The 57671-nt window shown below is 42.6% G+C and carries 52 protein-coding genes, 1 tRNA gene and 1 pseudogene (2 of these 54 only partly in view); 32 read left to right on the top strand and 22 right to left on the bottom strand.

Annotated features, from left to right (window positions below):
- Positions 1 to 204: the end of a N(4)-(beta-N-acetylglucosaminyl)-L-asparaginase gene (locus tag A0125_RS09565; RefSeq protein WP_380883986.1), read on the top strand. Its footprint begins 828 nt before the window's first position; only the last 204 of its 1032 coding nucleotides appear in the window; its start codon lies beyond the left edge, outside the window; its stop codon occupies positions 202 to 204.
- Between the two features lie 66 nt (positions 205 to 270).
- Positions 271 to 789, top strand: a complete 519-nt coding sequence (msrA, locus tag A0125_RS09560; RefSeq protein ID WP_066755001.1) for a peptide-methionine (S)-S-oxide reductase MsrA — start codon at positions 271 to 273, stop codon at positions 787 to 789.
- 21 nt (positions 790 to 810) lie between these two features.
- Here msrA and A0125_RS09555 read toward each other — a convergent pair whose 3' ends face one another.
- From A0125_RS09555 to A0125_RS09545, 3 genes are all read right to left on the bottom strand, one after another.
- Entirely contained in the window at positions 811 to 1710 is a 900-nt protein-coding gene (locus A0125_RS09555; RefSeq protein ID WP_380883990.1) for a class I SAM-dependent methyltransferase, read from the bottom strand.
- 65 nt (positions 1711 to 1775) lie between these two features.
- Entirely contained in the window at positions 1776 to 2870 is a 1095-nt protein-coding gene (locus tag A0125_RS09550; RefSeq protein ID WP_066754995.1) for a hypothetical protein, read from the bottom strand.
- A gap of 1 nt (position 2871) precedes the next feature.
- A complete protein-coding gene (locus tag A0125_RS09545) occupies positions 2872 to 3687 on the bottom strand; it encodes a hypothetical protein (protein WP_066754993.1) in 816 nt (271 codons plus the stop codon).
- A 459-nt stretch (positions 3688 to 4146) separates the two neighbouring features.
- On the opposite strand from A0125_RS09545, the gene A0125_RS09540 reads away from it, so the two are divergent.
- Positions 4147 to 4656, top strand: a complete 510-nt coding sequence (locus tag A0125_RS09540; RefSeq protein WP_066754990.1) for a helix-turn-helix domain-containing protein — start codon at positions 4147 to 4149, stop codon at positions 4654 to 4656.
- Here the strand turns inward: A0125_RS09540 and A0125_RS09535 are convergent, their stop codons facing one another.
- The gene (locus tag A0125_RS09535) at positions 4657 to 5409 is read right to left on the bottom strand and encodes an ABC transporter ATP-binding protein (protein ID WP_066754988.1); all 753 of its coding nucleotides are present in this window, start codon (positions 5407 to 5409) and stop codon (positions 4657 to 4659) included.
- Positions 5410 to 5414: 5 nt separating this feature from the next.
- Positions 5415 to 6149: an MlaE family ABC transporter permease gene (locus A0125_RS09530; protein ID WP_066754986.1), complete on the bottom strand. Its 735-nt coding sequence runs from the start codon at positions 6147 to 6149 to the stop codon at positions 5415 to 5417.
- Between the two features lie 230 nt (positions 6150 to 6379).
- Between A0125_RS09530 and A0125_RS09525 the strand changes: the two genes are divergently transcribed.
- The 4 genes from A0125_RS09525 (at position 6380) to A0125_RS09510 (ending at position 10839) form a co-directional block, all read left to right on the top strand.
- Positions 6380 to 7279, top strand: coding sequence for a LiaI-LiaF-like domain-containing protein (locus A0125_RS09525; protein WP_066754984.1), 900 nt, complete (start codon positions 6380 to 6382; stop codon positions 7277 to 7279).
- Positions 7280 to 7307: 28 nt separating this feature from the next.
- Positions 7308 to 9320 carry a (E)-4-hydroxy-3-methylbut-2-enyl-diphosphate synthase gene (gene ispG / locus A0125_RS09520; protein ID WP_066754982.1) on the top strand — a complete coding sequence of 671 codons (2013 nt, stop codon included), beginning with the start codon at positions 7308 to 7310 and terminating at the stop codon, positions 9318 to 9320.
- A 34-nt stretch (positions 9321 to 9354) separates the two neighbouring features.
- Positions 9355 to 9687 carry a HopJ type III effector protein gene (locus A0125_RS09515; RefSeq protein ID WP_066754980.1) on the top strand — a complete coding sequence of 111 codons (333 nt, stop codon included), beginning with the start codon at positions 9355 to 9357 and terminating at the stop codon, positions 9685 to 9687.
- A gap of 87 nt (positions 9688 to 9774) precedes the next feature.
- Complete coding sequence (locus A0125_RS09510; protein WP_066754978.1) at positions 9775 to 10839, top strand: AI-2E family transporter; 1065 nt, start codon at positions 9775 to 9777, stop codon at positions 10837 to 10839.
- Between the two features lie 12 nt (positions 10840 to 10851).
- Here A0125_RS09510 and A0125_RS09505 read toward each other — a convergent pair whose 3' ends face one another.
- From A0125_RS09505 to A0125_RS09490, 5 genes are all read right to left on the bottom strand, one after another.
- A complete protein-coding gene (locus A0125_RS09505; protein WP_262507294.1) occupies positions 10852 to 12285 on the bottom strand; it encodes a M14 family metallopeptidase in 1434 nt (477 codons plus the stop codon).
- Entirely contained in the window at positions 12272 to 12604 is a 333-nt protein-coding gene (locus A0125_RS16400; RefSeq protein ID WP_197464840.1) for a M14 family zinc carboxypeptidase, read from the bottom strand. The genes A0125_RS09505 and A0125_RS16400 overlap by 14 nt, the downstream gene beginning before the upstream one ends.
- A gap of 15 nt (positions 12605 to 12619) precedes the next feature.
- Entirely contained in the window at positions 12620 to 14260 is a 1641-nt protein-coding gene (locus A0125_RS09500) for a M14 family metallopeptidase (RefSeq protein WP_066754973.1), read from the bottom strand.
- 143 nt (positions 14261 to 14403) lie between these two features.
- A complete protein-coding gene (locus A0125_RS09495) occupies positions 14404 to 15924 on the bottom strand; it encodes a M14 family zinc carboxypeptidase (protein ID WP_066755703.1) in 1521 nt (506 codons plus the stop codon).
- A 66-nt stretch (positions 15925 to 15990) separates the two neighbouring features.
- Positions 15991 to 17325 (bottom strand): dihydroorotase, encoded by a 1335-nt coding sequence (locus A0125_RS09490; protein WP_066754971.1) that lies wholly within the window; start codon positions 17323 to 17325, stop codon positions 15991 to 15993.
- A 152-nt stretch (positions 17326 to 17477) separates the two neighbouring features.
- Here A0125_RS09490 and A0125_RS09485 point away from each other — a divergent pair, with 152 nt between their 5' ends.
- Complete coding sequence (locus A0125_RS09485; protein WP_156472501.1) at positions 17478 to 18707, top strand: hypothetical protein; 1230 nt, start codon at positions 17478 to 17480, stop codon at positions 18705 to 18707.
- A 109-nt stretch (positions 18708 to 18816) separates the two neighbouring features.
- Here A0125_RS09485 and A0125_RS09480 read toward each other — a convergent pair whose 3' ends face one another.
- The 3 genes from A0125_RS09480 to A0125_RS09470 form a co-directional block, all read right to left on the bottom strand.
- Positions 18817 to 20187, bottom strand: coding sequence for an aldehyde dehydrogenase (locus A0125_RS09480; protein ID WP_066754967.1), 1371 nt, complete (start codon positions 20185 to 20187; stop codon positions 18817 to 18819).
- 12 nt (positions 20188 to 20199) lie between these two features.
- Complete coding sequence (locus A0125_RS09475; protein WP_066754965.1) at positions 20200 to 20997, bottom strand: SDR family oxidoreductase; 798 nt, start codon at positions 20995 to 20997, stop codon at positions 20200 to 20202.
- Between the two features lie 180 nt (positions 20998 to 21177).
- Positions 21178 to 21250, bottom strand: a tRNA-Met gene (locus tag A0125_RS09470).
- A 112-nt stretch (positions 21251 to 21362) separates the two neighbouring features.
- Between A0125_RS09470 and era the strand changes: the two genes are divergently transcribed.
- On the top strand, positions 21363 to 22241 hold the full coding sequence (gene era / locus A0125_RS09465; protein ID WP_066754963.1) for a GTPase Era: 879 nt from the start codon (positions 21363 to 21365) through the stop codon (positions 22239 to 22241).
- Positions 22242 to 22295: 54 nt separating this feature from the next.
- Here the strand turns inward: era and A0125_RS09460 are convergent, their stop codons facing one another.
- Genes A0125_RS09460 through A0125_RS09450 form a run of 3 tightly spaced genes read right to left on the bottom strand, consistent with a single transcriptional unit; the run spans position 22296 to position 24880 of the window.
- Entirely contained in the window at positions 22296 to 23555 is a 1260-nt protein-coding gene (locus A0125_RS09460; RefSeq protein WP_066754961.1) for a cation:proton antiporter, read from the bottom strand.
- 14 nt (positions 23556 to 23569) lie between these two features.
- On the bottom strand, positions 23570 to 24052 hold the full coding sequence (locus A0125_RS09455) for a cation:proton antiporter regulatory subunit (RefSeq protein WP_066754959.1): 483 nt from the start codon (positions 24050 to 24052) through the stop codon (positions 23570 to 23572).
- A 45-nt stretch (positions 24053 to 24097) separates the two neighbouring features.
- On the bottom strand, positions 24098 to 24880 hold the full coding sequence (locus tag A0125_RS09450) for an MBL fold metallo-hydrolase (protein ID WP_066754957.1): 783 nt from the start codon (positions 24878 to 24880) through the stop codon (positions 24098 to 24100).
- A 114-nt stretch (positions 24881 to 24994) separates the two neighbouring features.
- Here A0125_RS09450 and recJ point away from each other — a divergent pair, with 114 nt between their 5' ends.
- From recJ to A0125_RS09430, 4 genes are all read left to right on the top strand, one after another.
- Positions 24995 to 26695 carry a single-stranded-DNA-specific exonuclease RecJ gene (recJ, locus tag A0125_RS09445; protein ID WP_066754955.1) on the top strand — a complete coding sequence of 567 codons (1701 nt, stop codon included), beginning with the start codon at positions 24995 to 24997 and terminating at the stop codon, positions 26693 to 26695.
- Positions 26696 to 26727: 32 nt separating this feature from the next.
- Entirely contained in the window at positions 26728 to 27462 is a 735-nt protein-coding gene (gene lptB, locus A0125_RS09440) for an LPS export ABC transporter ATP-binding protein (RefSeq protein WP_066754953.1), read from the top strand.
- A 34-nt stretch (positions 27463 to 27496) separates the two neighbouring features.
- Positions 27497 to 29041, top strand: a complete 1545-nt coding sequence (locus A0125_RS09435; RefSeq protein WP_066754951.1) for a GH3 auxin-responsive promoter family protein — start codon at positions 27497 to 27499, stop codon at positions 29039 to 29041.
- Positions 29042 to 29316: 275 nt separating this feature from the next.
- Positions 29317 to 30375: a branched-chain amino acid aminotransferase gene (locus tag A0125_RS09430; protein ID WP_066754949.1), complete on the top strand. Its 1059-nt coding sequence runs from the start codon at positions 29317 to 29319 to the stop codon at positions 30373 to 30375.
- An 83-nt stretch (positions 30376 to 30458) separates the two neighbouring features.
- Here A0125_RS09430 and A0125_RS09425 read toward each other — a convergent pair whose 3' ends face one another.
- Both A0125_RS09425 and A0125_RS09420 read right to left on the bottom strand, forming a co-directional pair.
- Positions 30459 to 31244 carry a GLPGLI family protein gene (locus tag A0125_RS09425; protein ID WP_066754947.1) on the bottom strand — a complete coding sequence of 262 codons (786 nt, stop codon included), beginning with the start codon at positions 31242 to 31244 and terminating at the stop codon, positions 30459 to 30461.
- A gap of 30 nt (positions 31245 to 31274) precedes the next feature.
- Entirely contained in the window at positions 31275 to 34040 is a 2766-nt protein-coding gene (locus tag A0125_RS09420; protein ID WP_066754945.1) for an outer membrane beta-barrel protein, read from the bottom strand.
- Positions 34041 to 34214: 174 nt separating this feature from the next.
- Here A0125_RS09420 and A0125_RS09415 point away from each other — a divergent pair, with 174 nt between their 5' ends.
- From A0125_RS09415 to A0125_RS09365, 11 genes are all read left to right on the top strand, one after another.
- Complete coding sequence (locus A0125_RS09415) at positions 34215 to 35585, top strand: dipeptidase (RefSeq protein ID WP_066754943.1); 1371 nt, start codon at positions 34215 to 34217, stop codon at positions 35583 to 35585.
- A gap of 111 nt (positions 35586 to 35696) precedes the next feature.
- On the top strand, positions 35697 to 36437 hold the full coding sequence (locus A0125_RS09410; protein WP_066754942.1) for a lysophospholipid acyltransferase family protein: 741 nt from the start codon (positions 35697 to 35699) through the stop codon (positions 36435 to 36437).
- A gap of 115 nt (positions 36438 to 36552) precedes the next feature.
- Entirely contained in the window at positions 36553 to 36774 is a 222-nt protein-coding gene (locus tag A0125_RS09405; RefSeq protein ID WP_017258669.1) for a DUF2795 domain-containing protein, read from the top strand.
- Between the two features lie 163 nt (positions 36775 to 36937).
- A complete protein-coding gene (locus A0125_RS09400; protein WP_156472500.1) occupies positions 36938 to 37465 on the top strand; it encodes a hypothetical protein in 528 nt (175 codons plus the stop codon).
- A gap of 258 nt (positions 37466 to 37723) precedes the next feature.
- Complete coding sequence (gene trpD, locus A0125_RS09395) at positions 37724 to 38713, top strand: anthranilate phosphoribosyltransferase (RefSeq protein ID WP_066754939.1); 990 nt, start codon at positions 37724 to 37726, stop codon at positions 38711 to 38713.
- A complete protein-coding gene (locus A0125_RS09390; protein WP_066754937.1) occupies positions 38706 to 39350 on the top strand; it encodes a phosphoribosylanthranilate isomerase in 645 nt (214 codons plus the stop codon). Before trpD ends, A0125_RS09390 begins: the two co-directional genes overlap by 8 nt.
- Positions 39328 to 40512: a tryptophan synthase subunit beta gene (trpB, locus tag A0125_RS09385; protein WP_066754934.1), complete on the top strand. Its 1185-nt coding sequence runs from the start codon at positions 39328 to 39330 to the stop codon at positions 40510 to 40512. The genes A0125_RS09390 and trpB overlap by 23 nt, the downstream gene beginning before the upstream one ends.
- 6 nt (positions 40513 to 40518) lie before the next feature.
- Positions 40519 to 41292 (top strand): tryptophan synthase subunit alpha, encoded by a 774-nt coding sequence (gene trpA / locus A0125_RS09380; protein WP_066754932.1) that lies wholly within the window; start codon positions 40519 to 40521, stop codon positions 41290 to 41292.
- A 12-nt stretch (positions 41293 to 41304) separates the two neighbouring features.
- Positions 41305 to 41790, top strand: a complete 486-nt coding sequence (locus tag A0125_RS09375) for a SixA phosphatase family protein (protein ID WP_066754931.1) — start codon at positions 41305 to 41307, stop codon at positions 41788 to 41790.
- Between the two features lie 21 nt (positions 41791 to 41811).
- Positions 41812 to 43815: a thioredoxin domain-containing protein gene (locus A0125_RS09370; RefSeq protein WP_066754930.1), complete on the top strand. Its 2004-nt coding sequence runs from the start codon at positions 41812 to 41814 to the stop codon at positions 43813 to 43815.
- A gap of 35 nt (positions 43816 to 43850) precedes the next feature.
- Positions 43851 to 44351, top strand: coding sequence for an FKBP-type peptidyl-prolyl cis-trans isomerase (locus A0125_RS09365; protein WP_066754928.1), 501 nt, complete (start codon positions 43851 to 43853; stop codon positions 44349 to 44351).
- Between the two features lie 43 nt (positions 44352 to 44394).
- On the opposite strand, the gene mnmD is transcribed toward A0125_RS09365, so the two are convergent.
- Positions 44395 to 45072, bottom strand: a complete 678-nt coding sequence (gene mnmD / locus A0125_RS09360) for a tRNA (5-methylaminomethyl-2-thiouridine)(34)-methyltransferase MnmD (protein WP_066754926.1) — start codon at positions 45070 to 45072, stop codon at positions 44395 to 44397.
- Between the two features lie 73 nt (positions 45073 to 45145).
- Here mnmD and A0125_RS09355 point away from each other — a divergent pair, with 73 nt between their 5' ends.
- The 6 genes from A0125_RS09355 (at position 45146) to A0125_RS09330 (ending at position 52615) form a co-directional block, all read left to right on the top strand.
- Positions 45146 to 46354 carry a dicarboxylate/amino acid:cation symporter gene (locus tag A0125_RS09355; protein WP_066754925.1) on the top strand — a complete coding sequence of 403 codons (1209 nt, stop codon included), beginning with the start codon at positions 45146 to 45148 and terminating at the stop codon, positions 46352 to 46354.
- 195 nt (positions 46355 to 46549) lie between these two features.
- Entirely contained in the window at positions 46550 to 46969 is a 420-nt protein-coding gene (locus A0125_RS09350; RefSeq protein WP_066754922.1) for a cytochrome c maturation protein CcmE domain-containing protein, read from the top strand.
- A 28-nt stretch (positions 46970 to 46997) separates the two neighbouring features.
- A complete protein-coding gene (locus A0125_RS09345) occupies positions 46998 to 49460 on the top strand; it encodes a heme lyase CcmF/NrfE family subunit (RefSeq protein ID WP_066754919.1) in 2463 nt (820 codons plus the stop codon).
- The gene (locus A0125_RS09340) at positions 49460 to 50224 is read left to right on the top strand and encodes a Rossmann-like and DUF2520 domain-containing protein (RefSeq protein WP_066754918.1); all 765 of its coding nucleotides are present in this window, start codon (positions 49460 to 49462) and stop codon (positions 50222 to 50224) included. Before A0125_RS09345 ends, A0125_RS09340 begins: the two co-directional genes overlap by 1 nt.
- 211 nt (positions 50225 to 50435) lie before the next feature.
- On the top strand, positions 50436 to 51989 hold the full coding sequence (locus A0125_RS09335; RefSeq protein ID WP_066754916.1) for an FMN-binding glutamate synthase family protein: 1554 nt from the start codon (positions 50436 to 50438) through the stop codon (positions 51987 to 51989).
- 308 nt (positions 51990 to 52297) lie between these two features.
- Complete coding sequence (locus tag A0125_RS09330; RefSeq protein ID WP_156472498.1) at positions 52298 to 52615, top strand: hypothetical protein; 318 nt, start codon at positions 52298 to 52300, stop codon at positions 52613 to 52615.
- Positions 52616 to 52635: 20 nt separating this feature from the next.
- Here A0125_RS09330 and A0125_RS09325 read toward each other — a convergent pair whose 3' ends face one another.
- Positions 52636 to 53412, bottom strand: coding sequence for an amidohydrolase (locus tag A0125_RS09325; RefSeq protein ID WP_066754912.1), 777 nt, complete (start codon positions 53410 to 53412; stop codon positions 52636 to 52638).
- A gap of 75 nt (positions 53413 to 53487) precedes the next feature.
- Positions 53488 to 54459, bottom strand: a complete 972-nt coding sequence (locus A0125_RS09320; protein WP_066754910.1) for a polyprenyl synthetase family protein — start codon at positions 54457 to 54459, stop codon at positions 53488 to 53490.
- A 39-nt stretch (positions 54460 to 54498) separates the two neighbouring features.
- Here A0125_RS09320 and A0125_RS09315 point away from each other — a divergent pair, with 39 nt between their 5' ends.
- Positions 54499 to 55482, top strand: coding sequence for a glycosyltransferase (locus A0125_RS09315; protein ID WP_156472497.1), 984 nt, complete (start codon positions 54499 to 54501; stop codon positions 55480 to 55482).
- 256 nt (positions 55483 to 55738) lie between these two features.
- On the top strand, positions 55739 to 56071 hold the full coding sequence (locus tag A0125_RS09310) for a metal-sulfur cluster assembly factor (RefSeq protein WP_066754908.1): 333 nt from the start codon (positions 55739 to 55741) through the stop codon (positions 56069 to 56071).
- Between the two features lie 12 nt (positions 56072 to 56083).
- Here the strand turns inward: A0125_RS09310 and uvrC are convergent.
- A pseudogene (gene uvrC / locus A0125_RS09305) lies at positions 56084 to 57671 on the bottom strand (excinuclease ABC subunit UvrC); it runs 211 nt beyond the window's last position.

Below are 57671 nucleotides of genomic sequence, written 5' to 3'. Positions count from 1 at the left end.
TATTCGCCAGAGGCGGCCTGTAAAGAAGCCGTGGAGCGAATCGTCAAAAAGAAACCCGAAATCGCCAAAGAAATTCAAGTTGGATTTCTAGCGCTCAATAAAAAAGGCGAATATGGATCGTATGCTTTGCAATCGGGTTTTTCGTTTGCCGTATGTCATAATGAGCAGCAGGATATCCTCGAAAAGGGCAAACATATTTTTTAGTACGTATCTTTGTACAGTGATTTGACCTATGCAAATCACGCATTTTTTATTTAAAATCATACGATTATGTTAGCGACATTCGGAGGAGGTTGTTTCTGGTGTACAGAGGTTATATTTCAACAACTTGATGGTATTGTATCCATATTGCCTGGTTATATGGGCGGACAACGTGAAAATCCAACTTATGAGCAAGTTTGCAGTGGAGCAACGGGCCATGTGGAGGTGATTCAGATCGAGTTCGACGAAACAAAACTTTCTTTTATCGATCTATTAGGCATATTTTTCAAAACGCACAATCCCACTACTTTAAATCGGCAAGGCGCAGATGTGGGTACACAGTATCGTTCGGTGGTATTTTATCATAGCGAGGAGCAGTATTTGCAGGCCGTACAATTTATAGAAGGGTTGACTTCAGAAGGCGTATTTGCAGATCCTATCGTAACTGCGGTAGAGCCTGCGGTGACTTTTTGGAAAGCCGAAGATTATCACGTAAATTATTTTAATCGCAATCCGGAAAACCAATATTGCCAAGCAGTAGTGGCGCCGAAGCTGAAGAAATTTTTAGAAAGTTACGGAAACGCTTAAGGCGATTCCGTAACTTTTAGCTTATTTAAACTTTCTGAATTTGCCGAATACACCTAGTGGTAATTTGGTACCTGCGGTGGCTTGCAGATATAATTCGCCTACTTCCAGATTCTGCACGGCAGGAAAAGAAGTACGAATAAGATTCTCCACAATAACAGATGAGAAACCCAGTGAATACGTATTAAGTATCAAAAAATGCTCTTCTGGATCGAGCAACTGAACCACGTCACGCATCATCGCGCGAATATTGTCTTCCAGCTTCCATTTCTCTCCTTTTGGCCCATGACCATAAGCTGGCGGATCTAATATTATGCCGTGATAGGTATTACCTCGCTTCAACTCACGCTGCACGAATTTCAGGGCATCTTCTACCATCCAACGTATATCCTGCAAGCCCGATAATTCTTGATTTTCATTTGCCCAAGTCACTACTTGCTTGATCGAGTCGACATGCGTGACCTCTGCCCCAGCCGCGCGTGCAATGAGTGATGCACCGCCCGTGTAGGCAAATAAATTTAAAAATTTTGGTTTGGGATTTTTTATCGCTTTTACTGATTCGGCAATATAATCCCAGTTTACGGCTTGCTCCGGGAAGATACCTACGTGCTTGAACGAGGTAAGCCCCAGTCGAAAACGAATCTCCACCAAATCATTGCGGTACGCAATATGCCAGCGGTCGGCCAATTTAGGATTTTTCTTCAACCATTCGCCGCTGGTAGCCGATCTCCCTTTGAATTTGATATGATACCTTTTTTCCCATTCGGCATTGGATAAACTTTTTGGCCATACGGCTTGCGGCTCGGGGCGTATCAAAATCATATCACCAAAACGCTCGAGTTTTTCAAAATCTCCGCAATCGATGAGTTCGTAATCTTTCCAGTGGCTCGGCGTAAGCAACTGTATATCTGTGGTAGTCGTCAAAATTATTGTCTCTTTTAGAAAGCAAAGATAACAATTTACGTATCATGCCCAGTGTATCTCGTTGACTATTCTATAATCAAGTGAATACCTGCAAGCTCCGCTTTGTACCGTATCTTTTCAATCAGCCCATGATAGCCCCAGTTGCGCAAAAGAAAAACATCTTGACGGGCCATAGCGTTTTTAGGCGTTTGATTGACCAAGATCAGTGTTCCAGCCTGATGTCGGATACAAAAGTCAATAAGCTGACGACTATATACATGCAACTTGTTTTGCACATAACTCTTCTCTTTTTGTTTAAAGTTGTACAAACGTTTTAGCTTCTTTTTCTTGCCGTGCCCGCCGGTGTTATAAGCGCAAGACGATTCTATCCGATGTCGAGCCGCTTGTAGCGCTAATCGTCGGTACAGAAATTCTTCTTTGTTGCCAATACGATAGAGTTCTTGCCCAACTTGCACGACGATAGGGTGCTCTAAAGATAAGGATGCTTCAGCTACTACGCTCTGATTCAGAATCAGCGAATCGATGGGTTTTTCAAAAGACAGAAATAAGAACAAACCGGTCTTTTCGTAGCGGATCGCACATTGCGTAATTTTAATTTGCTTCTCTTTAATCTGTCGGATTAGTTTCTTATTGCCCCCGCTATCTCGCCCAAGAAAAGTACGAAATGGCATTTTAAATAAAACAAATCGATAATCGCGTTCGCCAATCATATCTTGCCATTTGAGCAGATGCCCGGAAAATGGGACTGGCATGTTTTTTTGATAATTTCTAAGGGATTGTTCACCTTTTGCATAGGCCTTTCGATCGGCCCGATATGCCTTGAAGATGGCCGTATTTAAGTTCGTAATGATGTTCGATCGAACTTTGCCTTTCAGGTGTTTGGACAACAACTGATAGGTGGTATTTTGTTGCGATGTAGTGAAGATACCGTCTGCATATCGTTCTTGGTCGACCAACTTAATTCGAGCTTCATCCTTTAGATAAATCAAATCTTTAAGGTGCTCTTGCAAAAATTGATGCGATATAGCAATATTAGAAGCTTTGTAAACTATTGATTGCCACTCGTGTAATTGATTACGATACGCTCTTCTCTTTTCTATGTTAGGTTCGTCCAACAAAATTTGGATTTTCCGTGTCAAAATCACTGTCTCATTCGCCATTCTAACACATGCTTAATACACTATTCTTCGCCTCAGCCGATTTTGATTTTCGGTAAGCCTGCACGAATAAATTGTTGGCCTTCTGGATATCTACATCTAATGCCTCAGCTATTTGGTCAAAGGTTTGATGCTGCTCAAATCGTAGATGCAATACTAGCGCTTCTTCTGGGTTCAAATTAACTCCATTTTTGTCTTTGCTGGCATATTCAAATTGTTGAAGCTTTTCTGTATTTTCAAAAACAGATCGCATGTGAGCAATCGCCTGTCCAACGCGAAAACGCACTTCTTGAGCCGACCTTCCTCCGAGGTGATCTGCGATACGATCATAATTGAATCCGTACTCCAAACAGAGCCGAATTAAAACCTGCTGATCCTGTCTAATATTTGGCATCAGTGCATTTATTTTTCGGATATAAATTCGGTCTTGCAAACTTTGTCGATCCTCGCTTTCGTCACTATCAACGTCTTGCATTTGGCATCTATTGCAATGCAGGTGATAAGACTGTAGTTGAATGAAATTGCGGTGGAACTGCTCCGACGGATTAACGTAAAACTCACGCACAGCTCTTTTTATTTCGTAATGTAGAAATTCTTCCACATCTTCCACATTCAACACGTGAGATCTAAACAACCATAATCGGAAGAACGCCTCCTGCACCAATGTTCTACTCACATCATCATCGCCCGTACCCACTAATGCCTTCTTGTACAACTCATTATAATAGCACGAGTAGAAATAATCTAATGCTCGCTCGTTGCTAGAGTTCAACAACCTAACGTAGTTTTGCGATGTAGAGATTGCTTGCTGTATGCTCATGCGTAAACCATTAACTTATTTGAAGCCTGCTGATCGAGATTTTGACGACAAAATTTCAAAATAATAACTATCGTAATACTAAAGTCCAATATAAAATCTGCGGACGCTATTGTGTACAATATCCGATGGGTTGCGAGAGCAAACCAACTACAGAACACTGCTTGGTGAGCGACAATAATCCTCACCCTACGGCGTCACAGCCCGCCTCTACTATTTAAGTGTAATTATTTAATTAAATCCCCCCGATTGCAAACTTTCATGTGATATTCTTAGGAAATTTAGCTGCTTAAAAACCAATGCCACAGCTTTAATATTCAAACAATTAAAAAGATATTATTTTCTTTGTAATTAATTTATATTCCTAATTCAACATCAAATTTAAACAAAATATTTGTCTAAGCAAATAATTATAGATTTTGTTTATTCCCATTTTGCGAGAATATTTATTCATTTTGCATCGTGATTGATTCAAACAAATTAATTTTAAAGAAATTAGGAAATCTTTTGCGATCTCGACGCGAGCATTTATCATATTCGCAACGCGATGTAGCTAGTATGACAGGCCTTACTATGACCACTATCGCCGCAATGGAGAGGGGTTCAGGTTCTACAATGCACAATTTTTTGCTAGTATGTCGTGCGCTTAATCTTCAACCTCGTATGTTTTTTTGTGAAGATATCGATCTGACCCCATTGTACAATATCTCTCCCCAAGCTAAAAGTCGGATTGATCTTCGTACTAAATTGGAGAAACTAGTTTCTGACTCTGAATTCTTTGACACGCCCAGACGTGTCTCAGAAGTATTGGAAGAATTGGACTATGACAAGAGTGTGAGTAACAAATTTTCTGTCTACCTAACAGCTTACTGCCGTGAAGGTGAATTAGAATATATTAAGACAGGAAATGTAAAACGATATACTAAGAAAAAAAGTCTTACAAATCCTAAATCTGGTACACCAAAAAACTAGTTACAAGCTCTCTTTAGCAGCGCGCATCAAAGGGCTTGCAAACACGAAATCATTTAATTCCTGAATATCTGCTTGCAACATGTCTTGGCTGGAACCCTCCCAAAACTTTTGTCCTTTATGCAGAAATAAAATGTACTGACCAATACCCATCACCGAATTCATGTCATGTGTAACCACTACTGTGGTACAGTTATATTCTTCGGTAAGTTCCTGTATAAGTTCATCGATTAAGATCGAAGTTGCTGGATCTAATCCTGAATTAGGCTCATCACAAAACAGGTATTTGGGATTCATACTAATGGCACGCGCAATTCCGACCCGCTTTTTCATTCCACCAGAAAGCTCTGCTGGGTACAATTTGTTGCGCCCGGCCAAATTTACTCGTTCCAAGCAGAAGTTTGCCCGATCAATTTTCTCCGCTTGGCTCATGTTGGTAAACATATCTAAGCTAAAGACAATATTTTGTTCGACTGTCATCGAATCAAACAAAGCAGAGTTTTGAAACAACATTCCGATTTCCTTTCGGATTGGCACACGATCCTCAAAACTTAGCTTGGTAAACTCTTTTTGATTAAAAAATACTTTTCCCGTTTCTGGTGTGTGCAAACCGACAATACATTTTAATAATGTACTTTTCCCAGAGCCTGATCCACCAATAATTAAGCTCACCTTGCCGGGCTCAAAAATAGCGTCTATTCCTTTTAAAACGTGATTATCGTCGAAAGATTTATTGATATTTTGAATCTCGATCATATTATTTACAACATTAGTGCTGTGATCATATAGTCACATGCTAGAATAGTGATACATCCGATAACAACGGCTCGTGTGCCCGCCTGGCCAACTTCTAGCGCACCACCACGCACATGAAAGCCTTTGTGAGCCGGTATTGAAGTAATTATAAAGCCGAATACGAATGCTTTAACCATTGCCACCGAAACGGTGAATCCGTTGAATGAATCCCGAATACCAATGATATAATCATTAGGAGAAACAGCGCCAGAAAGTGCACCTCCGATCAAACCGCCTACTAACGCGCAAACAATCGCTATCGTAACCAGTACAGGCACCATAACAACTCCAGCAACGATTTTCGGCAGAATCAAATAACCTGCCGCATTGATCCCCATGATTTCTAGCGCATCGATCTGTTCGGTCACGCGCATAGAGCCAATCTGAGATGATATCGCAGAACCTACTTTTCCCATCAGTACTAAGGCTGAAATTGTGGGTCCAAGTTCTAAAATATTCGAATCACGATTAATTTGCCCAATCACAGATGTTGGAATCAAGTCGGAAGCCAACTGAAATGCTATTTGCATGGTCATAACTGCCCCGATAAAACTTGATATGATAACGATAAGACCTAGCGACCCCACTCCTATCTCGTTCATTTCGTGCACGATCTCCTTCCGGTAGATTTTCCATTTCTCCGGTCTACGAAACACTTGTTGCAATAATAGTAGATATTCCCCGAAATAATAGAAAAACATATTCAGCTCTTTAGATGACGTGTTTGGACAATATATTCTTAAAATAGCTAACTCGATTTGAAGAAAAATGTTTCAGCTAAACTATGAATATACAAATTTGTTTAATATTTCTTTACCGACAAAACTCAGCTCTTTGCCGAAAATTTATAATATGTAGCCTAATATAGCGCTTTATACATTATTTTAGCTCGTAAGTTTGTCCTACATAATTAGAACTTAACAACACTTCGATGAATAACAAAATTGCTACTGGAATCTGGCTCGTATTTATTGGCGCAATCATATTGTTGCACAATATGGATATTATACACTTCAACTTTTATGCTATTATTAAGTATTGGCCATTAGCCATTGTATCTGTAGGCATTTCATTGCTGCTACAAAATCGGCCGCACGGTGTACTAATCAGCACCGTGTGTAATATCTTAATTTGTTCTTTTTTAGTATATCAAGGGGCTGTCGGTGATGACCGGGCCTACACTAACAACGAAGCGGGCATCGATGCTAAAGCACAAAATCAACGCGTAGCGGTCGATTTTCTGCCCGAGGTAGAGCAGGTAAAATTACATCTTAATGGTGGCGCAGCTAATTTCAAATTGGTAGCTCCCGAAGACTCGACCAAATTAATCGCAGCTTGGACGGATAGCCCGAGTGTTGGCCTGCGTCTCGACGAATCTGGCAATACCGAGAAAGAAGTAGTTTTTGAAGCCAAACACCGTGATAGCCGATCTAAGAAAAATACAGTAGAATTTTATCTCAACCCGACACCACTTTGGGATTTAGAGTTCAATGTAGGGGCCGTAAATTTTAAAGCAGATTTTTCCATATATCGTTTTCAATCTTTAGCGATAAACGCTGGCGCCAGCAATATAGGGTTTACGTTCGGAGCACCCACTTTAGAAAACACGAAGATCGAGATCAACACGGGTGCTTCTAATTTGAGCTTACGCATACCAAAAGGCACAGCTTACCGCGTTGTCGGCAAAAATGTAATGTCATCAACACGGTACGAGGATGCCGAGAAAGTAGGCAAGGGGGTTTACGAAACCAAGAATTACCATACTGCAACTACGAAGTACGACATCGAAGTGAATGGCGCCGCAAATTCCTCTTCTATTAACACCTATTAGTTTTAAAAATAGCTAACTTTGGTGCCAGATGAAAGCACCAAACTCGACCCAATTGACTGGAGAATACTGTAATACTAAACTGGCGTACAACCGGTTTCGGACGCGTGAGGTTTTTGTAGGTAACATACCTATGGGCGCGGATAATCCGATTCGTATACAAAGTATGACGACAATCGACACCATGGATACTATTGGATCGGTCGAGCAAACCATTAAAATGGTTGATGCAGGCTGTGAGTATGTACGCATTACCGCTCCAAGCATAAAAGAAGCAGAAAATCTGCAAAACATTAAGAAAGAGCTACGCGCTAGAGGCTATGAAGTACCTTTAGTGGCTGATATTCATTTTACGCCAAATGCTGCCGAAGTCGCTGCACGTATTGTGGAAAAAGTACGCGTGAATCCAGGCAACTACGCTGACAAAAAGAAGTTTGACCAGATTGATTATACGGATGCAGCTTATCAAGCCGAGTTAGATCGAATTTACAAGAAATTTGCCCCGCTAGTTGGTATTTGCAAAGAGTATGGCACAGCGATGCGAATAGGCACGAATCATGGTTCCCTCTCGGACCGCATCATGAGCCGTTATGGAGATACACCAGACGGTATGGTCGAGTCGGCTATGGAGTTCATTCGCATCTGCGAAGATCTTGATTATTATAATCTGGTGATCTCCATGAAATCCTCCAATCCACAAGTGATGGTGCAGGCATATCGTTTACTTGTGGAGAGAATGGTTGCCGAAAACATGAATTATCCGCTGCACCTTGGCGTTACCGAAGCGGGCGACGGTGAAGATGGCCGTGTGAAATCGGCAGTCGGTATCGGCACCTTGCTAGAAGACGGCTTAGGAGATACCGTTCGCGTATCCTTAACCGAAGAACCGGAAAAGGAGGCGCCAGTGGCGCGCGCGCTCGTCAATAGGTACAGCAAACGAGAAGCTCAAATAGCAAGCGAACCGTCTCGCGAGATACTGCATTTAAAGGAAGAATCTCGTACAAAGCCGTACGAAGCTGCCGAAGTAAACACCTTTGTGGGCGGCTCATTAGTACCTCGCGTAATCGTTGATCTTTCTCAACAAAACCTGAAAGATCCTTTCATCTTAACCCAAGTCGGCTATCGCTACGATGCGCTATTGGACAAGTTTCATATGGGTGATCAATCGGTAGATTTTGTGTTTCTAGGAGATGCTTTGCCATCGTTCGCCATGCCTGGCAATCTGAAACAATTATACAACTATCAAACATGGCTTGGCATACAAGAGCGGGCAAATATTCATCCCCTATTTACATTAGCAGAATTTAACCATAGTACAGATAAAGACCCGGTACTAAATATGGTGTACATCAGCAATCAGGATCTGGCAACAGATAGCTTCGCTGAAATGGCGCTGGATGAAACGGTGGTTTTTATTTTGGAAACAGACTATACCCATGGTATGGCAGATCAACGTCAGTTCTTTGCTAACATGCAGGAGCTGGCCTTATCCAACCCTGTCATCCTGAAACGCAGTTATGCGGTCGAAGACTTCAGTGGTCCGGTGGGAGATATTATGAATCCCGAAGAGCCGATTTCAAAAATCCAGCTTTATGCTGCCACAGATTTTGGCGCATTGCTTATTGACGGATTAGGATCGGGCATCTGGATCGATTCGCCGGCTACGCCGGTCGATAAATTAGCGTCGCTCTCATTCGGAATTTTGCAGGCTACGCGCTCTAGGATTTCAAAAACGGAATATATCTCTTGCCCAAGCTGCGGACGCACGTTATTTGACTTGCAAGATACCACACAGATGATTCGCCAGCGAACCAATCATCTCAAAGGTCTCAAAATTGCCATTATGGGATGTATTGTCAACGGCCCTGGCGAAATGGCGGACGCAGACTACGGATATGTGGGCGCAGGACCAGATAAAATCACGTTGTACCGAGGCAAAGAAGTCATCAAAAGAAATGTATCTTCGGCCAACGCATTAGACGAACTAATTAATATCATTAAAGGAGATGGCCTCTGGATTGAGGAAAACGAAGTTGCGTTATAAGTAGTAGCTCCTTTTTATCGTATAATATTATTCCATGAAAAATACTTTATTACAAGACCTGAAAGACGGAAAGCTCGTATTTACCGATGTGATTGCTTATATAGAATCGGCGTACCAGCATACTCCTACCGCGTTTTGGAATGGCGAAATACATAACGAAGCGACGCAAAATCAGGGTAGTGCCAAGGTATTTCAATTTGCCTTGCTCAAATCTTTGAGCGAAGAAGATACATTGCAGCTATTTGCAGAGCACTATCGCGCCGTATTAGAAGATCCGAATGGCAACGACCATCAAAATATCCGGGCATTTATGCTACATGGCTGGGAAGGTGTGCGATTTGAAGGCACGGCTTTGACGCTCAAATAAACCGAAACTAATTTTCCGATTAGTTGTTGTCTTTGTGACTGCTCTCTACAGAGCAGATTACTACATGAAAAACACAGTGATTTGCACATGAGACAGCATACTAAGCTTGAGCGAGCTGTTCTAGTCCTTGCCCTATTTGGCCTGAGCATTGCGCTCTTATATTTCGGAAAACCTTTTCTAGTTCCCTTTGCTTTAGGTGGTCTATTGGCAATGCTATTGACCAAAGTGTGTGAACGGCTAGAGCGCTACAACATTCCTCGAGGTGTAGCGGCGCTCCTTGCGCTATTGGGTTTTGTTCTTGTTTTCGCTGGTGTACTGACTTTGCTAGGTTGGCAATTGGCAGGCTTTTCTGAAAACATGGATGAATTGCAACAAAGAATAACCCAAATGGCAGCTCAATTTCGCTCATGGCTACAGCAAAGCCTCGGAATAGATCAGCAGCAACAGCAAAAAATAGTAGAAAATCCTTCCACCTCTGCAGGAAGCACTGGCGGTGTATTGATGGATTTTGCCTCTGGGACGATGAGTATTGCGGTCGATACGATACTCGTGATCGTCTACACTTTCCTTTTTATCACTTTTCGCAGACAGCTAAAGAACTTTGTTCTACTACTTGTACCTGTCGAGCAGCGCGACAAAACGACCACTGTTTTACATGAGTCAGCCAGCGTAGCACAGCATTATCTGGGTGGCTTATCAAAGATGATTGTGGCGCTTTGGTTCATGTATGGTATAGGATTTTCCGTATTAGGCGTAGAGAATGCTATCTTCTTTGCTGTTTTTTGCGGATTGATGGAGATTATCCCCTTCGTTGGCAACTTACTTGGCACTTCGTTCACCGTACTAGCAGTGGCGGTACAAGGTGGAGATAGCAAAATGATACTTGGCGTCATTGGCGTATATCTTTTCGTACAATTTATTCAGACGTATTTATTAGAACCTTTGGTGGTGGGTAATGAAGTGCGGATCAATCCTTTATTTACTATTGTAGGGCTCGTACTTGGAGAATTAATCTGGGGTGTAGGCGGCATGGTATTAGCTATTCCGATTTTAGGAATTTTACTAATCGTCTTTGATCATGTCCCTGGGCTACATCCGTACGCTTACCTGATTGGTTCGTACAAAGACAATAAAAAGAAGAAGAGAAAATAAAGCGGATAGCGGCTACGATGTTTTAGCCGCTATTCCTCCTTTTTTACTGTTCACTATCACGGTGTATTTACCATTCCCTTTTACCAGCCAACGTACCGTTACGATGCCATTACCGGGTATATTTGGAATCTGGATATTGGCAGCATCTCTTTTTTGCTCCGTTGTGATTCCAAAATCTCGATCGTTCACAATCATACCTGCCACTACTGTTCCGCCACTCAAGGTAGCTACATCTGGCACTTCAATTTTATGAGCCACATCCAATGCAGAATGCGTTGGAATAATGCGGTGATTCCTGATCACGGCCGTAACTTCGGATAAACCAGCGCCCAAGTCCTTAACTGCAATTTCAGCCACTTCGAGCTTTGGCGTATGGTATGCATGATAAATCACGAAAGAGGCATTGCGATGGGCATCACTTTCCATGAGAAAGCCGGGATGCAGACGACCGTAGTTCTTTTTAAATCCACCGATCTCAATGGCGCCATACTGTGGGTGTTCGTACGGTGTCCACTCCACAAAACCGTCGCCAAACAGCAGAAATTGATCAAATACATATTGTTCGTTCTGTACACTCGTGTAGTCATTGGGATGTTGTCCTGTTCTTTGGAAGTAATAATTGGCCATCCAAAGCTCATTGCTCATGGCAAAAATTCCTCTTGCACTGTGCATCCAATCGAATTCGCCGCCATATACGGAATAGAGATCTTTATACGTCACGATGTATCGATATCCCGGAATCAAAAGCTCTGCTTTTTTGCCTAGAGCATCATAAACTGCTATATCTGCCGGTCTAAAATTCTCTTCATCATCTTGCGCACCAGGGCCACGCAAGATCATACCGCCATAATTGTGAAAACTTTGGCCTGCAGCAATATTAGGATGAGCCATAATAAAATCTGCTACTGCGCGGTTCTCTGGCAAAGAAAATGGATACTTATAGGCACCACTTTGCACGTAATTTGGCTGCCAATTCCAACCCCAATCGCGGTTCGGATCATATCCGCCCACGCCATCTTCATTTACCAAACCATCACCATCGTTATCCAAACCTTCATACCCTAGCAACTCGTACATGCCTTGCTGTCCTTCTGGTGCAGGTATCAATCGCCTCGGATCTGCGGGATCGCTAATGAAGCGACCATAATCGCTTTTTCGTCGCATCTGTGTGATATGACCATCGCCGTTCAAGTCATCAAAATCATCTTCGTCGACCAATCCATCTCTGTCATTATCCAAAGGCTTGCGCCCTGTACGAGAAGAATGCTGCGTATTAGGACCATGAATAAAAAAATCACGCGAATCCGGATTGATACTCGGAACGATATAAAAAGTTTTATCAGCGAGCAGTTGCTGAAAAAAGGGATTACCCGCGGCATGCATCTCAGTGACATACCAGGCGATGTATAAAGCAAACTCGACTGTTTGGACTTCATTGGCATGAATACCACCATCGATATACGTAGCTGGTTTGCTTGTCGATTCTCCATTTTTTTTTATCAGAGATCGTCAACAACCAGAGATCACGACCTTCGACAGATTTGCCAATCGATTCGAGATTCACTAAATCAGGATGTGCCGAAGCCATCTTACGGTAGATCTCAAGTAAGGCCGTATTATCATGGTAACGATTCCAACTGATGGGCACTTTGGGATTTGCAGGTGAACCTGCAGCGGCCAAAATATTCTCTGCTTTCTGAGCAAATGCTTGTGCGAAGCTAAGTATAGCCAAGCATAATATGATCGTATTTTTATATAAATTCATGATTACTGTCGCAAATTAGAGTGATAAATTGATCGTTTTCTTACCGCTAGATGGGCTGCCTGCTTCGATAGACAATTTGCCACTACCTTGGATCAACCAGGACAACTCGGTAAATCCATGTCCGCCTAATGCAGCGATTGTTTGCCGCGATTTGCCACTCAAGAGTTTCTGTGTGCTACCGATTGTTAGTTCTACTGCCAACTGCTTTAGAAAATAACTACGTTCACCAACTTGTGTAAGGGTCGGAAATGCTCCTTTATTGATCACTTTGACCGAAACTCGAGTTAGTCCACCCTCCAATTTATCGGTCGTGACATCGACAATATCAATAATCGGTGCCATATCTGTAAGTTTGATCACAAAGTCGGTGTGCTTGGCGATCAAGCTATCGACCATATTAAAAGGTGGATTGTACAATACAAATGGGTGAATACCGCCAACTTCTACGGTTTTGTTGGGAAAATCAGGATGTTGGATCGCTGTCCACGGTGTATAACCCGTAGTTATTCCCTTGGCATCAGCCCACTTTAAATAAGAAGCTACCGGATCTTTTTCAGTAGATGACACCCACCATCCAGGTGTAGAAAAACTGAATCTTCCATAATGATAGTACGCCCAATCCGCAAAATTTCCATCTTCGGCATTGTGCGTCGGTGCGTCACCCAGCTGCACTCTGTCCTTGTAAATTTCAGACACCGCAGCGTTGACCTGTGCATCGCGTGTTGACCAGCTGGTAATTTTACGACCTCCCGGACGGCGACTGCCCGAAGATGCATCTGATTCGCTTCCTCGCCCAGCTTGATTTGGCGCTGCAAGGTTGTTCTCCGGACCAAAAGAAACAACTGCGTATACATTGAATGCATCGTAAAGGAAGTCGTATAAAGCTCTATTTTCTAATTCGGATACGGCATGCTCTCCCGCAGCCGGTTGGAAATTCTTGTAGTTATAAGTGTTATTTTTATTGAAAGCTACGCCTTCTTCACCATCTTCATTAAACAGCCCATCTTTATCGTTGTCTACTCCCTCGGTGTACACCTGATATTGTCCACGCTGATTTTTGGCTGGATCGGCCAGCACCATGGATCGTGGATCATTGGGATTGGCTATATAACCACCGCTCGGATCAGCCACACGCATCCAAGTGATTTTACCATCTCCATCTAGATCATCGTATCCATCTTCTCCTTTATGACCATCACGGTCGTAATCTAGCGGACGTGCATTGCCGATACGCTCATATTGTAGTTGGGCAAAGTATTGCTCTGTTGCGTCCGGACTCATATTGGGGAATACATAAAACGTTTGCCGTTCTAATAAGGCTCGAATGCTATCCTGTTCAGCATTTGCCAGTAATTTTTCTGCAAATCCAACGGCTAGTTCTACCCCCAAAAGATGCTTCCCAGATACGCCGCCAACAATAGCAACTGCTGGCTTTTGCTCCGCCGCTCCGCTACCAATGGTAAGCATCCAAATGTCGGACCCGCCTAGTGTTTTGGTCATGGATGTAGCTTTTACCCATTTCGGATACCGAGATGCTAAGTATTGTACGCGTTGCGCAAGCTGCTGCTTATTGCTGTAATCCGATTGTGTCTGTGCGTACGCTTGGCTACAGCACAAGGACAGGATGCCCAGATAAAGGAAAATGATACGATTCATTAATAATGGTTTTCATGTATATAGCCAAATATTGCTTGTACATCGAGCACTCGGCGAATGCCCCTTTATACATGGAATAAACCATATAAGATAGCGATTCAGTTGGCTATCCCAAGTTATAAAATAAATCGTTTACCGCGTGCTCAGAGCACGCGATTTTTGAAGGTTTCTTTTAACGGTTGATTCAAGTCGATTAGATATCCATTCAGCACTGCAAAACACAGTTTCCCAGATTCGTCCGCTAGATAAAAATTCGCTGTCCCGCCTAAATCGATCCGGGACGTGGTGAAAAAGTTAGGTTGCGAAAAAATTTGTATTGGCAGATTGTGAAATTGTTCGGCATTTCCCATCAATCCAGGTTTGATATGTATCGCCATAAAACCCTGCTTAAGCAGATCAAATGCCTGTTGTCGTGACAAATCTTTTACGGAAGTGATGGTCCTGTCAGATACTTTACCTTGCACAAAATGGAGTTTGGAAGCATCCACTTGGTCGTACCCGAATGATTCTTGCAAATCCCCCAAATCTTCTACCCAGCCGCGCACAAAATAATCACGACCAACGGTATTCTCTGCTCGACGAATAGCGATATCTGTGCGCAGTGGAATAGAATCTGAACCGATCTCGAGATCATGGATGTAAACATCGTGTAATAACGAAGAGCCGTTAAAAGGAATGCGTTCGTACTCCGAGATATCATATTGCTCATAGCTACCTTCTGCGATCTGCATCAAAGCATTGAGGATGATTATAAAATTGAGCTTGCGAATTTGCTGCTTTTCTACATCTCCTTTAAGGCCGCCCGACTCAATTAGTACGGTAGCTGCTCCCCATTTCTGAAAATTATCGCCGAAGCCACGTGGCGAATGCGTATCGTCATATTTAGCTACGGCATCGGGCACGTAGCGATGTACCATTTGTTGTATTCCTGCAATCAGCTTCATAGCATTGCCGCGTGTATCGTTGATATCACGATCGCGGTTATATGCTGGTGCTAATAAGGAGATGGTAACCGGATTTTGCGTTTCGGGCACGTGATAATAAATCGATTGATCATGCAGATTAAAACCAAATTCTGGTTTTACTGCATCGGCTCGAGCGGCGAGCAGCTTGCCTTCCACTGTCTGCTGCGCACGCGCGTCGCGGTTCAGATCTACGCTTTGCGCGTTGCGCCGATTGTATATTTCAGCGCCATCGGGATTTAGCATAGGGATAAAGTGAATCTGCAACTTGCTTTTCAACAGATTCCGCAAAGAATCGCCATGATCACTTGAGCCTTCTAAAAAATTAAAAATATCCAATAGTGCCATGGTAGCGGTGGGCTCGTCGCCATGCATCTGCGACCATAGCATTACTTTAATCGCGCCGTCGCCATACGTCAACTCAGAAATGGATCGCCCCATGACTGATGCACCGATGTGCTCTACCTGCAAAACACCTTTTTGAGCGTGCTGCTGTACGAGCGAGTCGACTTCGTGGTGCTTAAAACGACGGTGTTGAATTGCAGGTTCCTGATATGTTGCAAACAAGGAATCCCATTGCGTGGTAGTTAGCGTCATAGCTGATGAATAATCTTTTTTAAACGCAGTAACCGTTTTATCGACTTGCTGGCAGCTGACGGCCAAAATTCCGAGCAGGACTACAGACAAAATACTTTTACTCATGGCATTTTCAATTACTTTATGCATCACTGTCCACCAACCCGTAGGCTTTAGGATATTATGTTCTTATTAACGATCAAAAAGCATCCGATGACCAGATCCGACTTCCTGTATTTTGCCGCTTGAAAAGGCCACATTTCCCGACACGATCGTGTGTTCGATAGTCGCGCTAAATGTATGTCCTTCGAATGGCGACCATTTACATTTCGACAAAATATTTTCCTTCGTAACGGTGTATGACTTATTCAAATCCACCAATACCATATCTGCCCAATATCCTTCGCGGATAAAACCACGTTGTTCGATTTGAAAACAGCGCGCTGTGTTGTGTGCTGTCTTTTGAACTAGCTGTTCTAGCGTCAATCGGCCTTGCTTTACCTGATCTAACAAGGCTTGTAAAGCATGCTGCACCAATGGACCGCCTGATGGCGCTTGCAAATACGGTTGTGTTTTTTCTTCTAAAGTGTGCGGAGCATGATCCGTCGCGATCACATCAATACGACCATCCAGCACGGCGCGCCAGATTTCTTCACGATCGGCTGCTGTCTTCACGGCTGGGTTCCATTTTATTAAGTTGCCCTTGCTGGCATAATCTGCATCTGAAAACCACAGGTGATGCACACATGCTTCTGCAGTGATACGCTTTTTTTCTAAAGGAATATCATTGCTAAACAAATGCGTTTCTTTGCCCGTTGAAATATGCAATATATGTAAGCGCGTATCGTACCTTAGCGCCAATTCGATCGCTTTCGAAGAAGATAAATAACAGGCTTCTTCTGAGCGAATAGCGGGATGCATATTTATCGTAATATCTTCTCCGTACCTTTCCTTATACTCAGCCAGATTAGTGCGAATTGTGGTCTCGTCTTCACAGTGTGTGGCTACCAGCGTTGGCGCATTCTGAAAAATATTAGCCAGTGCGGTTTCATTATCTACCAACATATTGCCGGTAGATGAACCCATAAAAACTTTAATCCCACAAACATCACGCGGATTGGTTTTCAACACTTCTTCTAGATTATCATTGCCTGCTCCCATGAAGAAGGAATAGTTTGCTAAAGAACTATCCTGACCAATATCATATTTATCTTGCAATAATTTTTGTGTCAAAGTATTGGGTACTGTATTCGGCATTTCCATGAAGGAGGTCGTACCTCCTGCTACCGCCGCACGGCTTTCTGTAAATATGTCCGCTTTATATGTAAGACCTGGCTCGCGAAAATGAACCTGATCGTCGATCAATCCCGGCAGTAAGTGCAACCCATCTGCATCGATTTCCTGTGTAGCAATCTTATCAATGCTTGGTGCAATTTGCTCGATGCGACCATCCTTAATGAATATATCCTGTACTTTGATTTCGCCTTCATTGACGACTTGTGCATTCTTTATTAATATCGTTGACATGATGTAAAATTAACATTTAATCCCAAAATTGTAGCGAACAGTGTGCTTATCCACAACAAAACGACTGCATGTAAAACAGCTCACGCATTAATTTGTTGTAAAAGGAATCCACTCAATGGATTATATCATCTACAGTCCAAAATTATACGGCAATGAAGAAAAACATTTATGTATTAATAGTGATGTATGGGCTCTACTTTTCTGCTAGAGGCCAAGTGCAGGATACCACTCTATCTGAAAACAATACCGCTGGCATACGTAACGAAGACGCGCAGACTATTGCACTGCTCACTAAGCAAGTGGAAAGCCTGACGCGCGAACTCAAGAACAATACTGAAAACATCAATACGCTGATGGCAAGCAAGGATCTGGATGCGCAAAACAAATACTCAATTGTACGCCAAAACCTAGAAAATGCCACCAATGCCTATCGCCTGCTGCATACTAAAATTCAAAGCATGAAAAATTATCAATCAAGCCGTTTGTTCGAGCCGTTGGTAAAGGAATTGGGAAATCCAGAAAGCGATAAGTTAGGCTTTCGCTTTGATCAAAAAGTGGTATCACTTGTCGAAGATAATGTGAAACCCAAAAAGCGAAACATGGCTTCCAAAATATACGATGGCGTGACATCCATTGCCAAAAATCCTATTGTAAGCGCTATTCCTGTCGTATCTCCTGCAGCACAGCTGACTAGTAGTGTCATGGGATTTTTGCGAAGCACGAGTATTATGACTGATGATGTGGATCAGGCCACCATTGCCAAAATGGAAAATGAATTGAATGGCTATATCCGCTTTTACAACTTATTGGCAGAAGCCAATACAGAATTTGATTACAACCTCAATATTCAGCGTCAAGAATTAGCGCTACTGCAACGAAATTTGTACGATCAAGTGCGGTATTTTGCTGAAAAGGTGGGGTTAGAACTTGAGCCGAGAGGCGACAAACAAAGTATTGACGAATACCTCAACGCCTTATTTCTACGCTTAGATCAGAATTATATAGTGAATCAATTCAGCCAATTCGAGCAAGATAACCGATCCGGAAATAAAGTAAATTATGACCAGATGCTCGTTACTGATAAAGGCAACGACTTAAAAGATGCTAATAACCGTCTGGAAGAATTTGTGGGCATAATAAACCAACTTGAATTCCAATACAGTAAACATAATCGTTACACCGAGCAATACACTGAAAAGATCAAAGCGGCATTGGACGAAGCAGCTGTCATTGGCATTACAGAAGATAATTTACGTAACCAGATAAAAGAAGACCTTGATAATATTCAAACTGCAACAGATAATGATTTTCGAAATGCTATAAATATGGATGAACTGACAAAAGCGCGCAAATCTATCCGTTATAGCGCACGAATCATTTAATGATAATTAGTGCAATTTCATATTCTTTACCGATTAGATCACGGCTTGAATCATTCTCTTAACTACATTTAGCGCTAATAAGATCTGTTCGCCTAACTCTGTCTCTATATTACCCCAACAATCTCTTGATCCACTTTAATTTGGTCGGTGTTTGCGGATAATATTTCATGCCAAATTCCAACCAAGTCGGTTTATCAAGTATACTTTTGTAATGCGTAAAGCTTTTGAAACCAGCTTCACCATGGTATGCGCCCATTCCGCTATTTCCCACGCCACCAAATGGTAACTTCGGATTACTTATATGCATCATGGCATCGTTAACCGCTCCACCGCCAAAAGATAACTCACGAAGAACACGCTCCTTGATTTGATCGTCATGGGTAAACACATAACACGAAAGTGGACGGGGAAGATCTTTTACCTGTTGGATAGCATCCGACAAATCGTGATAAACGATCACAGGAAGTATCGGACCAAAAACTTCTTCCTGCATTACCGGATCATCAAAACTTACGCCCTTTAAAACAGTTGGTTCCACAAAGCGGTTAGTGCGATCCACTTGGCCACCGTAGTGTATTTTCGCTGGATCGATTAATTTTGCAAGGCGTTCTACATTTTTATCATTAATGATTTGAACCATCGTACCTGCCTCCAAACTATAATCAGTCTTTTCTATTTCTACTTTAAGTGCCTCCAAAAAAGATTTTTCTACAGAATGATGTACCATGATGTAATCTGGCGCAACACAGGTTTGTCCAGAATTAAGGAGTTTTGCCCACACTAAACGCTTTACAGACATCTTCATGGAACAATTTTCTGTAATAAAGGCCGGACTTTTGCCTCCCAGCTCCAATGTGACAGGTGTCAAGTGTTTTGCTGCCGCTTGATATACGACACGGCCAACTGTGGTACTGCCAGTAAAGAAAATCTTATCAAAGCGCTGCTCCAGCAATTCGGTTGTCGTATCGACATCGCCTTCGACTACCGCCAAAAAATTGTGGTCAAAATTATTGGCAATCATATTTGCCATAATTCGACTGGTATTGCTAGGGATTTCACTTGGCTTCAAAATAACTGTACAACCAGCCGCTATCGCTGGAATAATCGGCGCCAAAGAAAGCTGATAAGGATAATTCCAAGCACCAATAACGAGTGCTACACCCAATGGCTCTGGTATGATGTAGCTACGAGCTGGAAAATTGAGAAGGTTAGTACCTACGCGCTGCACTTTGCTCCATCTTTTTATTTTTTTGATCGCCTCATCCAAATCGTGGTATAATATCGATAGCTCATTAGTATAGGTATCGAACTCCGATTTTTTGAAATCCAATGCAATTCCTTCGACCATCTCTTCTTCGTAGGTCTTAATAACACTTCTCAACTTTTTAAGTTGCTGTACTCTAAAATCAATTGATCGCGTTGCGCCACTGCGGAAGAAGTTCCGCTGATCATTAACAATATTTTCGATACTGTACTCCATTATTATTCTTATTTAATGTCCTTTAAAATCATTCATCGTCTTATATATACCTAATACACCACCCACAAACCAATCAAAGAATCGGATGGGAAATATGCCCTGAAAAAAACGCACGAATTGCATGCTCCATGGCATACTAAGTATTGGCCTCCCTAATTTTATGTTCTTCACTATCTTCTTCGCCACTTTTTCTGGATTTAGGATCGGTACTAAAGATCGCACTCCATCAAACATTCCGGTATTCATATAATAAGGCGTGACCGTTGTCACGGAAATATTCTTTTTCTGCAATTGCATCTCCAAACGCAAACTTTCTGACCAACCAAACATTGCCCATTTGCTGGCAACATATACCGACATTTTGGGATTCGATACATAAGAAGCCGAAGAAGCAATATTGCATATCGATCCACTATTTTGTGCTAACATATCTGGCAAGAATAATTGAGTGACATACATTGGTGCCATTGCATTAATACTCATCGAGTTATTAATATCTGCCGCACTATGCTCATGAAAATATTTGCCAACAACGATTCCAGTATTATTGATTAAGACATCGACTATACCATGTTTTGCTTTTACCTGCGCAAAAGATTGATGCACGTGCGCTACATTCGCGATATCCACCGTATATCCAGAAACAAGGCCGTAGGCGGAAAGCTCTTCAATACTTTCTTGTAATAAAGTTGTATTGATATCCCAGATAATGACTTGCGCACCTTCAATTAAAAGTAACCGACTCATAATTTTACCGATACCAGAAGCTCCTCCAGTAATTAATACATTCTTGTTTAGTATACTTTTCATAACCCAGCATTACTTGCTAATAACATTGCAACAAAAAATAAACCAAAAGTTAATAAAAAAATAAAATTAAGGAAATTTAAGAGATATAGGTAAAGGATGGGAAAATTAAAGTGTGGTAGGAATTTTATCAGAGAATGGTCCAGAAAAAATAAAGCCGTTCATCTCTGAACGGCTTCTTTGTAGCGGGGACACGACTCGAACGTGCGACCTTCGGGTTATGAGCCCGACGAGCTACCAACTGCTCCACCCCGCAATATATTTTTAAAAATTCTGCGTTTATTTGGTGTTATTCGCAGATATTGCTTTCCTGAATTGTTTCACAAAGATATAACTTGTACTTTTGAAATGCAAATAAAAAATGAAAAATGTCTCATAAAGCTGGATTCGTAAGTATAATAGGAAAACCTAACGCGGGAAAATCGACGTTAATGAATGCTCTAGTGGGCGAAAAGATGTCTATCATCACGCCCAAAGCGCAAACTACTCGGCATAGAATAATTGGTATTGTGAATGAGGAGGATTACCAAATTGTGTTTTCAGACACGCCCGGCGTGATCAAACCCAACTATTCCTTACAAGAATCTATGATGAATTTTGTGCAAGGATCGATTATCGATGCCGATGTGATTCTTTTTGTGACCGACATCCACGAGCGTTATGACGAAAATGATGTGATCGAAAAGCTGCGCAAAACGGAATCTCCCGTTGCCGTACTGATCAATAAAGTAGACAAATCATCGGAGGAAGAAGTAAAGGCAAAGGTAGCATTCTGGAAAGAAAAGGTAAATCCTGATGTGATTTTTGCCCTTTCGGCACTGCATGGATACAATGTAGACGGAATCATGGCTTATATCAAGGAAAAGCTACCGATACATCCGCCATTTTATGAGAAAGATGAGCTTACCGACAAATCCGTTCGCTTCTTTGTGTCTGAGATGATTCGTGAAAAGATTTTTAAACTGTATGACAAAGAGATCCCGTACAGCACCGAGGTGGTCGTCACGTCTTACAAGGAAGAAGGCCACCTAACACGTATCGCAGCCGAGATCATTGTAGAAAGAGATTCGCAAAAGAACATTATCATCGGTACTGCTGGCGCGATGATAAAGAAGGTAGGTACATACGCCCGCCAAGATATTGAAGCATTTATTGACGGTAAGGTGTTTTTGGAGTTATTCGTCAAAGTATTGCCCGACTGGCGAAGCAAGAAAAATTACCTAAAACGATTCGGATACGAAGATTAATAAGCAGTACAATAGTATTTGCTCTGCACGCGCAATCATAGCATGCTATATGCTTTATGATTGCGCGTTTCTATTTAGTTCAGAAAGCGCTTCCAGGTCACTTAGCTTCTTCCGAACAGGTTTAACTTCTTTTGATGAACCGCTCAGCGCATTCCAGATATTTTTTGATTCCTTCGTAAGCAAAGGCGAGATAATGGACAACAGTAAGACGTAAACTACGACGAATGATTGCACGACGGGCAATAAACCTCCCGCTTTGCCAATGTTGGCCATGATAATGGAAAACTCGCCTCTAGCCGATAAAGTAAAACCAATATCTACGGCATTCCGCGGTTTCAACCCGGAAAATTTAGTGGCAAAATATCCAGAGGCCACATTAACCATCACGGTGATAAAGGCCGCTAACGCGCCCCAGCCTACGGCACCTCCTAGGGAGTACATATCAATAGATAATCCGAAACTGAAGAAGAACATCGCCCCAAAAAAATCCTTATATGGAAGCACCATTCCTTCAATTTTTTTGATGTACTTCGAATCGGCCAATACCAAACCGGCCATCAATGCGCCGATAGCTTCGGCCACATGAATCGTCTCCGAAAAACCAGCGATCACAAACAGCAAGCTAAAAATAATCAGTACGAATAGTTCTGAAGTTTTGTCCTGCAAAACCCTATCTATTGCAGGCACCAACTTGCGCCCTAGCACCAAGAAAGTCAGGATAAATGTCAGTGCCAATGCCGATGTACCTGCCACAGCCAGAAAAGAAGTAGACCCCGTAAGGATTAATCCCGATAAGAAAGAAATATGCATCGCGATGAATAAATCATCGAACATAATCATGCCCATAATAACTTCCGTTTCCGGATTGGCCGTACGCTTAAGATCAGTCAGTACTTTGGCCACGATCGCTGTTGACGAACTGGTCATTATCCCACAAAGCACCATCATCTCTTTGAAAGGCAACTCCATCATCCAACCGATAAAAAGGCCAGAAAAGAAATTGAGCAACACATAAAACAAACCACCAGAAACGATGGATTTACCCGACTTCATGAGTCGCCCTACGGAAAACTCAAGCCCAAGATAAAACAGCAGAAACAACACCCCCAAACGACCCATAAAGTCAATGAATGGCTTACTTTCCGCAAAAGTGAGATCTACCGCTCCAAATGTTGGTGCATGCTGCCCTAGCACCATACCGATTAATATAAAAAATGGAATAACCGAAAATCGAAGCTTATTAGCCAGCAAACCAACTAACGCCACCAATAAAACAGCAATCCCGATTTCTAATATTAAAGTATGACTCAGCATGAAAACAAGTTAGGTTACAGCAAAATTTCTTTTAGCAATTTGATATTATTTCTTTTCCCAGCAATCACCAAAGTCGTACCGCTAGTGATGATATAATCTGGGCCCGGATTGATGATCGTCTCGTCATCTTTGATGGCCGCGATGATCGATGCACCCGTTTTTTGGCGAACGCCCAATTCGCCAATACTTTTATTCTCCACGCCATCGTTGGACTCTCCTACCTTGTGCCATTCGATACGCAAATCGTCTAAGGCCACTTCAATAGTTTCCAAAGCTTTGGGTTTGTACGAAAGTCCGCCCAAAATACCCGCTACATGACGAGATTCCTCATCGGAAAGTGTCATCACACAATGTGTTTCATGATCTGAACGCTCATGACGGTACAGTTCTCTACGACCATCATCGTGAATAACCACTACCATCTGGTCTCCGGCATCCGTATCTATTTCGTACTTCTTCCCGATTCCTATCAAATCGCTTTCTCTAACTGTCGACATGATTTACTTCCTTTTAATGATATAATATTTTTGACAAATGTACTGTTATTCTGCAACTTCAATCAATTTGAAAGTGCCATCTTCTTTTTGTTCTGGGCGACCAATTTGTATCGTTTTGGAATGGTAAAACAAAAATAGCCAACCGGCTGGCGCTCCCTCTTCCCAATAACCGGCACGCAAATCCCGTGATTTCTTGCCGTCAAAATCATATTTGGCCACAAAGTTACGAAAGATCTCACCTGGCTCGGAAAGCACATCACCCCCAAAGAAATAATGTTCGCCCCCTGTTTTAATATGAAAAACCTGATGGAATTCGGAGTGTCCGCCGGTCAATTCATAAGAAATCTCGTCATTGAGTTCGCCATCTCCATCTACCAACATCAAGTTGCCGCTACGCTGCAACGCATTGAATAGATCTTTGCGATACGAGGCAGATTCGGTACTGAAGGCCGACTCCCATTCTTTTTCCTGTACTACATATTCAGCATTTGGAAAGGTGATGCGTGTAGATCCATCTTTCACATCGACGACACCGCCCATATGATCTTTGTGCAAATGAGACATCAATACATATTTAACATCTGCCGGATCGAAACCCAATTGCTTGATATTACGATGAATCAATAGTTCATCATCTGTCGTGCGCTCGCCCAAACCGGCGTCGATCACAACCAAACCATGGCTTGTACTAACCAGAAAAGGGCGGACATGCACAAATAAAGAAGCTGGTCTGTCTTTGGGATCATCTTTTTCTGGATCGAAAGGAACAAAAACCTTACTGGCATCTACCGAAAAAGATCCCTCGTATAGGGAATGTGCTTGTATCATTCTATATAGTTGTTACTATGTACTTTACACCACATCGTAAAGGTATAGGATGTAGAAATTAGGCTATTACGTGTTTAAAACCGTACATTTACCATAATTTCACAAAGCAAAGGTATGCAAAAAAGGTGGTTACTAAAACCTAAAAATAATGCGGCAACGACCCGCCATTTACGCGATGAACTCGGAGTAAGTGACGTAGTTGCCAACCTTTTAGCACACCGCAATATCGAAACATTCGCTGCGGCACGGGAGTTTTTCAGGCCTTCGCTTTCCTATCTTCATGATCCTTTTCTCATGAAAGACATGGACGTAGCAATTGCACGCATCACGCAAGCGATTACCAACAAAGAAAAAATTTTGGTCTACGGGGATTATGACGTAGATGGCACCACGGCTGTATCAATTGTCTATACTTTTTTACATCAATTTCACACTGGACTGGAATATTATATTCCTGATCGTTATGCGGAAGGTTATGGTATTTCTTACCAAGGAATAGATTATGCGCAAGAGCATGGCTATACGCTAATCATCGCTTTGGATTGTGGCATTAAAGAAATCGACAAAGTAGCTTATGCCAAAGCGAAAGGTATTGATTTCATTATCGGTGATCACCATTTGCCGGGTGATACCATTCCAGAAGCATTAGCAGTACTCGACCCTAAGCGAGTAGATTGCCATTATCCATACAAAGAGCTTTCGGGATGTGGCATTGGATTTAAAATTATACAAGCCTTTATCCTGTCGAATGATATGGATATGGAACAGGCTTATCAATACCTAGATTTGGTCGCCGTAAGCATTGCATCAGACATTGTACCAATCACCGGCGAAAATCGCTTGCTCTGCCACTTTGGCTTGCAGAAATTGAACAGCAATCCCTCCTTTGGGCTTCGGGCGTTGATTGAATTATCCAATAATCGCAAGGATTTTTTCACGGTCAATGATATCGTGTTCCAGATTGGGCCTCGCATCAATGCAGCTGGCCGTATCGAGCATGCCAAAGATGCCGTAAAGCTACTCACTTCCAAATCGGTCGCAGACGCGTTGGTATTTTCTGAAAAGGTAAATCTTCAAAATAATGAACGTAAGGACGTAGACCTTCGCATTACAGAAGAAGCTATGGCACTTATTGAGCAAGATGAAACTTTGCAAAAGCGCAATTCAACGGTGTTATACAAAGCCGACTGGCACAAAGGTGTGATTGGTATCGTAGCATCACGCCTTACCGAGAAGTATTACCGACCTACCATCATCTTAACACATACGAATGGCCATGTAGCCGGTTCTGCGCGTTCGGTTTTGGGATTCGATTTGTATCAGGCGCTGGAATCCTGTAGCGATTTGTTAGAACAGTTTGGTGGTCATAAATATGCTGCTGGCATGACGATGCCCGTCGAAAACGTACCACTTTTTCAAAAGCGCTTTGAAGAAGTGGTCACACAGCGAATCACGCCCGAGATGCTAACGCAAGAAATCTCCATCGACATGCCCATTCATCTTCGTGAGATCGATGCAAAGCTTTTTCGCTTACTCAAACAGTTTGAGCCATTCGGACCCCAGAATGAGCAACCAACGTTTATCTCCAAAGGCGTAACTGTACAAGGCCAAGCGCATATTGTAGGAGCCAATCACATTAAGATGACTATTGTACAAGAGGATAGCGCTCCATTCGCCTGTATTGCCTTTGGCTTATCAGATCATATAGATTTTATTAATGCTGGGAAGCGGTTTGATATTTGCTACACCATTGAAGAAAACACCTGGAAATCGCGGAAGAATTTGCAGCTGAACATTAAAGCAATTCGATATTAACCGATATATTTGTAGGTGAAGAACTTGGATACATGATACTAAAAGCAGAACACCTTGTAAAAAAATATCGGCAGCGAACAGTCGTTAATGACGTGTCATTTCAAGTAGAGCAGGGCGAAATTGTGGGTCTACTAGGACCTAATGGAGCCGGCAAAACAACCTCTTTTTACATGATCGTCGGATTGATAAAACCCAATGATGGCCATGTCTATCTTGATGACGTAGATATTACCAAAGATGCGATGTACCAACGTGCGCAACGCGGAATCGGATATTTGGCTCAAGAAGCCTCGGTATTCCGCAAAATCACGGTAGAAAACAATATCCTCGCCGTTTTAGAAATCCACTATCCCAACAAACAGGAACGCAAAGAGAAACTTGAAGAGTTGCTTACGGAATTCAGCTTACATCGCGTCCGCAAAAACCGCGGCGACCTACTTTCTGGAGGGGAGCGCAGACGTACGGAGATTGCGCGCGCTTTAGCGGCTAATCCTAGCTTCATTTTGCTTGACGAACCCTTTGCTGGTGTAGATCCGATTGCTGTAGAAGAGATTCAGACTATTGTAGCCAAACTAAAAACAAAGAACATCGGCATCTTGATCACCGATCACAACGTACAGGAAACACTTTCGATCACAGATCGCGCCTACTTATTGACCGAAGGAAAAATCATGCTGACAGGCACGCCCGAAGAGATCGCCGACAATGAGCTGGCTCGTAAATTTTATCTGGGTCGACATTTTGAACTGAGAAGGAAAAAACTATAAATTAGCAATTGCATAACTAACTATAAACTCTCACATGGCCATTCTCAACTCTTTATTCACGTGGTTTATGAAAAAGCGAATTCATCAAATTGAGCTTTTCATGAAATATCCCCACGACGTGCAAGAGGAATGGTTTCAAAGTCTGATATCTACGGCAGAAGCGACAGAATGGGGCAAACAGTACGACTATAAAAGCATTTTTTCGGTCGAGGATTTTAAAGATCGAGTACCCATACAGTCGTACGATTCGATCAAGGGATATGTAGATCGCATGATAAAAGGCGAGCAAAATATCTTGTGGCCCTCTGATATCAAATGGTTTGCAAAATCATCTGGTACCACAGCCGACCGAAGCAAATTTATTCCAGTTAGTCGTGAGGCTTTAGAAGAATGTCATTATCAAGGCGGCAAAGACATGCTGTCCATCTACTGTCACAATAAGCCTGATAATCAGGTATTCACAGGCAAATCGGTTGTCATTGGTGGATCTTCCCAGTTCAATAATTTCAGCAGCGATTCTTACTCAGGTGATTTGTCGTCCATATTGATTCGCAATTTACCATTCTGGGCAGAGTTTAAGCGTACACCTACTTTGGAGGTGACACTAAACCCTAATTTTGAAGACAAAATCGATCAGATTGCGCGTATCACAATAGCAGAGGACGTGACCAGCCTTGCCGGTGTACCGACCTGGAATCTCGTAATGGCGCAACGTATCTTAGAAATAACAGGAAAGCAAAATCTACTGGAAGTGTGGCCCAACTTGGAATTTTATGGCCATGGCGGCGTGAGCTTTAAGCCATATCGCGAAGAGTTCAAACGGTTGATACCGTCGGCAGAGATGTATTATCTTGAGAATTATAATGCTTCTGAAGGATACTTTGGCATCCAAGACCAGTCTGATTCGGAAGATCTTTTGTTAATGCTAGATTACGGAATTTATTACGAATTTCTGCCAATGGAGAATATAGCGGAGTCCAATCCCAAAACGTATGCTTTGGGCGAAGTAGAACTCGGCAAAAACTATGCTTTAATCATATCTACCAATGCTGGATTGTGGCGCTATATGATTGGTGACACCATTAAATTTACTTCACTATCGCCCTATCGATTTCAGATTTCAGGCCGCACCACAGCGTATATCAATACCTTTGGTGAAGAATTAATTGTAGATAATGCCGATCAAGCGATTCTAGCGGCAAGTGTCGCTACGGGCGCAACTGTTAAAGATTATACAGCCGGGCCTGTATATTTTGATAATGGCAAGGCTGGAGCACACGAATGGATAATTGAATTCGTTCAACAACCCAACTCATTCCAAAAATTTTGTGAAATCTTAGATACCAAACTTCAGGAGATAAATTCGGACTATGATGCTAAACGACATAAAGATATGGCATTAACTTTTCCTATCGTGCATAATGCACCAGAAAACACCTTTTATCGCTGGATGAAATCTAGAGGGAAGCTTGGTGGCCAAAATAAAGTTCCTCGCTTAGCGAATGATAGAACATATTTAGAACCGCTCTTAGCAGAAATTGGAATAATTGATCAATTGGGGCGGACCGCAACTTTGTAAAGATACACGAAATATCCAGCAATAAACTGAATCATATTCACCTCATTTTCCCGTTTAGTATCCTCTTTTTGAAGCATTTGCGTAGTGTCCATCCTGATTTATATGTATGATTCTCACTTATTAAACGCATAATGTTCGAATCTGCTACAAAGATACGCTAATTTTATCCCAATTACAATAAATTTATTGATTAAACATTATACACAACGAAAAAGAAATAGTTCCATATATTTTTTTTGCCTAAATTGCAGCCTTTCAGTAAAAATAATTTAGTTATGAGCACCACAAATATTCGTATAGAGCAAACACAACAATCAAGGTTAAATGCCGTTGATTTTGATAATTTGGTTTTCGGCAAGATTTTATCCGACCATATGCTCGTCGCGGAATATAGCAACGGTACTTGGAATGAGGTGAGTATCGTGCCTTATGGTGATATCTCAATCAGCCCTTCGATGTCGGCACTTCATTACGGCCAATCCATCTTTGAAGGTATAAAAGCATACAAACTGAATGATGGCCGAGTTAGCATTTTCAGACCGGACAAGAATTGGGAACGGTTCAATAAATCGGCCGCACGTTTGCAAATGCCAGAGGTGCCAAAAGAAATCTTTTTGGATGGCTTAAAACAATTATTAGCGGTAGATCAAAATTGGGTGCCAAATAAAGATGGTGCTTCGCTATACATTCGCCCGTTCATGTTTGCTACAGAGGCGGCACTGGGCGTCCATCCATCGGATTCTTACAAATTTATAATCATTACAGGACCTGTTGGCGCTTACTATAGCAAGCCAATTAGTTTGAAAGTAGAAACGCACTATACGCGCGCGGCCGATGGCGGTGTTGGTTTTTCTAAGAATGCAGGAAACTATGCACTGGCATTGTACCCGACAGAATTGGCGCACAAAGAAGGTTATGACCAGGTGATGTGGACAGATGCCCGCGATCATAAATATATCGAAGAAGCAGGCACCGCAAATTTACTTTTCCGTATTGGTGATACCATCATTACGCCGCACGGCGACACCATTCTACATGGTGTTACCCGTCGTACGATCATTGAGCTAGCAGATGCTTGGGGATTGAAGACAGAACAGCGCAAAGTATCGGTAGAAGAATTGATTCAAGGAATTGAATCCGGACAAGTAACCGAAGCATTCGCTGCGGGTACCGCTGCAACCATTACACATATTTCTAAAATCGGGTACGAAGGCAAGAATTATGAATTGCCGGCGGTAGAAACAAGGGAATTTTCTAACAAAGTGTTTCAATACTTGAACGATCTCCGCTATGGAAAGATTGAAGATCCATACGGATGGAATTTCATCGTGTAACTGGCCTGAGTTACGATACAACAAGAACGCTCCTCTTTATGAAAAGAGGAGCGTTCTTGTTGTATATCTGTTATCGTATTTCGCTAAATCTGAATAGCTGCAAGTATCAGATTAATTTGTTTCTCCCCCAACCAATCGCCAAGTGTTTCTCGCAATTTAGCTTCCATCTCGCGCCGGGTCATTGCTGTAGCACGTTTCGGGCCTACGTTAGCCTTTATTACTGGCGACGAGAAATCAACTTTGGTAGCATAAATATTATAGTGTTGCTCTGGAACTACTAGTCCTAATATCATTCCTGGCAAACTATGTACTGCACTCGGACCTGTAGGCAAAGGAATCTGATCGGTATAAAATGCAACAACGTACACCGAATCCAGCACGACACCGTTGGCACGGCGGCAAGAATATCCAGCGATTTCTCGGTATTCGTCTGTGATCTTCCATTTGACGTTTAACAATGAATCTTTGAGAAGAATGCTGGAACCCGCCATATCGAAATAAGACTGCGATTCTTTAGTTTTCAGATTTTGATATCCGACATTCTGATAGTCGAGTATACCCATATTGAGTAGATTGGTGACAATTGGGTCCAAGGTTTCTTTAATAGGTTCCCAATTTGCTTCGCTACCACTAAAAGAGAGTTTTTTCTTCAGCACTACGGTTTCATTCACCTTCGGAATTAACTCCTCAATATAACGACGCTGAAAATCTCCTTCTTTGAGCGAGTTTACATGCCGTCTTAACAAATTCTTGATGTGAATCGTTTTATCGAAAGTGACCACGCCCTCTTGCGGAAAGTAGGCGTACTGCGCTTGCACGAAAACAGGCAAACAGACGATTAAAACGATCAATTGTATTATATTTTTCATGTTATAGTTATATCTAACTTTACTTAATTACTAATTACTAACCCCTCCCATTACACTGAAATCCCAACTTACTTTGAACATAAAATACCTTGAAATAGTATTATAGCGCTGTTGGGAAATCATACCTGCTTGCTGGAAGCGTGTAAATCCAATATTTTGATTGAAAACATCATTCACATAGAGCTCTGCGGTTAAAGATTCATTTTTTAGGAACCTTTTGGAAATACCAGGTGTAAAAATCAAGCGAGTAAAGTTCTCATCGAAAGCTTCTGTTGCAGCTTCGTAGGTGTGTGCTGCGGTACCATAAACTTGGATTTTTAGTGGTAAAAATACTTTGAACCATAAGTTGCTCGACATGGTAAAGCCAGAACTGTTGAATTCGGGTTGTAATGAAGAGGACATCTTTCTCCAACCTGGGTTCAGGCTGAAATTAAAATCAACACTTTTTGTCGTGTTTTTCTCCGCTGCAAAACTAAGTCCATACGTAAGATTTTGGTTTCTATTCAATTCATTATTTTGATAATTATAACCATCCGTTATATTGGCATTGATGCCGTAGCGTCCTTGAATTTTATATTTCTTGATCAAGTTGCTACCAACTCCCCCCCAAATACTTCCAGAATTGTTTACACGTTCGCGCATATTATCAAATCGCATGGTTCGAACGCCGCTTGGTTCTACAAAGATATTCTGCTGTATTGAATTGTATTCTTGATTAAAATTACCACCAAAATACGTATAACGATTCTGGAGCATATCCCACGAGTTGTAGTACAAACTGTAACTATTTCGCTGAGCTGGAGTCAGATCCGGATTACCTTCTACAATATTCAATGGGTTCTCATTTTGGCGCAGAGGCTGTATCTGCATCAATGATGGTAATATATTATTACGATTTACATTTAAGTTTATACGCTTAGATTTTGTGATGTTATAGCGGATAAATGCTCTTGGATTGTATGTTACAAATGCACGATCAAGCTCTTCACTTGCGTAATTATTACGCTGAAACAAGTCGTCATGGCGTACATTGTTATTCAAGTTGAACTCTATTTTTTCTGACTTATAACCGACAGATAGATCACCACTATTGCGCACCGTATTAAAGTCAAAATCGTTACTAAATTCAGCATCTAACTCATTGTAAACTCCATCAGCATTGGCATTAAAAGAGTTATTTATAGAATGCGTTTTGGAATTATTGTAAGCATAGCCGATCGAAGTGCGCCAACGCTCGCTAAGCGGTTCGGTATAGGTAGCAGATGTTTGCAAATTATTCGATTTTCTCGACATCTCTTTAAATTGGTCGATAACCGTACGTATCGTATCTCCTATGTACTGATTAGTGACCGAGTTTAAAAAGCCTTCTCCGTTATCGTCAGAGATATTTCCAGCCAAACGGATGGACAGCGACCGTCCGACTTTATTGAACTTGCGGGTGAATAAACCATCGTAAGTAATATTGGAGTTTTTGGCATCAGTGCTCAGTTCCCTTATGTTGTCGTTAATTGGTTGATTATCCGCATTGGTACTAAACGCCTCGCCGTAGTCATGAGCTTCTCTTCTTCCGCTCGTTCCAGATACTTTTAACATCAACGTACTTAAAGAGTCAATATTCCAATCATAACGTCCGTTGAAACGATGACGTTGATTGGTCACATTACTATTGCTCAATGAGCTTTGATTGAAGGTCCCATTTGGTAAATTTTGTTGACTTAGACCTTCATTAATCTCATTGTTCTCGATTCGCCCAAACTTGTAGTTTAAATTGATCTTATTACCTTTTTTGCCAAGCTTATCCATGAAACTTAGACCCGTATTGAGCGCTTGCGGACGTCCTCGGCCGTTCCAATAACTAAACTCATCGCCCCCGCTACCAAAAAAATACATGTTACCATCATCCGATACCTCCATCTGGTCATCGCTAAGGCCAAATTTTTCTTCATCTTGCCAGCCTAAGCTAACAGTACCATCATTGGCAGCAATACCATATGCAGCTATTTTTTGCGATCCCCGGAATTTGTTTACAGCTGCTTTGCCGAGATAAAAATCATCCGTCCCTACGCCACCTTCCAGCTTTCCGAACATTCCATTCTTTGCATCCTCCTTTAGGGTTACGTTGATGGTTTGAATACGTTCCCCATCGTCTACACCAGTTCTTTCTGCGATGTCTGATTTTTTTTCATAAACCTGCACTTTATCGACCATATCCGAGCGCAAATTTCGAGTCACTAAGGTTGGATCGTCTCCGAAAAATTCTTCTCCGTCTACCAAAACTTTTTCTACCGTTTTGCCTTGCGCTGTGATCTTTCCAGATGCATCCACCGTGATACCAGGAAGAACTTTTAGCAAGTCTTCTACTTTTGCATTTTTCTCTGTAGTGAAGCTACCTGCGTCATATTCAATGGTATCGCCTTTAATGACAACGGGAATTCGTCCTGTAATCATTACTTCTTCGATCAAGTTAGCTACACCAGTAAGACCCACTTCACCGATATCTACATTACCTGCGCCTTTTTCCAATAATTGCGAAAACGAACCATATTTGGGATAGCTGATCATCAAAAGATAGTCCTCCGAATCAGGTTTAGTCATACTAAAACGACCAGCTTCATCAGCGCGGGAAAAGTCTACCAAGATAGAATCCTTTGCTTGAAGGAGCATAACAGTAGCATTGTGAAGTCCGGTTTTATCCGTATCATCGACTACTTTACCACCTATTTTGGATTGTGCGTGCCCTCCCAAGGCACATAGAAATGTTAGAACAATTACTAAAGGAATAGCAAGTTTTTTCATGAATTAAATTAATTATATCAGTTTAGTTAGGCACAAGATGATTTTTTCACAGGCTGTACACTATCTTTTCATAGGAGTTATTTACTCGTCTACTTACTTTGTCGCACGAAAGCGAATAATGTTACAAGATTAAACAAAAAATATTTCAGTAATTTTGTACAAACACAAAAAGTCATGCAAAAAATTAAAGATTATGTATCGGCAAACACCGATCGCTTCTTGGCTGAATTATTTGAGCTACTCCGTTTCCCATCAGTAAGTGCAGATCCTAAATACAAGGAGGATGTCATTAAAACGGCGGCCTTCGTTGCACAAAAACTGCAAGATGCAGGTGCAGATCAGGTCGAAGTTTGCGAAACTGCTGGATACCCGATCGTATACGGAGAGAAATTAATAGATCCTAAGCTGCCGACGGTATTGGTTTATGGACATTATGATGTGCAGCCTGCAGATCCCTTAGAATTATGGGATACGCCTCCATTTGAACCTACTGTGCGCGACGGAAAAATCTATGCCCGTGGTGCAGCCGACGATAAAGGGCAGTTTTATATGCACGTAAAAGCGTTCGAATACATGATGAGCGAGCAAGAACTACCATGTAATATCAAATTTATGATCGAGGGCGAAGAAGAAGTCGGTTCTTCTAACTTAGGCACTTTTGTAAAAGAGAATAAAGAGCGTCTGAGCGCCGATGTTATTGTAATCTCGGACACCGCAATGATTAGCCTGGAGCAGCCTTCGATTGAAACCGGGTTACGCGGACTTTCTTATGTAGAGGTGGAAGTTACTGGTCCAAATCGTGATCTTCATTCTGGTGTATATGGAGGTGCCGTGGCCAATCCAGCGACGATACTGTCCAAAATGATTGCCTCGTTGCACGATGAAAATAATCACATCGCAATTCCCGGCTTCTACGACGATGTAATAGAGCTATCTGATGCAGAACGCAAAGCATTGAACGAAGCGCCATTCGATGTGGAAGAATATAAAGCAGATCTTGGCATCAATGAGATTTGGGGTGAGGCGGGCTACTCTTCGATCGAGCGCGCTGGTACACGACCAACCTTGGAAGTAAATGGCCTATGGGGCGGATATATAGGCGAAGGCGCTAAAACCGTATTGCCATCCAAAGCATTTGCAAAAATCTCTATGCGTTTGGTGCCCAACCAAAATTCGACGCGTATTACCGAGCTTTTCCAATCGCACTTTGAAGGCATCGCGCCCAAATATGTAAAAGTAAAAGTGACACCGCATCATGGGGGCGAGCCAGTCGTAACTCCGACAGATAGTATCGCCTACAAAGCCGCTGAAAAAGCTTTGCACGAAACGTTTGGCAAAATGCCAATCCCAACGCGCGGTGGTGGTTCTATTCCGATCGTAGCCTTATTTGAAAAAGAATTAGGTATCAAGACCGTTCTTTTGGGATTTGGCTTGGATAGCGACAACCTGCATTCTCCGAATGAGAAGTATGGTATTGACAATTACCTGAAAGGTATTGAGACAATCCCGCTGTTTCACAAATACTTTACCGAATTGAGTAAATAACATAGAGGGGTTCGCAACGTACAATAGTTGCGAACCTTTTCTTCTCGGACTTTATGTAGTGAAAGACATCCGCGATCCGTTTTAAAACTGCCTCTACCTCGTATAACACATATGAATTTATTTTTACGGAAAGCACATCGCATTTATTATCTGAGTATGGCGTTCTTATGTTTTTCGCTATGCTTACCGATACTGTTGGTATTAGCGCAAAATCCTGAACGCAATTATGAAAAGCTTGTTTTATTGCGTAAGTGGATTAGCGTTGTTAGTGCTGCCCTAGCCGGCATTCGCTTTAAATTTCATTTTGAAGTACCGATAGATTGGTCTAAGAACTACGTCCTATGCCCAAATCACACCTCCATATTAGATATCTCGGTGCTCACGCACCTATGCCCACAACCTTTTTCATTCTTGGGTAAGATCGAGCTGTTGCGCAATCCGGTTACTGCGATCTTTTTCAAAACTATTGACATACCCGTCGATCGGGCCAATCGGATGTCTTCATTTCGAGCATTCCAAAAAGGAAGTGAATTGCTAAAGCAAGGGCGTTCCCTTGTTGTATTTCCCGAAGGAAAGATTGATGAAGAATATCCTCCACGACTACACGCCTTCAAATCAGGTCCATTTCGGTTAGCCAAGGACAATCAAGTAATGCTATTGCCCATCGTAATTCACAATGCTTGGGAATTATTATGGGATGATGGTAGCCGATTAGGATCGAAGCCGGGTAGTATTAAAGTATCGGTATTGCAGCCCATTGCGACAGACGCTTTGCTTGATACGAATACGAGAGCTATCGAAGAGTTGACCTACCAACGTATGTACAATTACATGTCTAACAACAAAAATTAACAATCTCAAAAATAGACAGTTATGTTTTTTGACATGGGTATTAAGTATCAAAACTTGCATAAAACAACTATTTTGCTACTTTTGCGAAAAGTAACAAGCTTAAATAGAGAAGACTATGTATTGGACACTTGAATTAGCTTCGCATTTAGAAGATGCGCCGTGGCCTGCTACCAAAGACGAGTTAATTGACTACGGAATTCGTTCGGGAGCACCGGTAGAAGTTATTGAAAACCTACAGGCACTAGAAGACGATGGTGAGCCATACGAAAATATCGAAGAGATATGGCCAGACTATCCTACTAAGGATGATTTCTTCTTCAACGAAGATGAATACTAGACCTTAAAAAGCCGCTTGACATCAAATCAGGCGGCTTTTATGTTTTCAAATGTAAAAAGCAATTTGAAGTGATTGCCCAGTATAGTCACGGTGATTACCCGGTTTGGTCACGACTTTTTTAATCCTTTCGACCGCATCACTGTCCAACTAAAAAAGTACCAGCATGAAAAACACTTTACTCGCGATATGTTTATCGGTTTTAAGCCTGCCACTCTTTGCGCAGATGCGCATAAAACGTGAAAAAAAACCGCAAGATAAAGCTATGCAAATCAGTACGGTGACTGATACAATTACTTCGGTAGCAGCAACTCGGTCGAACAGTATTCAGACCGCACAACAATTCATTGCTGATCTCGCCAATCCTAAATTGGCTTTGGATATCGTGCTTAGCAAACATGTATTGGTACAAGATGCTGATGACGAGATGTATGACTATCTTCTGGCGAGTTTAGCAGAGATACGACTAAATCTGCTAAGCAAACGTGTAGAAGATATCAGATATGTATCTTACAACGAGATGCCTCGTAAAGAGGTTGCGGACATTGATACCGAAGGGAAAGATACGGCTGACATGGTTTTTTTATACTCTGGCAAACGGCAGATGACTGCTTTGCTAACGCAAAACACAAAGATTGCCTCCTTTACGTTAGTTTCTAAAGGCGGAAATCGTGCACATTTTGTGACGTATTGATTGTCAAATAATTTGTTTTATCAAAAAGTATTCGCAATATTTGTTTTTATATAAAAATGAGAAATAGCAGTACATTTAAAGCTTGGTGGTGGCATAACGGTTAACGTTGTGGCAACATCCTATGTCTTCAAAATATACTGATAGAAATAGTGGGCTTGCCTTTTTGGCAAGCCTTTTTTTATGACGTGAGATACGTTCGAATTAATTAAGACTAAGCATAATCCCGATCGCGCTCGGCAACACGCAATTTAAAAACCGATGAAAGAGATATTATCCCATCTATTCGAATACAAATCCTTCGACCGCAAGGAAGCGTATGATATTCTGACAAACATTGCCACCGGCAGATACGACAGCCATCAGATAGCGGCGTTTATGACCACGTATGGCATGCGAAGTATCCGAGTTGAAGAATTACAAGGTTTTCGGGATGCGATGTATGACCTTTGCTTACAAGTGGAATTTCCCGGCTATCGCCTTATCGACATGTGTGGCACTGGAGGTGATGGCAAGGATACCTTTAACATTTCTACATTAGCCTCTTTCGTTGTTGCTGGAGCAGGATATCATGTTGCGAAGCATGGCAATGTGGGCGTATCTTCTGGCTGCGGCTCTTCCAATGTGATGGAACTGTTAGGTTATTCCTTTACCAGCGATCGCGATGCTTTACAAAAGCAATTAGATGAAGCTAATATCTGCTTTTTGCACGCACCACTCTTCCACCCTGCGATGAAAACTGTCGCGCCAATCCGTCGCGCATTGGGTGTCAAAACCTTTTTCAATATGTTAGGGCCACTAACCAATCCGGCAAATCCTGAATTTCAATCAGTCGGCGTTTTTAGCCTAGAATTAGCTCGTCTGTATGCGTACCTTTATCAGGGTGGCAAAAAACAATATAGCATTATGCATGCCTTGGACGGATATGATGAGATCTCTCTAACGGGCGATTTCAAAGTGATCGACAACGCTGGGGAACATTACTTTCAAGTTTCCGATCTTGGCTTTGACCCTGTGCTGGCAGAGCAGATCGGCGGCGGTAGCAATCCGGCGGAGTCTGCTGCTGTTTTTCGAAAAATCATTGGTGGTGAAGGAACCGATGCACAGAATCAAGTGGTATTGACCAATGCAGCCTTTGCCATCAAAACATTAGAACCAGAGAAAACTTTTGGAGATTGTTTTTACGAAGCAGAATCATCCTTATTAGGAAAGAAAGCACTCAACAGCTTATTGAAGTTGACCAATGGATAATAAATTAGCAGTAAAGGTGTGTGGAATGAAGGACGCGACCAATATCGCATCCTTACTTCAATTGCCGATAGATTATATCGGCCTAATCTTTTATGAGCGATCGCCAAGATTTGCGGGTCATGTAGATCCACAGATTTTCGATCAATACGACGTACCTAAAGTAGGCGTTTTCGTCGATCAGGCAGTAGAAGAGATAGTAGAAAGACAGCAAGCATTTCAGCTGGATGTGATACAACTGCACGGTCAAGAATCGCCTGCGTTTTGCCAAGAAATAAAGAACAAAGGCTTGACGGTTTGGAAAGCTTTTGGTGTGAATGCAAACTTTGACTTTAGCCTATTAGATTCATATCGTGAGGTCGTTGATCTATTTTTATTTGACACAAAAACACCTGCTCACGGCGGAAGCGGAAATACCTTTGATTGGGATTTATTAAACCAATACAATGGTAATACTCCATATCTGTTAAGCGGCGGAATCGGTGTGGATAACCTCACAACCGCATTAGAAAGAAAAGATAGTAGAATGGTCGGACTGGATCTTAACTCCAAACTGGAAATCAACCCTGGCCTCAAAAACATAGATTTAGTACAAAAAGCACTCAAAATAATTCATCATGAGCCAATATCAAGTAGATGATCGAGGATATTATGGTCCGTTTGGCGGAGCATACGTACCCGAAATGCTTTACCCGAATGTAGAGGAACTACAAAATGAATATTTGAACATCATCCAAGACCCTAGCTTTCGGGAAGATTTTGTCAAATTATTAAAAGATTACGTTGGACGGCCTTCGCCATTGTATTTAGCGAACCGTTTATCTGAAAAATATGGCGCACGCATCTTTTTGAAAAGAGAAGATCTTAATCATACGGGTGCGCATAAAATCAACAATACCATCGGCCAAATTTTGCTAGCCGAGCGCTTGGGCAAGAAGCGCATCATCGCCGAAACTGGCGCTGGACAACATGGCGTGGCAACGGCTACGGTTTGCGCGCTGAAAGGTTTGGAATGCGTAGTATATATGGGCGAAATTGATATTGAACGCCAAGCGCCCAACGTTGCTCGAATGAAAATGATGGGAGCAACCGTCGTCCCCGCCACATCGGGTAGCAAAACATTGAAAGATGCCACAAACGAAGCACTGCGCGACTGGATCAATAATCCAGTAGACACCCATTATATCATCGGTTCGGTCGTAGGACCGCATCCTTATCCAGATATGGTAGCGCGTTTTCAATCGATTATTTCTGAAGAAACGCGTAAGCAATTGGTAGAGCAAACGGGCAGCAGCCATGCCGATCACGTGATTGCCTGCGTTGGTGGCGGATCGAATGCCGCCGGTATGTTTTACCATTTCTTAGACGATGATGCCGTAAATATTATTGCTGTGGAAGCAGCCGGTCACGGCGTCCATTCTGGAGAATCTGCAGCCACTACTGCTTTAGGACGTGAGGGCGTTTTGCACGGCAGTCGCTCAATCTTGATGCAGACGGATGATGGGCAAGTTATTGAGCCGTATTCTATTTCTGCCGGATTGGATTATCCCGGCATTGGACCGCAGCACGCTTGGTTATTCAAAAGCGGTCGTGGCACGTTTGCAAGCGCAACCGATGACGAAGCCATGCAGGCAGGGTTACTATTAACCAAGCTAGAAGGCATTATTCCGGCGATCGAAAGTGCGCATGCCTTGGCTCATCTGGAGAAAATGACCTTCAAAGGAGACGAAACGGTGGTGATTTGTCTTTCGGGTCGTGGCGACAAGGATTTGGACAATTACATGAAATATTTTGGCTTTTAAGAACACATGCGAACACTAGAAAATACCCGAAAAATATTACAAGGCGAACGCCTGTTGTCCATTTATTATACGGCGGGCTATCCAACTCTGGATTCAACCCTCGACATTGCGGCGACTTTAGAAAAAAGCGGAGCAGATTTCTTGGAAATTGGGATTCCCTATTCTGATCCCGTGGCCGATGGCCCCATCATTCAGGAAAGCTCTCAGAAAGCCTTACAAAACGGCATGTCGTTAAAGGTGTTGTTTGAACAGCTGAAACCACTAAGAGAACAAGTACAAATTCCTGTCTTTTTGATGGGCTATTTTAATACGATCTTGCAGTACGGTGTCGAACAATTTTGTGCGGATTGTAAAGCTGTCGGCGTAGATGGGGCAATCATTCCAGATCTTCCACTGTATGAATATGAGGAGATGTATCAGCCGATTTTTGAAAAATACGGCATCAGTAACGTATTCTTGGTGACACCACAAACTTCCGACGAACGTATTCGCAAGATTGACACGCTGAGCACGAGTTTCATCTATTTATTGAGCTCCAACGCGACTACGGGCAAACAATTGCAGGTAGAAGACCGCTCAGAAGCGTATTTTTCGCGCATCAAAAACATGGGATTATCCTCTCCGATCGTGATCGGATTTGGTATTTCCGACCGAGAAACGCATCAAAAAGCAACAAACTACGCGCATGGCGCAATCGTCGGAACGGCTTTTGTGAGGATTCTGGGGAAAGAAAATCTCAGGGATAGGGATATTTCAGAATTTATTGCCACATTCAAATAAAAATGACGTCCTATGAAGAGGTTATATATCATCCGCCACGGAAAAGCTGAGGATCCAAACTTTGCAAAACGGGATTTCGAACGTAATCTTGTCGAGCGAGGGCGTCAAGATGCGATACATATTGCACAGCAGATCGTGGAACAAACCAAGTTTGATGAGCATACCTTGGTAATTTCTTCTGCCGCTAATCGTGCCTTTCAAACCGCTGAAATCATGTGTCCGATATTTCAGTATCCCACCAATCAGATCAAGTTGGCGATAGAAATTTACGAAGCGCATCATCTGGATATCCTGCAAGTAATAAATAAGGTACCCGACCATGTATCTACGCTGATTGTATTTGGGCACAATCCCGGCCTTTCATCGCTAGTGAGCTACCTGACGGATCAATACGCCGAACTAAAAACAGCAAATGCTGCTTATTTGGAATTCCCGGATAACATGACCTTTTCACAGCTTTCTGGAGAAACCGCCACGCTGAAGCACGTTTTCGAATAATCGCACTCAACCATCAACACCATGGCAAATAAACTCGCAAACGAACGCTCGCCCTATCTTCGCCAGCACGCGCATAATCCAGTAGATTGGCATCCGTGGTCTGCTGAAGCATTGGAGAAAGCCAAAAAAGAAAACAAACTATTGATCGTGAGCATAGGCTATTCTGCCTGCCACTGGTGCCATGTCATGGAAAAGCAGAGTTTTGAGAATGAGGCCATCGCACAGACGATGAACAAATTCTTTGTACCTATTAAAGTAGATCGCGAAGAGCGTCCGGATATTGACCAGATCTATATGATCGCAGTGCAGTTGATGACCAATGCAGGCGGCTGGCCGTTGCACGCCGTTTGCTTGCCGGATGGACGGCCCATCTATGGCGGCACCTATTTCAAACCGCAAGATTGGCAAAATACCTTATTGCAGATCGCCAAAATGTGGGAAGAAACGCCCGAGGTAGCCATCGAATATGCGGAGAAATTAACTGCTGGAATACATCAGGCAGAGCAACTGCCGATCAGTGCTATTCCAGAAAAGTACACGCTAGCAGACTTGCAAGATATTGTCCGTCCTTGGAAAGCTACCTTCGATCATAAAGATGGCGGATACGATCGTGCACCAAAATTTCCACTTCCCAATAATTGGCTTTTCTTCCTGCGCTTTGGTGCACTTTCTAAAGATCAGGACTTGTTAGATCACGTACATTTCTCACTAGAGAAGATGGCCAATGGCGGCATTTACGATCATGTAGGTGGCGGATTTGCACGCTATTCAGTAGATGGCCACTGGCATGTCCCTCACTTTGAGAAAATGCTGTATGATAATGCGCAATTGATCAGCTTATACAGCGAAGCGTACCAGCATCGCCCCACCTTGTTGTATAAGAGAACGGTAGAAGAAACCATTGCTTGGTTGGTTCGCGAGATGAAAGCGCCCAACGGTGGTTTTTACAGCGCCTTAGATGCTGACAGCGAAGGCGTAGAAGGGAAATATTACACCTTTAATCACGAAGAATTTGACCTGCTGGGTGAAGATGCAGATCTATTCCGCCACTATTATCAAGTGACGCAAAAGGGCAATTGGGAAGAGGAGTCTACCAACGTACTCTATGTTAGCGAAGATGAAAAGGCATTGATCCAAGAAGCTGGCTTTTCGGAAGAAGAATGGCATGAGTACCTACAAGAAATTAAACACAAACTCTATTCGTATCGCGAAACGCGTGTACGACCAGGTCTGGACGACAAACAAATCATCACTTGGAACGCACTGCTGATGAAAGGATTTGTCGATGCTTATCGCGTTTTTGATGAAGCAGAATATCTGCAGCAAGCGATCGATATTGCGGAGTTTATTCGCCAGCACGGCCTTACAAGCGATGGCTATTTACTACATCAACCCGCTGACACAAACCGGGAAATAAACGGCTTTCTCGATGATTATGCGTTTACAATAGAAGGTTTCACCAGTTTGTACGAAGCGACCTTCGATGAGCAATGGCTGGATTTTGCTAAAACGATCACCGAGCAGGCAATCCAACAATTCTACGATCCAGCGGCACAGACTTTCTATTACACTAGTACTACGAGTGAACAACTAATCGCGCGTAAGAGCGAGATCATGGACAACGTGATCCCGGCTTCTGCTTCGACCATGGTGCGGCAGCTTTTCAAACTGGGCTTATTGTATGATAAGCAAGAGTGGGCGGAGGTGGCAGAACAATTATTTGCTAACGTATTTCCTTATATCAAACGATATGGATCTGCTTATTCCAATTGGGCCATTCAACTAGCAGAATTGGTTTATGGCACGAATGAAATTGCTTTGACTGGCCAGCACGCCATAACATGGCGCAAGGAGTTGGATCAGCATTATATTCCCAACAAATTGACACTCGGGGGAACAAAAAGTATGCTTCCGTTGTTGTCTGATAGACAGGGTTTGGAATCAAAAGCCTACCTTTGTCGTAATAGTACATGTAGTCTTCCACAAAATTCCGTGAAAGCAGTACTAGAATTAATAAATCAGTAACGGGGAGTAAATAAACTCCTCCTAAAATCAAAAAAATGGCAGTAGAAAACAACAACGTGGTTACGTTGAACTACACACTCCATACCGTTGAAGACAACGGTGAGAAAACGTTCGTAGAACAAACTACCTCAGAAAATCCGTTAACATTTTTACATGGCGTAGGCATGATGCTTCCTAAGTTTGAAGAAAACATCACTGGACTAGACGCTGGAGATAAGACTTCATTTGAGCTAAATGCAGTAGATGCATACGGTGAGCGTGATGATAAAGCTATCGCACAATTGCCAGCAGATATGTTTGGTGAAATGGGCTTGCCTCCTGTAGGTGAAGTATTGCCTTTGCAAGACAACGACGGAAACCAATTTCGCGCTGTAGTGGTCGAAGTGACTCCAGAAGCCGTGGTGGCAGATCTGAACCATCCAATGGCGGGTAAGAAATTGAATTTCGATATCGAGATTTTAAGCGTACGCCCTGCAACTGAAGAGGAGCTGTCTCACGGACACGCACATGGTGCTGACGGTACTGAAGCTCACTAAATAACAAAACGAATAAGCCACCTATTGGTGGCTTATTCGTTTTTTATAACTTGGTAGCACGCAACATCTCTCGTTTGCCTGGCGCGCCAGGTGCTTTCTCGATCGAGAAGCCCAATGCTTTCATACTTCTTTTCAAATTTCCGGTAATCGCATAGGTCACAAATACACCGCCTTTTACCAATAGATTAGCAACATGGCTCAATACCTCATCCGTCCACATGTCGGGTTGATGAATAGCCGCAAATGCATCGAAATATACGACTTGAAAACATTGTGAAGGTTCAAAAGCCAGAATCTTTTGATGTGCTATCTCTAATGTGATTTGGGCATATAATGCTGCATTTCCTACCAGTGCTTTTTCATAATTCGTCAAAAATTCTTCCCACAGGTCCGGTTTTACGTACGCGTCGTAACCCGTTTGGCTTATTACTTCTTTGCTCAACGGGTAGGCTTCTACTCCACAGTAATAAAGTTTTAGTTGCTCCGAAGTGACATAATCAGCCGTTAATAAAAAATTCAACCCTGTCCCAAAACCAACTTCCAGAATATTCACCTGCGTTTCCGTAGGATTTTCAGCAAGATAATGCTTCAAACCTTGCTCCAAGAATACATGTTTACTTTCTTGATGTGCACCGTGCTTAGAGTGATAATGTTCACCTACCTCGGACTGATATAAGGTGCGAGAGCCATCGGCTGTCACGACAAAATGCGTCTTATCCATGCGTCAAAAATACGATTATATCCGGCATTCTTCATCCATATAGATCTTGTCCGAAAAAGCGTAACTTAGAAGCATGCGTCGGATTTTACAAAACTATCAATCGATTATATTGCTACTTATCGGGATCGTGGCAGGCAGTCTGATTGGGATGTTTGCGCCAGATCTTGTGACATACCTCAAACCGATCGGCGATATATTTTTGAATTTACTATTCGTCGCAGTCATTCCTTTACTTTTCTTTGCCATTACGGCATCGATAGGAACGATCCAAGACGGTGGTCATTTGGTCAGGATTGTGGGCGCGATGGTGGCTGTATTTGTCGTGACTATCTGTATCGCGTCGGTCGCAACCATTGCTGGCCTTTGGTTGGTACCGGTATCTGCCGTTGCAGATGCCGACACAACGCAATCCTTGCTTCAGAACAGTACTGCCGACGAATCGTGGGGAGATCGTATAGTGCGATTTCTCAGTGTCAGCGAGTTTCAAGAACTTTTGTCGCGGCAAAACATCCTAGCCTTCGTGCTTTTTTCGGTGTTATTGGGTATTGCTATACGCAAATCAGGGAGCGCTGCCAATGCTTTTCTGGCTTTTTTAGCATCTGGCAACGAAGTGATGCAGCAATTGCTTGCCTTGATTATGAAAGCCGGACCGCTGGGCTTGGGAGCTTATTTCGCCTATCAAGTGAAGACATTTGGTCCCGAACTATTCGGATTTTATGCCAAACCGATGGCTTTTTATTACATCTTTAGCTTGATTTATTTCGTCATCTTCTTCAGTTTGTATGCCTATGTAGCGCGAGGATTATCAGGTGTCGGTATCTATTGGCGCAATAATATTACACCGAGCCTCACGGCAATCAGCACTTGCAGTAGCTTGGCTACGATGCCTACTAATATTGCTGCCGCAAAACGTATGGGCATACCGAATGCTATCGCTAATGTGGTTATTCCGCTAGGAAACACCTTGTATAAAAATGGTTCTGCGATATCTTCCATCTTAAAAATATATGTCGCCTTCGCTATTTTAGGTTGGAATTTCTTCGAGCTTGAAACCTTGGTGCTCGCTGTTGGCATCACACTTTTGGTCAGTATGGTCGCTGGCGGTATTCCTAATGGAGGCTTCATTGGCGAGTTGCTGATGATTTCGATTTATGCTATTCCTAATGAAGCCGTTCCGGCCGTACTTATTATCGGAGCATTGGTCGATCCCTTAGCGACCATCCTCAATGCAACAGGAGATACTGTAGCTGCCATGTTGGTAGCACGTTTCGTCAAAACGTAAGCGAATACTATCAAATAGCGTCTCAGGAAGCTGTCTATCTTGGTAAAAGGCCATTGTACTGCAATAGAGTGCGATAGTGTACCAAACAGCGCCAGGTAAGAACATATTAGAACGATTCTAAATAATTAGTGAAATTTGTAAAATTCATTCCTTCGCTGCTTAATTCGTAATTTTGCAATTCGTAAAGAGCATAATATGAAAAAGAGTTCCATTTTATTGATGGTCATCATTGCCGTAGCGATAGCTATGATCTTGGTAATTTATACTGATTCCAGCACGTATTCTACTTTTACAGAGGCCAAGGAAAAGCAGACAGAATTGTATGTAGTTGGTGTTTTGAACAAGGAGAAATCTCTGGATTACGATCCTGTGAAGGATCCGAATCATTTCTCTTTCCACATGTTTGATAATGATAGCACCGAATGCCAAGTGGTTTTTAATGGTGCTAAACCGCAGGATATTGAACGTTCTGAGCAGATCGTTTTGACGGGAAAAATGGATGGCAATGTATTCCACGCCTCCAAGATTCTAATGAAGTGCCCGTCAAAATACAATCAAGACCAGATGGAAGTCATTGAGACATCTTCCGCTTTTAATACCGCTACCGTAAAATAAACTCCTCTACAACATCCCAATCTCAGATATGGATATCAACTTTATAGGCGAAAACTTATTACCCGGGCAGATCGGTCAATTTTTCGTTATTTTATCTTTTGGCGCAGCATTGCTTTCCTGTATTGCGTACTTCTTTGCGGCAAAAGAGCCGCACGATACGACATGGAAAACGATTGCCAGAGGAGCATTCTGGATCAATACGATCTCTGTCATCACGATCGGTTCCATTCTCTTTTATATTATCTACAATCACTTATTCGAATACCATTACTCCTACGCGCACTCCTCCAAATCATTACCTACCCATTACATCATATCCTCTTTCTGGGAAGGTCAAGAAGGCAGTTTTTGGCTGTGGATGTTTTGGCAGAGTGTGTTAAGCATGGTGTTATTGGCGACAGCCAAATCTTGGGAAAGTCCGGTAATGACCTTTGTGATGCTTTGCCAGACCTTCTTAGCATCGATGTTGATCGGCGTAGAAGTATTTGGCACACGTGTAGGTAGCTCGCCTTTTATCCTATTGCGCGATGCGATGAACTGGCCAATCTTGAGCGACCCGAATTACCTTTCGATGATATCGGATGGCCGGGGGCTAAATCCACTCTTACAAAACTATTGGATGGTGATCCATCCTCCTACGCTATTCTTAGGATTTGCTTCGATGATTGTCCCGTTCGCATTTGCGGGAGCAGGATTGTGGCAACGCCGTTACAAAGATTGGATTTCGCCCGGATTACCATGGGCGCTTTTCGCTGTTATGATCTTGGGTGCTGGTATTATTATGGGCTCTTTTTGGGCGTATGAAGCCTTAAATTTTGGAGGTTTTTGGGCTTGGGATCCTGTCGAAAATGTATCTATTATACCTTGGTTTACACTGATCGCGGCAGTGCATGTGATGGTGGCTTTCAAAAATTCGGGACAAGCCTATTTTACAGCTACTTTTCTCGCTTTAATTAGCTTCGTGTTGGTGATCTACGCTTCATATTTGACGCGTAGTGGTATTTTGGGCGAAACCTCGGTACACTCCTTTACTAGTTTAGGGATGTCTGGGCAGTTGATTATTTTCAATGCTATTTTCTTTATCGTTATGGTTGGCCTTTTGGTATGGCGTCGCAAAGAAATCCCGAGCACACAGAAAGAAGAAGATATTTATTCTCGTGAATTCTGGTTATTCATCGGCGCTTTGATTTTGACGGTTGCTTGTATTCAGATTATTGCCACCACTTCTATTCCAGTCTTCAACGCGATATTCGGCACAAAAGTAGCCCCTCCGATTGATCCTATTCCACATTACAACAAATGGCAGGGCGCTTTTGCCGTAGTCGTGATGCTGGTCACTGGTTTTACGCAATTCCTAAAATATAAACGCAGCGATGCGAAGAAATTTTGGTCTTCAATACTAATCGTATTGGTGGTTTCATTGATTCTTTCGGCTGGCGTTGTGTATGCGACTAAGGTATATACCAATATCATGTATATTTTGATCACGTTTGGTGCGGTGTTCTGTATCCTTGCGAATGGCAAAATATTAACAGATGCGTTTAAAGGCAAATGGCGCCTGGCTGGTTCGGCCGTATCACATATTGGTTTTGGGTTACTGTTGATCGGCGCCCTAGTTGCTGCCGCCACCAGCGAGGTGATTTCTCAGAACAGCAGCGGTTATATCGCGGTAGCTGGTTTTGATCAAGTCGAGAAGCCAGGCGAAAACCTTTTCCTTACAGAAGGTGAGCCAGTACAAATGGGTGATTATCGCCTAACCTACATTGGCGATAGCGTGGCGATGCCCAACGTGTTTTATAAGATTAAATACGAAAACATCGACGAGGAAACAGGTAAGGTGAAGGAAGAATTTGTACTAACACCATTTGCGCAAAACAACCCGCAAATGGGTGGATTGATCGGTACGCCTTCTACGAAACATTACGTGACACACGACATCTATACGCTGATTACTGCTGCTGCCTCAGATAGTCACAACAACGATCCAAAAGCTAGTGATAGCCAAAAATCTGGCTTCGAAGACTATGACGAACCTGCAACTTACGAGGTTAATCTGGGTGATACCTTGCGCTACCGTAATGGTTTCTTTATTGTCGAAAATATCAACCGCGATGCGAAAATCGAGAATATTCCGAAAGGTGATGATGATATTGTATTTGGCTTGAAGATCCGTGTGATTGCATCAGATGGCAAAGAATTTCAAGCGGAACCCTTATTCCTAATCAAAGACGGCAACGTATTTGATTTTCATAAAGATGTAGAAGAGCAGGGCTTACGTTTCCGATTCTCTAACATTAAACCGCAGGCCGATAAATTAGAATTGATGGTTTACCAAAAGCCACTACCCGAGAAAAAATGGGTGGTGTTTAAAGCTATCAAATTCCCATACATCAACTTCTTCTGGTGTGGTACCATCGTGATGACAATTGGTTTCTTGATGGCGATCTACAGGCGTTGGAAAGACAACCAGAAGCCACGCGCTGCAGTCTAATGAATATGGTACTTATCGGCAGCGGCAATGTGGCGCACCATCTCGGTGTTGGATGGCAAGCTGGCGGCCACCGTATCGTACAAGTATATAGCCGCAATGCTGATCATGCAAAGCGATTGGCTGATGTATTGCACTGCGACGCCACAGATTCACTTGCAGCAATTAGCCCAAATGCAGACTTGTATTTGCTTGCTATCACAGATCAAACATTACCAGAACTCGTTCAGCAATTGCCCATATCGTGGAAAGGCATCGTCGTACACTGCTCTGGCGCAACAACGTTAGGTATATTAGATAGGTGGAAAAATTACGGTGTGATCTATCCTCCGCAAAGTTTGTCTAAAGATGTTCCGACAGATCTGTCTTGTATTCCGTTTGCTATTGAAGGCAATACCCAAGCAGTTACGGACTATTTAATACAGCAGATGAGTGCGATAGCCCCCTTATCTTTTGAGGCGAATACCACACAGCGCTTGGCACTGCATTTGGGTGCCGTTTTTGCCAATAATTTTTCCAATGCGATGTATCAAATTGCTTTTGACATCCTGGCAGCGCAGCAACTTTCTCCAGATCTTATCCGGCCAATTATACTGGAGACTGCTCGTAAGGTACAACAGCACATCCCCGCCGATGTACAAACCGGTCCGGCACGCAGAAATGATGTGCTTACCATGAAGAAGCATTTGGACTATCTCAAACAAGAGCCAGATTGGCAAACGATTTACCAAATAATATCTCAATTCATTAAGAAAAGCGAGATTTAAAATGTCTTTGTTATCAATTAAGTAAATCTTTTTACAAAGCATATATTTCTTCTATATACTCATTGATCTTCCTAATTTTGCAGTACGAATGATGCCATTGCGCGCCTTCATGGCCGGAGACAGGTTCGTCAGATCTTTTTACTCGATTGGAAGCGAAATTTGGTCTGTTAGTTGTATGACAAAGAGATAGTAAACTTAATATATACGTATCATGCGTGTTAGAAATTTGATCCTTGGAACGATTATCGTCATTAATTTGATTATTATATCGTTTGGTATTATTTTCACCCGGAGCTGGTTCTGGTTATTGATCATACCTATTCCCCTATTGATTATAGCATTGTACCATAGTTTTCAGAGTGGGCACGCCATCTTGAGAAACTATCCATTGGTAGGTTATTTCAGGTATTTTTTTGAATCCATCCGTCCGGAGTTACGTCAGTATTTTTGGGAATCTGACACTGATGGTCGTCCGTTTAACAGACGCCAACGCTCCATCGTATATCAAAGAGCCAAAAATCAACGCGAAACTGTTGCGTTTGGTATGCAAACCGATCCACAAGCCATTGGCAATGAATGGGCTGCGCATTCGGTATTTCCAGTGCACATCGAAAACCATGACTTACGCACTATGGTCGGAAACTTTCAATGTAAGCAGCCGTACAGCCTGAGTGTATTCAATATTTCGGCCATGAGTTATGGAGCCTTGAGCCGTACCGCTATTACCGCGCTCAACAAAGGTGCTGCCTTACAGAATTTTGCGCACAATACAGGTGAAGGTGGTATTAGCCAATACCATATTAATGGCGGCGATTTGATTTGGCAAATTGGTACGGGTTATTTTGGCTGTCGCGATGATCTGGGCAGATTTAGTCCAGAATTATTTCGGGAGAAAGCGACCAAACCTTACGTGAAAATGATTGAAATCAAACTATCGCAAGGTGCCAAACCGGGGCATGGTGGTATATTGCCGGCGGCAAAAAATACACCTGAAGTAGCGGCGATACGACACGTAATACCAGGTACTGATGTGATGTCGCCTCCGGCGCACAACGCTTTTTCTACGGCTGAGGGTCTGATAGAATTTGTGCAGCAATTACGCGATCTATCGGACGGCAAACCAGTAGGATTCAAGCTCTGCGTGGGCGACAAGCAAGAATTTATAGATATCTGCCATGCCATGCAGCAAACACAGATTTTCCCAGACTTCATCGCTATTGACGGCTCAGAAGGCGGTACTGGTGCAGCGCCATTAGAGTTCACCGATAACTTAGGAATGCCATTATACGATGCTTTGGCTTTCATCACCACCACATTGATTCGTTTTGGCCTGAAGAAGCATATCAAACTTATTGTTTCTAGCCGCATCGTGACTGGATTTGATATTCTTAAGGCAGTAGCATTGGGTGCTGATGCTTGTTATAGTGCGCGCGGAATGATGTTTGCCTTGGGTTGTATTCAAGCTTTGAAATGCAATGAAGATGTTTGTCCGGTCGGTGTGGCGACACAGCGCCCACATTTGTACAAAGGACTGGATGTGGAAGACAAATATGTACGTGTGGGGCAATTTCACCGCAATACCTTACGCGCCACAGTCGAAATCATGGAGGCATGTGGTTTCAAAACATTAGAAGATGTGAGTGCCGACAAGTTTTTCCGGAAGGTGGATAATCAAACCACACTGAGCTTCCATGAAATCTACTTTCGTAACACCGGCAAACTAGTCAACAATAGAAGTGGATTTGAGCCAGAAATCTTCGAATAAAATTACAACAAACACAAACAAAGCGGAACCCTTGTCTCAGTCGAGTCAGGGGTTTACTTTTGATTGACCTTTATTATTTTCATTAAAAAAAAGTATCTTTAGAGAGAGTGCGAAATGGCCTTCAGCCGATAGAGCCTTAAGAAAAGATCATATACATGGAAAATATTATACCTGTACTTCTTATCGTTGGGGGATTGATTTACAAAATCTACCAAAACTATCAAGAGGAAATGGAAAAGGCGCGGAAGCGCCAAAGTAGTTTACCGAAGAGTGCAGCCCCTAAAACTGTGGTGGAGCAGCGACGTACCATGACAACGAAACGCCGTGATACAACTGTTGCCGAGCCGCCTGCTACACGAACTACTGAATATGATCGCAAACTGGGCAGGCCAAAACCAGCAAAAATAGCCCGGAAAAAAGTGGAGATGCCGGAAAAAATGGTGTTGGAGCAGGAAGTGCCAGCCGAAGTTACTCGTCTTCGCGCAGAAAAAGCGAAACAAAAAGCAATTCAGAAAATAGAGGTCGTGCCCGTCGCAGAGGCGTTGCCAAAGCTCGAGGAGGAACGCTTTGATCTTCGTCAAGCAGTCATTCACGCAGCGATCTTGCAAAGACCCTACGCAGATTAACTAGCAATATAGGGTGATTATTACAGAATTGTGAATTTATCCTGATCCTTTAAGAATGGTAAGCTTTGTCGCGTTTCTACCAAATCTTTCGGATTGAGCGTAAAAGTATACAGATCTTCATCTTCGGGTTTATAATACACGACATCGCCAGCCGGCGAGATACACATGGAACCTCCCGAATAATACGTCTCGTTGCCATCATGCCCTACTCGGTTGACACCAATGACGTACGATTGATTTTCGATCGCTCTTGCTGGTATAAGTGCACGCCAATGTGCTGAGCGTTTGTCTGGCCAATTGGCCGTGTAAACCAAAATATCATACGCATCACTCTCATTGCGAGACCAAACTGGGAAACGCAGATCGTAGCACACCATCGGGCAGATACGCCAACCTTTTATATTGAGTACTACACGAGATGATCCGGCAGTAAAGTATTCGTCTTCTTTGGCCATGCTAAACAGGTGCCGCTTATCGTAGTGCACAAATGTACCATCTGGTGACATCCACACAAAGCGGTTATAATAGCGTCCGTCTTCCTCAATAATTAAAGAACCTGCAACGACACAGTCAAACTTTTTGGAAAGATCAAACATCCAATGCATGGTCGGTCCAGACATCGTCTCAGCACAAGCAGCTACATTCATGGTAAAACCAGTATTGAACATTTCTGGCAGAATAATTAAATCTGTTTTTTCGCGTAATCCAGATAGACGAAGTGAGAGATTTTGTAGATTTTTCTCCGGATTCTCCCAAAAAATATACGCTTGAAATACTGTTACTTTTATTTGCTCCATAAATACATGTTCGATCGAAACTTATCAGGTCGATTTGATACAAATTAATGAATAATTAGCAGTTATCCTAATCACCTAATAGGTACGCACCATTAGATTCTGTGCTAAATCTCGCAATGCCATCTTTTGCTGATCGCCTACCGGAATGGTTTCTAAAGCATTATAGGCAAGTTCAGCATAGTGATCTTTCAGCTGTTCGGCTATGGAGCGTACACCATATTTAGCATACAATTTTTTCGTCGTCTCTATTTTTGTCTCCGCGTCCAGTTCGTTCACCAAATTATCCAACACGGCTGCATCTTGTACATCCACAAGCTGTTGGAGGTGGATACGCAGAATTGTTTTTTTATCACAAAGAATATCGCCTCCAACCTGTTTGCCAAAATTTTCCGGATTACCATATACATCTAAAATATCATCTTGTAATTGAAATGCAATTCCAAGATTGACGCCAAACTGAAACAATAAATCCTGCTCCTGCTCATTGGCATTCGCTAAAATCGCTCCCATTTGCAGTGCGCCACCTAGTAGAACCGATGTTTTGGCTCGAATCATACTGATGTAGTCGGCTTCTGCTACGCTATCTTCGGTTTCAAAATCCATATCTTTCTGCTGCCCCTCACATACCTCCAGCGCCATGCGATTAAATACTTTCAATAAGGCTGGTATTTTTGCTGGCGCACAGCGCGCAATTTCTTCATATGCTTTCACTAATAAGGCATCACCAGAAAGAATGGCGACATTCACGCTCCATTTTTTATGCACGGTCTGAGCGCCACGACGTAGTGGTGCTTCATCCATAATGTCGTCATGAATAAGCGAAAAATTATGAAAATATTCTACTGCCAATGCTGCAGGAATCGTTGATTCCATGTCATCAAAAGCAAACAAGTCTGCGCCCAGCATCACCAGTAACGGACGTATGCGCTTACCCGATAAACCTAGAATATAGCGGATAGGATCATATAACTTGGGTGGATCGGTCGGGAACTGTGCCTGCTCAATGGCATTTGTAATTTGTGTACTATATGTAGATTGTGTTAGCATGCGAAAGAAAATATGACGAATATACAAAAATAACTACTTTTGACTATCTCATACATGCGCGTACTCTTTGTTCATAACTATTATCAGGATCTTGGTGGGGAAGATGTGGTCTTCCATCAGGAGATGAATGCTATGTCAGAAATAGCCGGCTATGAAGTCTTTTCACTGACATTCCGCAATGAAAAAGGTTGGAAAGGATTGTGGCAATTTGGCTGGTCTCCTTGGAATATTTTTGCAAAAAAAAAGCTCCGCGCTGCTATACGACGCTATAAACCAGACGTGATCCATTTTCATAATACGCAGTATGCCTGTGGACCAATTGTGATCCGTACTGCCAAAAAAGCGGGCATTCCGATAGTCATGTCTTTACACAACTTTCGCTTGCTTTGCCCTTCGGCTACGCTTTTTTATCGAGGAAAGCTGTTTACCGATAGTGTACATGCTGAATTCCCGTGGAAAGCGATCTATCATCGTGTGTTGGACCGTTCATTTGCCAAAACTGCCTTAACGGCCATTAGCTATTGGATCCATCGCCGAATAGGCACTTGGAATATGGTAGATCGTTATCTTGTATTGGCCGAGTTTTCAAAGCAACTCATCTCAAACAGCTCACTAAATGTAGCCCCGCAAAAATTTGTCGTAAAGCCTAATTTTGTAGAGATTCGCGCGGCAGAGATGCTACCCAAACGGCAGAATCATTATCTTTATGTGGGTCGATTATCCGATGAAAAAGGCATTCTGGAGTTACTTGAGGCCTTGAAAGACACCTCATATTCCTTGCGGATTGTTGGCTCTGGTCCGTTGGAAAATCAAGTACAGGAAATCATAAAAAACAAGACACATCTTTCTTATATCGGCGCACTACCGAAAGATGCCGTGTACGAAGAACTCTTGCAATGTAAAGCATTGATTGTGCCTTCCGTTTGTTACGAAGGTGGCACGCCGCTCACGATTATCGAAGGCATGATGATGCACACTCCGATCATAGCTAGCCATATTGGAGCAATTGCCGACGCGTCATAGAAGGAGAAACAGGATATTGCTTTGAGCCGACCTCGCCCGAAGCTATCGTACAGGCTATTCAGCGATTTGAAATGGATAGTACAGCTACGCATTTTGACATTACCACTCGGGCGGCTGCGCAAGCACAACTCGTACACAGCAAGAAGCATATTATGGCTTTATTACAACATGAATATGATCGAGTTTGTACTCGAAATACCTAAATTTGAGTATTCAACTACAGCAGTAGTGATTCAAGTCAAAAAATAATAAATATATGAATCAAATAATAGTAATGGACGCTATCGGTCTTGCTCCACGTATTCGTGAAGTATTGGAAACGGTATACGATCCAGAATTAAAGCCTGCTAATATCGTAGATTTGGGTTTGGTGTACGAAATTATTACAAAAGCTGATGCTTCTGCCAAAATTGTCATGACGCTTACCGCGCCTGGCTGCCCCGTTGCTGGCGATATTATGGACGAGGTGCAACGCAAAGTTGCAGATATTGATGGAATCAGTCAAGCAGTGGTAGAATTGACTTTCGATCCACCTTGGAATAGGGATATGATGTCTGAAGAAGCGAAATTGGAGCTGGGATTTTTGTAAGATCACACGGCGCTAATCCACCTCAGCAAAAAAAGCACGAAAGGCTGCGATTTGCTTTTTATTCAGAATCTCTGCGAGCTGCTCATCGCTAGCTTCGCGAGTTTTTTTGGCGGATTTAAACGTTTTGAGGAGTTTCTCCACCGTAGTTTTTCCGATCCCTGGAATCTGTTCTAGTTCCGACACAAAAGTTTTGCGGCTGCGTTGATTGCGATGAAAAGTAATACCAAAACGGTGCGCTTCATCTCGAAGGTGCTGGATAACACGTAATGTTTCTGATTTTTTGTCCAGATACAGTGGATATTGGTCGCCCGGATAATACAGTTCCTCGAGGCGCTTGGCAATACCAATTATGGTTACTTTCTTCTCTACACCGAGCAAGCGTAAGCTTTTCAATGCGGCTCCTAACTGTCCTTTGCCACCATCAATAATAATTAGTTGCGGCAGTGGCTGATCTTCGTCTAACAAACGACGATAACGACGAAAAACCGCCTCTTCCATCGTTGCAAAATCATCAGGCCCCACTACCGTCTTAACATTAAAGTGCCGATAATCTTTTTTAGAAGGCTTAGCATCTTTGAATACCACGATGGCCGAAACCGGGTAATTACCTTGTATATTGGAGTTGTCAAAACATTCGATATGCTGTGGCAAAACGTTCATGCGCAAATCTTTCTGCATCTGCGACAAGATACGTTCCGTCTTCAACTCGGGATTCAATTTTTCGTATTGATTGAGGCGCTCTTTTTTGAAGTATGCCACGTTCTTCAGCGATAAATCCAACAACTTACGCTTATCTCCCATTTTGGGTACATGAAAATGAAAGTTATCATCTTCTTGGATATCCAGTTCAAACGGCACGATGATCTCTCTGGAAAGGCTCTTAAAACGCGAGCGAATCTCCGGAATGGCTAGTGCCAATAACTCTTCATCGCTTTCGTCCAGCCGCTTTTTCATCTCTAAGGTCTGCGTCTGAATAATGACACCATTAACGATTTTGAGAAAATTAACAAAGGCGTAGCTATCTTCGGAAGCGATGCTGAATACATCCACATTAGTGATTGAGGAGCTTACTACAGTAGATTTACTTTGATAATTACCGAGCTTATCCAGCTTTTGCTTCAAAGTATGCGCTTGTTCGAAATCCATCTGCGCAACAGCATCCTGCATCTGTTCTTTGAGACGATTATTGACGATGCTTATTTTTCCGTTGAGAATATCTTTTATATTGACGAGGTTCTGATTGTAAGATTCTTCCTCTTGATACCCTTCGCAAGGGCCTTTACAATTTCCTATCTGATACTCCAAGCAAACCTTGAATTTGCCTTTTTGAATATTCTCTTCCGATAGATTTAGATTACAGGTACGTAATGGGAATAATTCGCGAATCATATCCAGCACGATGTGCATCATGCCGACCGACGCATACGGGCCATAATACCGTGAACCATCTTTAATATATCTGCGGGTCCAATAAATTCGCGGGAAGCGCTCATTTTTGATGACAATCCATGGGTAGGTTTTATCATCTTTGAGCATCACGTTATAGCGTGGTTGATGTTTTTTGATCAGACTGTTTTCTAGCAGCCATGCATCGATTTCG

This window comes from Sphingobacterium populi, assembly GCF_001586775.1.
Lineage (GTDB): Bacteria > Bacteroidota > Bacteroidia > Sphingobacteriales > Sphingobacteriaceae > Sphingobacterium > Sphingobacterium populi.
Note: the sequence above shows the minus strand (reverse complement) of the source record. Positions and strands in the feature narration are given on the sequence as shown.

Coding starts and splice junctions, on each gene's coding strand:
- msrA (WP_066755001.1), top strand. CDS start 271: ATGTTAGCGACATTCGGAGGAGGTTGTTTCTGGTGTACAGAGGTTATA.
- A0125_RS09550 (WP_066754995.1), bottom strand. CDS start 2,870: ATGGCGAATGAGACAGTGATTTTGACACGGAAAATCCAAATTTTGTTG.
- A0125_RS09545 (WP_066754993.1), bottom strand. CDS start 3,687: ATGAGCATACAGCAAGCAATCTCTACATCGCAAAACTACGTTAGGTTG.
- A0125_RS09535 (WP_066754988.1), bottom strand. CDS start 5,409: ATGATCGAGATTCAAAATATCAATAAATCTTTCGACGATAATCACGTT.
- A0125_RS09530 (WP_066754986.1), bottom strand. CDS start 6,149: ATGTTTTTCTATTATTTCGGGGAATATCTACTATTATTGCAACAAGTG.
- A0125_RS09525 (WP_066754984.1), top strand. CDS start 6,380: ATGAATAACAAAATTGCTACTGGAATCTGGCTCGTATTTATTGGCGCA.
- ispG (WP_066754982.1), top strand. CDS start 7,308: ATGAAAGCACCAAACTCGACCCAATTGACTGGAGAATACTGTAATACT.
- A0125_RS09515 (WP_066754980.1), top strand. CDS start 9,355: ATGAAAAATACTTTATTACAAGACCTGAAAGACGGAAAGCTCGTATTT.
- A0125_RS09510 (WP_066754978.1), top strand. CDS start 9,775: ATGAGACAGCATACTAAGCTTGAGCGAGCTGTTCTAGTCCTTGCCCTA.
- A0125_RS16400 (WP_197464840.1), bottom strand. CDS start 12,604: ATGAATTTATATAAAAATACGATCATATTATGCTTGGCTATACTTAGC.
- A0125_RS09500 (WP_066754973.1), bottom strand. CDS start 14,260: ATGAATCGTATCATTTTCCTTTATCTGGGCATCCTGTCCTTGTGCTGT.
- A0125_RS09495 (WP_066755703.1), bottom strand. CDS start 15,924: ATGAGTAAAAGTATTTTGTCTGTAGTCCTGCTCGGAATTTTGGCCGTC.
- A0125_RS09490 (WP_066754971.1), bottom strand. CDS start 17,325: ATGTCAACGATATTAATAAAGAATGCACAAGTCGTCAATGAAGGCGAA.
- A0125_RS09485 (WP_156472501.1), top strand. CDS start 17,478: ATGAAGAAAAACATTTATGTATTAATAGTGATGTATGGGCTCTACTTT.
- A0125_RS09480 (WP_066754967.1), bottom strand. CDS start 20,187: ATGGAGTACAGTATCGAAAATATTGTTAATGATCAGCGGAACTTCTTC.
- A0125_RS09475 (WP_066754965.1), bottom strand. CDS start 20,997: ATGAAAAGTATACTAAACAAGAATGTATTAATTACTGGAGGAGCTTCT.
- era (WP_066754963.1), top strand. CDS start 21,363: ATGTCTCATAAAGCTGGATTCGTAAGTATAATAGGAAAACCTAACGCG.
- A0125_RS09460 (WP_066754961.1), bottom strand. CDS start 23,555: ATGCTGAGTCATACTTTAATATTAGAAATCGGGATTGCTGTTTTATTG.
- A0125_RS09455 (WP_066754959.1), bottom strand. CDS start 24,052: ATGTCGACAGTTAGAGAAAGCGATTTGATAGGAATCGGGAAGAAGTAC.
- A0125_RS09450 (WP_066754957.1), bottom strand. CDS start 24,880: ATGATACAAGCACATTCCCTATACGAGGGATCTTTTTCGGTAGATGCC.
- recJ (WP_066754955.1), top strand. CDS start 24,995: ATGCAAAAAAGGTGGTTACTAAAACCTAAAAATAATGCGGCAACGACC.
- lptB (WP_066754953.1), top strand. CDS start 26,728: ATGATACTAAAAGCAGAACACCTTGTAAAAAAATATCGGCAGCGAACA.
- A0125_RS09435 (WP_066754951.1), top strand. CDS start 27,497: ATGGCCATTCTCAACTCTTTATTCACGTGGTTTATGAAAAAGCGAATT.
- A0125_RS09430 (WP_066754949.1), top strand. CDS start 29,317: ATGAGCACCACAAATATTCGTATAGAGCAAACACAACAATCAAGGTTA.
- A0125_RS09425 (WP_066754947.1), bottom strand. CDS start 31,244: ATGAAAAATATAATACAATTGATCGTTTTAATCGTCTGTTTGCCTGTT.
- A0125_RS09420 (WP_066754945.1), bottom strand. CDS start 34,040: ATGAAAAAACTTGCTATTCCTTTAGTAATTGTTCTAACATTTCTATGT.
- A0125_RS09415 (WP_066754943.1), top strand. CDS start 34,215: ATGCAAAAAATTAAAGATTATGTATCGGCAAACACCGATCGCTTCTTG.
- A0125_RS09410 (WP_066754942.1), top strand. CDS start 35,697: ATGAATTTATTTTTACGGAAAGCACATCGCATTTATTATCTGAGTATG.
- A0125_RS09405 (WP_017258669.1), top strand. CDS start 36,553: ATGTATTGGACACTTGAATTAGCTTCGCATTTAGAAGATGCGCCGTGG.
- A0125_RS09400 (WP_156472500.1), top strand. CDS start 36,938: ATGAAAAACACTTTACTCGCGATATGTTTATCGGTTTTAAGCCTGCCA.
- trpD (WP_066754939.1), top strand. CDS start 37,724: ATGAAAGAGATATTATCCCATCTATTCGAATACAAATCCTTCGACCGC.
- A0125_RS09390 (WP_066754937.1), top strand. CDS start 38,706: ATGGATAATAAATTAGCAGTAAAGGTGTGTGGAATGAAGGACGCGACC.
- trpB (WP_066754934.1), top strand. CDS start 39,328: ATGAGCCAATATCAAGTAGATGATCGAGGATATTATGGTCCGTTTGGC.
- trpA (WP_066754932.1), top strand. CDS start 40,519: ATGCGAACACTAGAAAATACCCGAAAAATATTACAAGGCGAACGCCTG.
- A0125_RS09375 (WP_066754931.1), top strand. CDS start 41,305: ATGAAGAGGTTATATATCATCCGCCACGGAAAAGCTGAGGATCCAAAC.
- A0125_RS09370 (WP_066754930.1), top strand. CDS start 41,812: ATGGCAAATAAACTCGCAAACGAACGCTCGCCCTATCTTCGCCAGCAC.
- A0125_RS09365 (WP_066754928.1), top strand. CDS start 43,851: ATGGCAGTAGAAAACAACAACGTGGTTACGTTGAACTACACACTCCAT.
- mnmD (WP_066754926.1), bottom strand. CDS start 45,072: ATGGATAAGACGCATTTTGTCGTGACAGCCGATGGCTCTCGCACCTTA.
- A0125_RS09355 (WP_066754925.1), top strand. CDS start 45,146: ATGCGTCGGATTTTACAAAACTATCAATCGATTATATTGCTACTTATC.
- A0125_RS09350 (WP_066754922.1), top strand. CDS start 46,550: ATGAAAAAGAGTTCCATTTTATTGATGGTCATCATTGCCGTAGCGATA.
- A0125_RS09345 (WP_066754919.1), top strand. CDS start 46,998: ATGGATATCAACTTTATAGGCGAAAACTTATTACCCGGGCAGATCGGT.
- A0125_RS09340 (WP_066754918.1), top strand. CDS start 49,460: ATGAATATGGTACTTATCGGCAGCGGCAATGTGGCGCACCATCTCGGT.
- A0125_RS09335 (WP_066754916.1), top strand. CDS start 50,436: ATGCGTGTTAGAAATTTGATCCTTGGAACGATTATCGTCATTAATTTG.
- A0125_RS09330 (WP_156472498.1), top strand. CDS start 52,298: ATGACAACGAAACGCCGTGATACAACTGTTGCCGAGCCGCCTGCTACA.
- A0125_RS09325 (WP_066754912.1), bottom strand. CDS start 53,412: ATGGAGCAAATAAAAGTAACAGTATTTCAAGCGTATATTTTTTGGGAG.
- A0125_RS09320 (WP_066754910.1), bottom strand. CDS start 54,459: ATGCTAACACAATCTACATATAGTACACAAATTACAAATGCCATTGAG.
- A0125_RS09310 (WP_066754908.1), top strand. CDS start 55,739: ATGAATCAAATAATAGTAATGGACGCTATCGGTCTTGCTCCACGTATT.